At 42.1% G+C, this 44,344-nt stretch carries 41 protein-coding genes; 24 read left to right on the forward strand and 17 right to left on the reverse strand.

The genetic code is table 11. The features are described from left to right. The first annotated feature begins 337 nt into the window (after window positions 1-337). From AAFN85_RS31495 to AAFN85_RS31530, 8 genes are all read left to right on the forward strand, one after another. Complete coding sequence (locus AAFN85_RS31495) at window positions 338-1,189, forward strand: helix-turn-helix transcriptional regulator (RefSeq protein ID WP_347531950.1); 852 nt, start codon at window positions 338-340, stop codon at window positions 1,187-1,189. Between the two features lie 223 nt (window positions 1,190-1,412). Beyond that, window positions 1,413-2,222 carry an FAD-dependent monooxygenase gene (locus AAFN85_RS31500; RefSeq protein ID WP_347531951.1) on the forward strand — a complete coding sequence of 270 codons (810 nt, stop codon included), beginning with the start codon at window positions 1,413-1,415 and terminating at the stop codon, window positions 2,220-2,222. Then, window positions 2,219-2,647 (forward strand): FAD-dependent monooxygenase, encoded by a 429-nt coding sequence (locus AAFN85_RS31505; RefSeq protein ID WP_347531952.1) that lies wholly within the window; start codon window positions 2,219-2,221, stop codon window positions 2,645-2,647. The genes AAFN85_RS31500 and AAFN85_RS31505 overlap by 4 nt, the downstream gene beginning before the upstream one ends. A 473-nt stretch (window positions 2,648-3,120) precedes the next feature. Beyond that, on the forward strand, window positions 3,121-4,416 hold the full coding sequence (locus AAFN85_RS31510) for an ABC-three component system protein (RefSeq protein ID WP_347531953.1): 1,296 nt from the start codon (window positions 3,121-3,123) through the stop codon (window positions 4,414-4,416). Beyond that, window positions 4,413-5,144, forward strand: a complete 732-nt coding sequence (locus AAFN85_RS31515) for an ABC-three component system middle component 1 (RefSeq protein WP_347531954.1) — start codon at window positions 4,413-4,415, stop codon at window positions 5,142-5,144. Before AAFN85_RS31510 ends, AAFN85_RS31515 begins: the two co-directional genes overlap by 4 nt. Continuing rightward, window positions 5,104-7,431 (forward strand): AAA family ATPase, encoded by a 2,328-nt coding sequence (locus tag AAFN85_RS31520; protein WP_347531955.1) that lies wholly within the window; start codon window positions 5,104-5,106, stop codon window positions 7,429-7,431. Before AAFN85_RS31515 ends, AAFN85_RS31520 begins: the two co-directional genes overlap by 41 nt. A gap of 2 nt (window positions 7,432-7,433) precedes the next feature. Beyond that, window positions 7,434-8,102, forward strand: coding sequence for a hypothetical protein (locus AAFN85_RS31525; RefSeq protein ID WP_347531956.1), 669 nt, complete (start codon window positions 7,434-7,436; stop codon window positions 8,100-8,102). 191 nt (window positions 8,103-8,293) lie between these two features. After that, window positions 8,294-11,542, forward strand: coding sequence for an SNF2-related protein (locus tag AAFN85_RS31530; protein ID WP_347531957.1), 3,249 nt, complete (start codon window positions 8,294-8,296; stop codon window positions 11,540-11,542). A 1,084-nt stretch (window positions 11,543-12,626) separates the two neighbouring features. Here AAFN85_RS31530 and AAFN85_RS31535 read toward each other — a convergent pair. The 7 genes from AAFN85_RS31535 to AAFN85_RS31565 form a co-directional block, all read right to left on the reverse strand. Then, window positions 12,627-13,385 carry a glucose 1-dehydrogenase gene (locus tag AAFN85_RS31535; RefSeq protein ID WP_347531958.1) on the reverse strand — a complete coding sequence of 253 codons (759 nt, stop codon included), beginning with the start codon at window positions 13,383-13,385 and terminating at the stop codon, window positions 12,627-12,629. An 11-nt stretch (window positions 13,386-13,396) separates the two neighbouring features. Then, complete coding sequence (locus AAFN85_RS31540) at window positions 13,397-13,879, reverse strand: DinB family protein (RefSeq protein WP_347531959.1); 483 nt, start codon at window positions 13,877-13,879, stop codon at window positions 13,397-13,399. 81 nt (window positions 13,880-13,960) lie between these two features. Next, window positions 13,961-14,710, reverse strand: a complete 750-nt coding sequence (locus AAFN85_RS31545) for a glucose 1-dehydrogenase (RefSeq protein WP_347531960.1) — start codon at window positions 14,708-14,710, stop codon at window positions 13,961-13,963. 27 nt (window positions 14,711-14,737) lie between these two features. Continuing rightward, window positions 14,738-15,856, reverse strand: coding sequence for an alkene reductase (locus tag AAFN85_RS31550; RefSeq protein WP_347531961.1), 1,119 nt, complete (start codon window positions 15,854-15,856; stop codon window positions 14,738-14,740). Window positions 15,857-15,877: 21 nt separating this feature from the next. After that, the gene (locus AAFN85_RS31555; RefSeq protein ID WP_347531962.1) at window positions 15,878-16,630 is read right to left on the reverse strand and encodes an SDR family oxidoreductase; all 753 of its coding nucleotides are present in this window, start codon (window positions 16,628-16,630) and stop codon (window positions 15,878-15,880) included. A 163-nt stretch (window positions 16,631-16,793) separates the two neighbouring features. Then, complete coding sequence (locus tag AAFN85_RS31560; RefSeq protein WP_347531963.1) at window positions 16,794-17,735, reverse strand: AraC family transcriptional regulator; 942 nt, start codon at window positions 17,733-17,735, stop codon at window positions 16,794-16,796. A gap of 34 nt (window positions 17,736-17,769) precedes the next feature. Beyond that, window positions 17,770-18,234, reverse strand: a complete 465-nt coding sequence (locus AAFN85_RS31565) for a hypothetical protein (protein ID WP_347531964.1) — start codon at window positions 18,232-18,234, stop codon at window positions 17,770-17,772. A gap of 652 nt (window positions 18,235-18,886) precedes the next feature. On the opposite strand from AAFN85_RS31565, the gene AAFN85_RS31570 reads away from it, so the two are divergent. The 11 genes from AAFN85_RS31570 to AAFN85_RS31620 all read left to right on the forward strand — a co-directional run bounded on the left by AAFN85_RS31570 (window position 18,887) and on the right by AAFN85_RS31620 (window position 30,326). Then, window positions 18,887-19,141, forward strand: a complete 255-nt coding sequence (locus AAFN85_RS31570) for a hypothetical protein (protein WP_347531965.1) — start codon at window positions 18,887-18,889, stop codon at window positions 19,139-19,141. A gap of 238 nt (window positions 19,142-19,379) precedes the next feature. Further along, entirely contained in the window at window positions 19,380-19,967 is a 588-nt protein-coding gene (locus AAFN85_RS31575; RefSeq protein ID WP_347531966.1) for a TetR family transcriptional regulator, read from the forward strand. Between the two features lie 167 nt (window positions 19,968-20,134). Then, a complete protein-coding gene (locus tag AAFN85_RS31580; protein ID WP_347531967.1) occupies window positions 20,135-20,872 on the forward strand; it encodes an SDR family NAD(P)-dependent oxidoreductase in 738 nt (245 codons plus the stop codon). Window positions 20,873-21,546: 674 nt separating this feature from the next. Next, window positions 21,547-24,093 carry an outer membrane beta-barrel family protein gene (locus AAFN85_RS31585; protein ID WP_347531968.1) on the forward strand — a complete coding sequence of 849 codons (2,547 nt, stop codon included), beginning with the start codon at window positions 21,547-21,549 and terminating at the stop codon, window positions 24,091-24,093. Window positions 24,094-24,238: 145 nt separating this feature from the next. Next, window positions 24,239-24,937 carry a TlpA disulfide reductase family protein gene (locus AAFN85_RS31590; protein ID WP_347531969.1) on the forward strand — a complete coding sequence of 233 codons (699 nt, stop codon included), beginning with the start codon at window positions 24,239-24,241 and terminating at the stop codon, window positions 24,935-24,937. A 73-nt stretch (window positions 24,938-25,010) separates the two neighbouring features. Continuing rightward, window positions 25,011-26,363, forward strand: a complete 1,353-nt coding sequence (locus tag AAFN85_RS31595) for a HAMP domain-containing sensor histidine kinase (RefSeq protein WP_347531970.1) — start codon at window positions 25,011-25,013, stop codon at window positions 26,361-26,363. Window position 26,364: 1 nt separating this feature from the next. Further along, on the forward strand, window positions 26,365-27,078 hold the full coding sequence (locus AAFN85_RS31600) for a response regulator transcription factor (protein WP_347531971.1): 714 nt from the start codon (window positions 26,365-26,367) through the stop codon (window positions 27,076-27,078). A 57-nt stretch (window positions 27,079-27,135) separates the two neighbouring features. Further along, window positions 27,136-27,696: a TlpA disulfide reductase family protein gene (locus AAFN85_RS31605; RefSeq protein ID WP_347531972.1), complete on the forward strand. Its 561-nt coding sequence runs from the start codon at window positions 27,136-27,138 to the stop codon at window positions 27,694-27,696. A gap of 354 nt (window positions 27,697-28,050) precedes the next feature. After that, window positions 28,051-29,469 (forward strand): aldehyde dehydrogenase family protein, encoded by a 1,419-nt coding sequence (locus AAFN85_RS31610; protein ID WP_347531973.1) that lies wholly within the window; start codon window positions 28,051-28,053, stop codon window positions 29,467-29,469. Beyond that, a complete protein-coding gene (locus tag AAFN85_RS31615; protein WP_347531974.1) occupies window positions 29,466-29,852 on the forward strand; it encodes a carboxymuconolactone decarboxylase family protein in 387 nt (128 codons plus the stop codon). Before AAFN85_RS31610 ends, AAFN85_RS31615 begins: the two co-directional genes overlap by 4 nt. Before the next feature lie 186 nt (window positions 29,853-30,038). Beyond that, window positions 30,039-30,326 carry a helix-turn-helix domain-containing protein gene (locus AAFN85_RS31620; protein WP_347531991.1) on the forward strand — a complete coding sequence of 96 codons (288 nt, stop codon included), beginning with the start codon at window positions 30,039-30,041 and terminating at the stop codon, window positions 30,324-30,326. Between the two features lie 235 nt (window positions 30,327-30,561). Here AAFN85_RS31620 and AAFN85_RS31625 read toward each other — a convergent pair whose 3' ends face one another. The 10 genes from AAFN85_RS31625 to AAFN85_RS31670 all read right to left on the reverse strand — a co-directional run bounded on the left by AAFN85_RS31625 (window position 30,562) and on the right by AAFN85_RS31670 (window position 40,581). Continuing rightward, window positions 30,562-30,825, reverse strand: a complete 264-nt coding sequence (locus tag AAFN85_RS31625; protein WP_347531975.1) for a hypothetical protein — start codon at window positions 30,823-30,825, stop codon at window positions 30,562-30,564. 49 nt (window positions 30,826-30,874) lie between these two features. Continuing rightward, a complete protein-coding gene (locus AAFN85_RS31630; protein ID WP_347531976.1) occupies window positions 30,875-31,378 on the reverse strand; it encodes an SDR family NAD(P)-dependent oxidoreductase in 504 nt (167 codons plus the stop codon). An 82-nt stretch (window positions 31,379-31,460) separates the two neighbouring features. Beyond that, window positions 31,461-31,778 (reverse strand): hypothetical protein, encoded by a 318-nt coding sequence (locus AAFN85_RS31635; protein ID WP_347531977.1) that lies wholly within the window; start codon window positions 31,776-31,778, stop codon window positions 31,461-31,463. 1,165 nt (window positions 31,779-32,943) lie between these two features. Beyond that, on the reverse strand, window positions 32,944-33,540 hold the full coding sequence (locus AAFN85_RS31640; RefSeq protein ID WP_347531978.1) for a chemotaxis protein CheB: 597 nt from the start codon (window positions 33,538-33,540) through the stop codon (window positions 32,944-32,946). Beyond that, window positions 33,525-34,340, reverse strand: coding sequence for a protein-glutamate O-methyltransferase CheR (locus tag AAFN85_RS31645; RefSeq protein WP_347531979.1), 816 nt, complete (start codon window positions 34,338-34,340; stop codon window positions 33,525-33,527). Before AAFN85_RS31645 ends, AAFN85_RS31640 begins: the two co-directional genes overlap by 16 nt. 3 nt (window positions 34,341-34,343) lie before the next feature. Then, window positions 34,344-34,718: a response regulator gene (locus tag AAFN85_RS31650; protein WP_347531980.1), complete on the reverse strand. Its 375-nt coding sequence runs from the start codon at window positions 34,716-34,718 to the stop codon at window positions 34,344-34,346. Between the two features lie 12 nt (window positions 34,719-34,730). Beyond that, a complete protein-coding gene (locus tag AAFN85_RS31655; protein ID WP_347531981.1) occupies window positions 34,731-38,279 on the reverse strand; it encodes a response regulator in 3,549 nt (1,182 codons plus the stop codon). 3 nt (window positions 38,280-38,282) lie between these two features. Beyond that, the gene (locus AAFN85_RS31660) at window positions 38,283-39,407 is read right to left on the reverse strand and encodes a hybrid sensor histidine kinase/response regulator (RefSeq protein ID WP_347531982.1); all 1,125 of its coding nucleotides are present in this window, start codon (window positions 39,405-39,407) and stop codon (window positions 38,283-38,285) included. A gap of 423 nt (window positions 39,408-39,830) precedes the next feature. After that, window positions 39,831-40,358 carry a hypothetical protein gene (locus tag AAFN85_RS31665; RefSeq protein ID WP_347531983.1) on the reverse strand — a complete coding sequence of 176 codons (528 nt, stop codon included), beginning with the start codon at window positions 40,356-40,358 and terminating at the stop codon, window positions 39,831-39,833. Continuing rightward, window positions 40,330-40,581, reverse strand: a complete 252-nt coding sequence (locus AAFN85_RS31670) for a hypothetical protein (RefSeq protein ID WP_347531984.1) — start codon at window positions 40,579-40,581, stop codon at window positions 40,330-40,332. Before AAFN85_RS31670 ends, AAFN85_RS31665 begins: the two co-directional genes overlap by 29 nt. 340 nt (window positions 40,582-40,921) lie before the next feature. Between AAFN85_RS31670 and AAFN85_RS31675 the strand changes: the two genes are divergently transcribed. The 5 genes from AAFN85_RS31675 to AAFN85_RS31695 all read left to right on the forward strand — a co-directional run bounded on the left by AAFN85_RS31675 (window position 40,922) and on the right by AAFN85_RS31695 (window position 44,305). Beyond that, a complete protein-coding gene (locus AAFN85_RS31675; RefSeq protein WP_347531985.1) occupies window positions 40,922-41,722 on the forward strand; it encodes a hypothetical protein in 801 nt (266 codons plus the stop codon). Window positions 41,723-41,786: 64 nt separating this feature from the next. After that, window positions 41,787-42,296 carry a hypothetical protein gene (locus AAFN85_RS31680; protein WP_347531986.1) on the forward strand — a complete coding sequence of 170 codons (510 nt, stop codon included), beginning with the start codon at window positions 41,787-41,789 and terminating at the stop codon, window positions 42,294-42,296. 146 nt (window positions 42,297-42,442) lie between these two features. Then, a complete protein-coding gene (locus AAFN85_RS31685) occupies window positions 42,443-42,679 on the forward strand; it encodes a hypothetical protein (RefSeq protein WP_347531987.1) in 237 nt (78 codons plus the stop codon). Between the two features lie 384 nt (window positions 42,680-43,063). Beyond that, window positions 43,064-43,825: a hypothetical protein gene (locus tag AAFN85_RS31690; protein ID WP_347531989.1), complete on the forward strand. Its 762-nt coding sequence runs from the start codon at window positions 43,064-43,066 to the stop codon at window positions 43,823-43,825. 210 nt (window positions 43,826-44,035) lie between these two features. After that, entirely contained in the window at window positions 44,036-44,305 is a 270-nt protein-coding gene (locus AAFN85_RS31695) for a helix-turn-helix domain-containing protein (RefSeq protein ID WP_347531990.1), read from the forward strand. Window positions 44,306-44,344 lie beyond the last annotated feature (39 nt).

The following is a 44,344-nucleotide window of genomic DNA, read 5'->3' on the forward strand; positions in this document are numbered from 1 at the left end:
TAACTTCGTTTCCTCGTTTGTGGGCTGCAAAGGTAGCCTTTTTTCATATCCCTCCAAATTATTCCCACCCTTTTTCCTTAATACTATCTTAACGCTTTGATAACGAACCCGAAAAAATCGTGAACAGGCATAAGGGAATGTGCTTTTATAGCCATTCCTGCATCAGTAAACACAAATCAGTATATATTTAGAATGTAAATCATCACTTGCATTAGCAATTGAAGCGCCACCTATATTCTATTATATAACCTGCATATGGCACAATCCATATAACTAACACTTAATCGGCCCTCAATGCTCTATCCATTATTGATTACTTTTGTTAAAAAACACGTAAATGCCCGGCACATCCATTCCCGTTAATTCGATAACCAATAAACTCGACTACAGTATTGCGATCACGAGGAAAACGTTTGCTGATACATGGCTCTCTGACGAGCTGCGCGAAGCACACAGGGATGACTATCATTTATTCCTGCTGCAGGAGGAAGGCTCTACCGAAATAAAAATTGATTTCCAGGCATACCGGCTCGAGCCAAAATCTATTATCTGTATCCACCCCAACCAGGTACATCACTTAGGCCCATTCTTTAGGGGCAAGGTTAGCTTTTTAATTATGAATAATGAAAGCCTGTTGACCGATCAGTTGAATTTACTGGATGATATAAGCCCATTGAAGCCTTTGCCCCTCGATGATGAATCGTTCAACACAATAACAAATACCATATCTCTATGTATCCGGGTTTATGAGGACAAACAAAGGAAGCTGTACCATAAATTAGTGAAGGAAAGCTGCAATCTTCTTGTCGGACTCTTCATTTCGCAATACATGGAAACCATAACACCATATGATAAGCTCAGCAGATCTGCCCAGATCAACAAACTATTTAAATCACTATTGGACAAAAATTTCATAACAGCAAAAAGACCGGCCGATTATGCTCAAATGCTTAACATCTCTACCCCATATCTATATGAATGCGTTAAAAGCATAACAGGTTTTTCAATTTCGTACCATATAGAGCAACGGACTATCCTGGAGGCTAAGCGCTTGCTTTATTATTCCGACCGGTCTGTAAAGCAAATAGCATCCGATCTCGGCTTTAACGATTATCCATATTTTACCCGGCTGTTTGCCAAGGTAACCGGAATGACGGCGCTCGCATTCAGGAAAAAGAACCACGATTAAATCAATGCCCCCTCTCTGTCAATAACAAAATCTCAGGCAGAAATCCTTCGCAATCCACATCGCGATCTTAAATAATCACTTTTTATATAACCGGACGCGGTAGCTATTGGACAGGTCGAGGGTAAGCCATATTGGCTTGCTCAGAACCAATTACTATTGCACAAACTCATTGTCTGTGCTAAAACAGAGATGAGGAAATTGTTTCTTACTCTTTAGATCATTTATGAAATTTAATAAAAAAATACTCGTTTGCGGTGCCAGCATTTCCGGCACGGCGATAGCTTTCTGGCTCGAAAAATCAGGATACGAAATCACCATTGTTGAAAAGTTCGAATCTTTTAGGGATGGCGGACAAAATGTGGATATAAAAGGATATGGCCAGGAAGTTTTAAAACTTATGGGGATCGATCAGGAAGTTAACGAAAAAAATACCGGCGAATTAGGGTTAAAGTATGTGAATAAAACAGGGACAACCATCTCCACCTTTCCGAAAGGTACCATAGGCGGACTTACCAGCGATTATGAAATTTTACGTGGTGATCTGGCCAGGATCATCTACGAAAAAACAGCGCGGGTTTGTGACTACCGTTTTGGGAAATATGTAAAAAGCATTTCAGAAGATGAAGACAGCATCTCGGCCACATTTAACGATGGCACTACCAAACAGTTTACAATGATTATTTGTGCCGATGGTATTGGTTCAACTACCCGTGATATGGCAATGCCGGAATACATTCGTTTCAATTACCTGGGAGCTTACATGTCGTTCTTTACGATTCCTAAAACCGCAACTGATGACTTTTGGGCAAAGGCATACCGGGTAACCGGTGGCTCGTTGGTGTTTCTTCGGCCCGGGCACCAAAATGAAACAACAGTACTCGTGTCATTTTTGAAAGAGATGGTTGAGCCATTTTCACAACCTATTGCCGAACAGAAAAAGAAGCTGAAAGAAGTTTTATCGGGCAAGGGAGGCATAGCAGATCGTATTGTGCAAGATCTTGACCAGGTACAGATATGTACTTTGGACCAATGAGCCAGGTAAAAGCTGCCAGATGGTTTAAAGGAAAAACTGTTTTATTGGGCGACGCGGCCCATGCGCCTACTCCTTTTACAGGAATGGGAACTGCACTTTCACTTATAGGTGCTTATATACTTGCAGGCGAGATCAGCCAAAACAATAATGTTCAAACCGCCTTTGAGGCGTACGAACGCGTTTTTAAACCTTTTGCTGAGGAAACTCAACAACAAATGTCGCCCAGGGTGATGCGACTTATTCATCCTACTTCAAAATTCGGAATAACAGTTGCCCGGCTCTTAACCAAACTACTGGCAAGCCAACCAGTACAAAGGCTGTTGCGCTCAAGAGCAGGAAAAGATGAGAATAGTAAAGAAGGCAAGTTTACTTTGCCTGTTTATAATAGCCTTAGTGATGGCAGAGGCGAGCTAAAAGAGCTTTAATAAAAAAACCGCTTAGATGTTTCATCTAAGCGGTTTTGAACAATTTTAATTTGTTTTGCGGAATGGACGGGACATGAACTTTGTTCATTGATCGCTTACTATCAATATTTTACCAACTGTTATAAAAGTGACTCTCTTAAAACTCACTTTTATTTTAAAGCTGTTTGATTTCAAATGATTAATACAAAAATAAGAAATAAAGAGATCATTACAGAGGAAATTCATCTTAATAATCTTCAATTCAAACAATGTCTGTCGATCACTGGATAGATAATGTTCAGTTATCCACTGTTGACCTAAGATAGCCATGCTTAATATCAGGAATTAGCACCTCTTACGTCTCCCCCCGTTAAAGATAGCGTTGTTATGATAGCTGCCATGAGCCTCAAAAACCGATATTCAATTCTCGAAATTTGACCGTTATGAAAAGATATTATTAATTTTATCGCCATAGACCTATATCACGAAATAGTATGGCCGGCTCAAAAATCACTGTAAACCCGCACGATATCCATTCTGCGATCACTACCTGGAGTGGGTTTGTTTACCAAGGTAAGGTTGCGCTGTATCACAGTATCAAGGTTTTAACCGATGATAGCTCGGCAGGTAGTTATGCTTTACAGCTGGATAGCTTGGAGGATTTTGCGATCATGGCCGCCTCTAACTCCTGCCTGTCCCTACATCAGATCAAAGCACTAAAAAATACTTATTATTCCGGTTACGAAGAAGCATTTACCAAGCTTTGCGCGAAAGGTAAGATCTATAAATGTGATGATTTGAGCTTTCATGTTGCGGTCAAGATCGGTGATAAATCCCCCGCCGATATTGCAACAGCGCATCCGAAGATGCAGCTATATCAATATGATGACGGGCAGTATTTCTGCGCTTTAAGCCATATAGACGCGGCTATGGCGCATGTGATCACTGAATTCTATAAAAAACATGCGCCAGAACATACCTGGAAACAACAGACAGCTTACGTGACCGCCACTAAAAATGTACTGGATGATATCGTCCAGCGTAAGGTGATCTCCATCCATCAACTGGTCCATGCTGGCGTAGCCTCTGATAATACATTGGCCTACACCCAAACCATCTCGTTCGCCGATCTAAAAGCAGTTTTTGATGAGGACCTGAATTTGCGGACCAACAGCGAAGCGTATTTTCAAGCATTACTTAAAGGTGATCTGAACCGTTATTACCAAGAGTTTTGCTTGGATTGCCCTGATCCAGTAAGTGATGAAGTAAAGGCAAAAATGTCTTTTTTTATCAATTTCATCAATCAGCTTCCTGGTCCTGAACTTCTTCATTTCTGCCGGCAGATCATGCCGCACCGTAAGGTGGCTTTAAATTCTTTTTCTGAATACAAGGACACTACCTTTCAGCAGGAGGACCTCCGGTATGCTTTTTTCAAAGCATTATTTGAACTGAAGGAACTTACCCCAACGAAGCTGGAAGAACTCGGCTGGCGTTTAACCGCCGGCGGCATGTTTATCCCGACAGCCATCAGCCGGCCGCAGCAAGAGATACATGCTGTATGTTCGGCCATTGTCCAAAATATTCAGGAAACCGATTTTGACCTGCCTTACGAAACTTCTGCCCTCGTTACAGCCTATATGAATACACCATCTTTGCAGGATATCGTGAATAATACGAATGACATCGATCCCGAGGTTGATGAACTGGTCACTCCTGAAGAAGAAAAGATCATGCGATGGAAGAAGATCGGCCTTTGCTCTATCGATGAAGCCAAAAAACATATCTCATGAAAGAATTTATCCAACAAATCTTCTTGCAAAGCGGGTTTGAACTCCATACCCAGGAAGAGCACGCATTACTCTTTACCGGCGGGGGACAAACTGTTAAAAAAAGTTACTGGCTCATACTTGAGCGTGCGGAACCTCTTCTTTTGGAGGATCAGGCAGACCTCTTTATCAAATACAAATTCCTTGTCGACCAACAGGAATTTGATAAGAACTGCTCTTTGCTATTATTGGTCAACACCACGGGTACAACGATAGACCAGCAATTCAGGAATAGAGCTTTACTCATCGAAGACAACCCATTTTATTTTAAAAAGTATGTATTGTGGTATACTGACCAAGAATTTGAAGCTTTCACAAATGCCAGAAATAATCGTGCCGAGCTTGGCTTCCTTGAGCGTCACATGGTTAGCCGGTCCAGTTTTGACGCTTATAAAACAGACCCACGAGCGGAATCCTGGCAAGCATTACTCTTCCGATTGGCGCTTAAGATACCATTTGTGAATGTCAAAGTGGATATCAAACCCGGGCTATCGGCGTTATTTGACGATAATCACGAACAATTGGTCCAGAAAGGGTTGAACTTGGTAGATGACGATTTGGGCGCATATCTTTTTGATAAGACAACCGATGAGATCGGACGCATCCCGGCAATAGATCTGTTAAACGCACTAAACCTTAACCAAAAACAAAATGGCGATCAAACTACTGAAAGCGCGGATACGGAACTTTAAAGTATTCGCAGACCTTGATATCGATTTCGAGGATGCCGATCTGGTGATGTTCGATGGCCCGAATGGTTTTGGGAAAACGACCTTCTATGATGCGATCGAATTACTCATCACCGGCACGATCAAGCGATTTGAGAGATTGAGCCGGCTGGTGGACCGCAGGGTCACTTACAACGAGAACCCTTATCTCAACGATAGGTACATGGACGCAGATATCGAGATCAAAGCTGCCATTAAAGTGGGTGATGTGAACTATCACCTTTCCAGGAAAGCGCTTAACGGGGATCTGGAAAAGACCGCGGATTTTGCTGCTTTTAAACTTTACCGGCATGATGCATTTGAAAGCGAGGAAGCGACTTTAGTAGCCGATGAAGCCGGTCTACTGGAGGAGATCTTTGGCAGGAACTACAAAGAGAATTTTCCTTTTTTGAATTATGTCGAGCAAGAAGATCATACCCATTTGTTAAAAAATACCGAGTCAGAAAAAAAGCAACATATATCCCATCTTTTCAACGTACAAGAGTTTGAAACGGTCATCGCTAAATATGAAGCAGCCAGGAGGCAAATTGGTGATTTGTGTAAACCGGAGGTCGTGCGGTCTTTAAAAGAACGGGCCGGCAAGATCGAACAACTTAAGAAAGGTCTTAAGCCCTCAGATTCACTCCAATACGAGCAAATATTGAATAACCGTTCGCCTGGCTGGGACCAAGAAGATATTATCTTTTCGGCAAACCTCTATAGCAGCTGGCTAGACGAGAATGGCGAATTGACATTGTTGGAAAAACTGATCCGCCACCGGGAGGATTATATTGCTTATATCAACGATGACCGCCTTAACGGCATCATTGGCTCGCCGGCGCTTTCCGATTTTTTGCGATATTTTTATTTTATCCTGCAGCAAGATCTCTTCCGGGTAAAGCAGCACCTGCATGAGGAGTTGCTGGCACTGATTGATACCTTTGAAGATCTCACTGCCGGCGGCATAGATAATGAAGCGCTAAACTTGTCGGAAGATATCGTAAAAGTACTCAATAACATTAATGAGCCGGTGGTGACCAACTACGGTCTATTTCTTCAAAGCCTACGCAGTCAACGAAGGCTTGCTACAGACCTGGAAAGGTCCTTTACCGATCTGCAAACATCCCGGGACCGGTTGATCGAGCGGTTTAAGGCACATGAGGAGCATCTTGAGAACAAGGACAACTCTTGCCCACTTTGTGGGCAGGATTGGTCGACCTATGACGAATTGTTGGCTGCCATTGATCGCAAGACCGATGTTTTAAAAGCACTGGTCGAGAATAGCAGTGCGGCACTGAACCTGGCTTACACAACGTTTACGCAGAATGCCGTGGAGGCTTTACTTGGCCTTATCGATAGTTATTTAACGGCTGACCCGATCGATCCGGTGTTTGTCGCTGAGCTTCTTGGCCTAAACGTTGACGAATTCACCAGGCGCTCGGCCATGTTCGAACTGATCGGCTTAAATATCGATCCATTCCTGAATAAAGAAGCGCGCAGCGATGGGGACTTGCAACTTGATGATCTTATTGCCGAACTCCAAGGATTGAAAATAGGTTATGATGCCACACTTGATTATGCACCGCTGAAAGAACTTTATCAAAAGTACTTCCGGGACAACGGTGATATTTTTATGTCACTAACACCGGAGCAGATCGCCGCGAAGATCCAATATGTTGAATGGCGTTATAATGTTTATCAAAATGAGCTGATCAGGGAAGAAGAAGCTGCTTACGGGAAGGCTAAGCAAACCTATGACGATGCTAACGCACTTTCATTAAAGCTCAAAGAGATCATTGATGTTTATAAAAAGTCGCTTAAGGAATATAACAAAGATCTGATAAGAGATATTGAGATATTGTTCCACATCTATTCCGGGCGGATCGTCCAGGATTTCCAGGGAGGGCTCGGTCTTTTTATCAAAGAAGACAGGGGCATCAAATTCGTAACGGGTCCGGAAAAGACCTTCGATGCTGTGTTTTCCATGAGCGCAGGGCAACTGGCTGCACTGATCATCTCCTTTACTTTAGCGCTAAATAAAAAATATTCACTTAATAAGATCCTCTTCATCGATGATCCCGTACAAACCATGGACGAACTAAATATTGCCAGTTTTATAGAAGTGCTGCGCAATGATTTCGGGGATCGTCAGATATTTATTTCTACCCACGAGGATATGATGTCCACTTTCATCCGTTATAAATTCAAAAAACAGGGTTTGCGGACCAGACGCGTCAATATGAAGAACCTGCTTACCTCTAATCATGCTTAACAATGACTGACGGCGAATTAGATGATTTTTTGGAGTTGTTTACGCTTGCTGTTAGCAAGGTGGAAGGCGAGTATATGCGCACCATTTATCATGAGATGGGCTATGTCGTTAGTATGATCAGACAGGCTCATCAACGCAGAAACATGCGCCGTGGTTTAGTAGACAATGATATCGTCCGTACAGGCGAACGGATCTTTTGTTACGAGCTTTACCATCAACTCCGCTTATTGATGGAATCGATGCGCGAACGTTTTCCCCAATTGTTCTTGCAGGGAGAGCTACGCAAATATCAGGTGCCGGAAATGCTCCAAGCTCTGGAACTCGACGCGCTTGATGCTAATTATATGCCGGATTTTTTATTACATATTCCCGGCAATGCCGATGATCATCCTTATGTGATCGAGGTTAAGACCGATCCGGAACTGGATGGAGATCAACTGACCACCGATATCAAAAAGATCATGAATTTTATGCACGCTTACCGTTATCAGCGTGGCATATTCTTGGCTGTCAATATACGGGATACTACTATCGATGCGCTGGTTAGGGGCAATGCTAAACTTTGGGGACTGCCGCATATTGAGCAGTATGCGGCAGATATCATCGTGATCAACATTGCGCGGGAGCATGATCGGCCTACCGTCAGGCGGTTGAACAGCTGGCTTGCATAATAATACCTGTTCGTTATTTCGTTGCCCGTTAATTATTTGCATTTCGTGATCTATTGCTATCTTTAGCGTTAAAACCTTTGATCACAATGCATTGTATCCGTTATACTCCGTTTATTTTAGCTGCTGAAAAGCGGCCGAACCGTCTTCTGTTATTAGCAGGTTTTTCTCTTGTTGTTCAGTCCTGATCATCCATGGCAAAGGCTAAAGAACAGATCATCTCCGAGCAGACCACGCTGGATTTCGACCGGGTCAAATGGCCGGATCAGGAAGGCTACCCTTTGAACATTAAAGGGCTTGGCCGGAACGTGCAGACGATCATTTACGGGGATATCGATAAAAGCCAGGGCTTCCTGATCGTTACTGGTTTTACTTCGTTATCCAATCTGATCGATCTTTTTGGTAGCAAAGACCACGCGCAGCTGAAAAAGGTCCGGGTGCTGATCGGCTTTGAACCCAATGTTAAAGGCCGTAAGGTTTATTCCCGCTTTGGTTTGGACAAGGAGATCAAAGATTACTGGATCAAGCGCGGTCTGTCTATCCTCCAGGGCGGCGCAGTTATGCAGCTGATCGAGAAGATCAACAATAACTGGATCGAATTCCGTTTCCGGGATAAACTACATGCCAAGCTGTATATCGGTAACGGTCACGCCACCATTGGCTCTTCGAACTTCAGCCGGAACGGCCTGAATTTCCAGGAAGAGGCCAATGTGCGTTTCGCCAACGCAGATGCCACGCGTCAGCCATACAAGGATGTTAAGCTGATCGCCGAGAGCTATTATGAGGATTCCCTGCCTTATAACGAAAAGCTGATCTCGCTGTTGACGACCCTAATTAGCGACGTGGTCTGGCAGGAAGCCCTGGCACGCGCCATGGCGGAAATGCTGGAAGGCAACTGGCTGGATGAATATAAGGAGATCATGTCGCGTATGTCCAGTGCTAAGCTCTGGCCGACGCAATGGAAAGGATTGACCCAGGCAGTATCCATCCTCCAGAATACTTCTAATGTCCTGATAGCTGATCCGACCGGCGCCGGCAAGACCAAATTATGCACTTCGATCGTTCTTTGCCTCCAGCACCTGCTGTATGAGAAAGGCAAACATCATCGCACAGAGTCGCTCATCATCTGCCCGCCGCTGGTCATGAAAAAATGGGCCGGTGAGTTCCGATCCTTCGGCAAGCTGAATAATAACCAAATCTCTATGGGGATGCTCAGTAAAGCTTCGGCTGAAAATCAGGCTAAGATCGCAGCGCAGTTAAAGCTCGGGCACCTGCTGGTCATCGACGAGGCCCACAGCTTCCTGGCGGATTCGGACCGCACCGCGCAGATCAAGACCAACCGGGCCGATTATAAGCTGTTGATCACCGCCACACCGATCAGCCGCAAAGTTGAAGATGTATTAAGTATTTCCCGCTTACTTGACGTGGACAACCTGAGCGATGAGGAATTTAAAGTGTTCCTTGACCTGTTGAAACGGCCCTATAACAGTAACCAGCAGGCCAACGTTTCCATGCTCCGCGAATTTATTAGCCGGTTTACCATCCGGCGGACAAAGAAAAAGCTCAACGAAGAGATAGAGAAGGAACGCGATGCTTATAAGAACGTCAACCACAATATCTGTAAGTTCCCAAAGCAGGTGGAGCGCACTTACGAGACCCGCGAAACGGAAGCGGACAAAGCGATCGTGCGCCGTATCGGCGACCTGTGCCTGCAACTCAAAGGCATTACCTATCTGACGGGTTTCGAACTCAACGAAGAAGATGCAGAAAGCGATGATTCGAACCTAAAGATCTATGTCGATCGCCGGCTGGTCTCGGCACGGGGTTTATCGATACATGTGATCCGCTATAAACTGCGATCTTCACACGTTGCGCTCCTTGAGCATATCGAAGGTTCGAAGGCCGCGATGGACCACTTTGAGTTTACAGGCAAGACCAATCATACGGGTAACAAACTGGCAAGACTCCGGGATATTCGGAATAAGGCAATGCTTCCGCACCGGCAGAAGAAATTCGCCGATGAACTCTTTCCGGACTGGCTGATCGATGAGGCGCTATATGTTAAGGCCTGCGAAGAGGAATTATCGATCTATCAAAATATAGCGGCGCTGGCTAAGCAATTATCCGGCAGCCGGGAACAGGGCAAAGTGGATGATCTGAACAAAGCTTCAAAAAAACACCCTTACCTGCTGGCTTTTGATTCGACGGTCATTACCATCTATTATCTCAAAAAATTGTTCAGGGAACGGTATCCTGAAGCGGTTGTACTGGTGGCCACCGGCGGTGAGAATGATCAGAACAGCCAGAAGATCATGGATATCTTTAAAATAGATGCCGTCGAGCAAAAGGGGCGTGTTATCGCGCTGTGTTCTGATAAGATGTCGGAAAGCGTTGACCTGCAAAAGGCCTCCTGCGTATTTCTGCTGGATATCCCCGGCGTACTGCGTATCGTTGAGCAGCGTATCGGCCGAGCTGATCGCATGGACAGCGTGCATAAAGAGATCGAGATCTACTGGGCATTTGATTCAGAGGAATATTCGCTCAAAGGTGATGACCGCCTCATAGAAACGAACCGGCTGGTAGAAATGATCTTTGGTTCCAATTTCCAGGTACCTGAAGCTTTAAAGGGCCGTCGCTTTCAGCGCACAGAAAACATGAACACCCTGATAGAGGAGTATAAAGAGTTCGTCGATAAGGATGAATCCTGGACCGGTATCGAAGACCGGTTCCAAACCATCCGCTCGCTCAAAGAAGGGCCGGATGCGCTGATCAGCGAGCAGATCTACCAACTTTATACTAATGTAACCTCTGAAGTAAAAGCTAAGGTCAGTTTTATTGCCGGCAGCGGAAACTGGTGTTTTATTGCGCTGCGCGGCGACCACCGCAAAAGCCCGCGTTGGTATTTTATTAAAGCCAATGACCATATCGAGGTCGATATCGGCAAAATATGCGGGCTCTTAAGGGAGTATATCAGCAATAAGTCCGTTCGTTTGAAATGGGACGCACCGGCGCTCGAGCGCTATGTAAGGCTTTTTAAAGCCAAGGAACGTGAATTGCTGCCCTACAAGAAGGGCCGTGCCCTCGAAGTTGCTGAATATATCCTGCGAAAACGGCAGCAAGAACAATTGATAACGGCCGAACTGCGGGAGGCCATGAAACTGATACAAACTTTCCTTCAGGGTAAGTCAACGGAAATTGTGGATTACGAGATCCTTGCCGATGAATGGATTATGATACTGCAACCATACCTGAACGCCAAACGCGAGCAGATCAAGAAAAAGCGGAAGGTAGAGTACAATCTCAACAGCTTGCGCCGAGACCATAGGAATATCAACTTTACCGCCGAAGACCTTTACCACATGGCTGAGCAATGTGTGATCGCCGATGCGATAGACAAAAGGATCGCCGCCTGTATCATTGCGGTCAGCAACGATGGGCAATAGGTTCTGTTTTGTCCTGATATAATATTAATTTTACCAAAGACCAGGCCATTGTTACCACCTGTTAACATTTTATATATAGTGACCAGCAGTTTCGACCAGATCAAAAAATTAGGCGCCCAGTACTAGAGAGGTACCTCAACTGTCGTTGCGTCAGCCCTGGTCGCGACAAAAGCCTTGCGGGAATTCGTCTCGGGAACACCCGCTTATATGGTCATGGTCTACCTTTTGGCGGAATCCTGGTCATTATATTGATCCGCAATCCTTCCATAGCTTATTGGATAACTAACTAACAGATAACTATTTATTATCATTGATAATTTAGCAGATAAGTTGCTCTATTGATTTGTTTTGAATCCTTTTTTGAGGCGAAGCATCAGAGGAGAATTACACAATTAACACGACATTTCACAAAAGTCAGCCAAGAAATGGTTCGAGAAATGTTCAACAAGAAGTAGAATTACTTGCTACATACGCGATTTATTCGATCTGTCGTATACTTCATTCTTTGTTGCAAGTACGGCTATTATATAATAAATACATAGGGAAGTTAATATGTGATGACAGAGTGTTGGATGAACTGAATAAAATCAACGTTTTTGAAGCGTGGCTCATTGCGACATAAAGATGTTTAAGAGCGGGAATCGAACCACGCTTGTAAGTCCTTAAATTATAATGGATTATAGACTCTTAAAAGATCATTCAACGATTTGTACAAACTGTATTGGCCATAAATCGTTGTACTTCAAATATACGAAACCTCTGTTTTCAAAAAAAAACGAAAGCGACTTTATTAAAAATCTAATGATGGATATACAATATTAGTTTTTAATATTTAGGTAAAAGGTTAATGAATGGACGGGTCACGAACATCGTTCATAACTGTCTATATATCACGTATCTATATTTTAAAACAATCAACTACTTTACGAATCACGCAATGGATAAATGATTCTAAATCGTTGATGTAAACTTAACAAATAAATACAAAGAAAAAAAGAATTCATTGTTTTCATAAGATAAATTCTTGGCAAAGCGAAAAGGACAGGCTATGATAACCTATCCTTCTTTATTTAGCTCATGACGTTTATAATGAACCGCCGTCCACGGCAAGCTTCCCGCCATCCACAGCTAAGATCTGACCGCTCAAAAACGGCGACTTGTCCGAACCCAGGAAAACGATAGCTTGCGCCACTTCTTCCGGCAGTCCGAGGCGTTTCATCGGCACGCCCCTTTGCAATTTATCTTTATGCTCCTGCGAACCTGTAAAACGGGTAAGCATATCTGTATCTGTTGGGCCAGGCGCTACTGCGTTAACACGCACACCTACGGTTGCTCCTTCAAGGGCAGCAACCTTGGTCAGGCCTTCTACAGCATGTTTGCTGGCGGCATAAACAGATGCGCCTGCGGCGGCACGCTTGCCAAAGGTTGAAGAAATATTTACAATACTGCCATGGCCTTGTGCCAGCATTGCTTTCATTTCATGCTTGAGGCTAAACAGCGTACCCAAAACGTTGGTATCAAAAGTTGCCTTATAGCTTTCTTCAGTTTGGTCAACAATTGGACCCGGTTGTCCTTCAGTACCCGCATTATTTACCGCAATATCCAGGCGGCCAAAACGTGCCAATGTCTGATCCACAAGATGATTTACGTCGTCTTCATGGCGAACATCTGCCTGGATAAATTCAGCTTCAGTACCAAGAGCGTTTAATTGTTCAGCTAACGCGGCACCTTCTGCTGCTCTCCGGCCGGATACCACTACCTGGTAACCTTCATTGGCAAAAGCAACAGCTGCTGCCCTACCTATACCGGTTAATGCACCGGTGATTAAAACTACTTTTTTCATTTTTTTGTTATTTAAACCCGTGGTGTTATAAAGGCCAGCTGGCCCCGGTGATAGTTGAGGTGGCTTGTGCGTCCGATCAGCACGGTGAGTTTATTCCGCAGCGGGTCCTTTTCAAAGTCCGCTTCTGAAACTCTGGTGTGCCTGCTTAGCCAGTTGCTTCTATCCATTTCTGCAAAATGATCGGATAGCGCCTGGTTAACCGTAGCCCACTGTTCCTTCAACGCCGCGACAGAAGGCAACGCTTCCACCGCCCGGTCAGGGCTGGAAATAAAGGTGTTCTCCAGTTCCGGGTAAAGCTGTTCCCCTACACCGAACATCGGCAAAAGCAGATCGCTCATGGCGATCAAATGGCCGAAAAGGTATATCGCCCGGTTACGGCCCGGTGCAACCTCGTTACTATAATAGCTGTCCTCGTATTTATTGAAAATATCGGTGATTGCCTGGTTTTGTGTTTCCCAAGCCTTAATCACCTGTGTAATTTCCTGATCTTTCATTTTTGTAATGATTATTAATAGGTTTTGACCGCCCATGCAGAACGGAAGCTTTACTTCCGCCTTGCATGAACTGATCTATGATTAGCGGATACCGCCACTTGCCAGCAGTTCTTCGCCAGTCAGCCAACCCGATTCGTCAGATGCGAGGAATACCGCCACTTTGGCGATGTCTTCGGGTTGACCGGTACGGCCCAGCGGTGCGGTGCGGATCAATTCGGCCTCAAAATCGCTGCCGATGAAGCCCGCCGTGTGCGTTCCTTCGGTTTCCACCAGGCCCGGATTCAGGGAATTGACCCGGATCTTTTTAGCCCCCAGTTCTTTAGCCAATACACCGGTAATGGCAGTAACTGCACCTTTGCTGGCTGTATAGATGGCGCTGCCGGGAGGCGTGATGCTGGTTACGGTAGAGCCAATGTTGATGATACTGCCGCCGTTTGGACTAAAGTGCTTCACAGCTTCTTTTGTCGTTAGAAGCAAACCCAATACATTGGTATCGAACTGCCTGTGAAAATCTTCGGCATTCACTTCTTCGAGGCCGCCGAATTTATAAACCCCGGCATTGTTAACCAGAATATCAACAGCACCGAAAGTTTTTTCGGCAGTTTCGAATAAACGGGTAACATCGGCGTCATTTGACACACTGCCCTGTACGGCAATGGCGGCACCGCCGTTGGTGACGATCTCGGCTATTACCTTATCTGCACCGGCTTTGTCAGAAGCGTAATTTACAATTACGCTGGCCCCTGCCGCTCCTAAATGTTTGGCGATGCTCGCGCCGATGCCTTTTGATGCGCCGGTTACCACGGCGACTTTATTTGCTAACGTTTTCATTATTTTTTGATTTTATGATATATGTAATTATTGTTGTTCGTAAAATGGATAATCGGTATAACCGTGTTCATCACCACCATAAAAGCTACTGCGGTCATAGGCGTTAAGCGGCAATCCCTCGGCATAGCGTTTCACCAGGTCAGGATTGGCAATGAAATGCCTGCCAAAGGCAACCAGGTCGGCATCGCCGTTTTCTATGGCTTCATTTGCGGTTTCTATTTCAAACCCTCCGGCGGAAATGATGCGGTTATGGAATATCTTACGCAGTTGCTGGGAAGCGATGGGATGCAGGCCTTCTACTTCGACTGTACTGCCGTTGACCCTAGGTTCTACAATATGCAGATACGCTAAATGAAATGCGTTTAATTGTTCGGCTGCATGGGCAAATAAGCGTTCCGGATCACTGTCCGACATTTCACCAAAGCTCCCGCTCGGCGATAGTCTGACACCCACGCGGTCACCTCCCCAGACAGAAACCATCGCGTTAACTACTTCCAGCAAAAAGCGCACACGGTTTTCAACGGAACCGCCGTAACTGTCTGTCCTTTTGTTCGTGCCATCCTGTAAGAACTGGTCGATCAGGTAGCCGTTGGCCCCGTGTAATTCGACACCGTCAAAGCCAGCTTGTTTGGCTAATTCCGATGCCCGGTAAAAGTCCTGTATGACACCCGCAATCTCACTGATTTCCAGTGCCCGGTTAGGGCTGGCCGGCTTCCAGCCAGTGGGCGTATATACAACATTGTTGTGCGGTACGGCAGATGCGCCGATGGGGTGTGCGCCGCCAGGCTGCATTTCCGTATGCGATGCCCGCCCGGCATGAAACAGCTGTAGAAAGATATAACCGCCTTTGGCATGTACCGCGCCGGTCACCTTTTTCCACCCTGCTACGTGTTCCGTTGTATAAATGCCCGGGGCACCGTAATAGCCGTGTCCAGTTTCGGATACCACTGTCGCTTCGGCAATCTGCAGGCCTCCTTTAGTGGCCCGCTGGCTATAATATTCGACCATGAGGTCGTTAGGAATAAAATCTTTAACCGTACGCATCCGGGTTAGCGGTGCCATCACGATGCGGTGATCTAAACTAATTGCGCCTAATTGCAGGGGGTTAAACAAAGGCCCGCTGCCTTTTATTGTTGTGTTTGACATTTTATTTGGTATTAATGATTTTTAAAGAGTTCTGTAACCACCGTCGATCAGCAGTTCTGCCCCGATCATGTACTTGGAGTCGTCTGAAGCCAGGTAAAGAAAGGCCTGCGCGATCTCTTCGGGTTGAGCCAGGCGTTTAGCCGGGGTATGGGCGATCAGTGTTTCTTTAATCTTTGACACTTGCTCCGGCGAAGCGCCGGTCCTTTCAAATGCGGGAGTTTCAGTCGGGCCAGGCGACAACACGTTTACCCGGATGCCATGGTCTAAAAGTTCAGCAGAAAAACTTCTTGCCAGGGAACGGATCGCTGCTTTAGTAGCATAATAGGCTGCGCCTTTGCCGTTTCCTTTTTCCGCACCCGTAGAACCGGTAAGGATAATTGATGCCCCGTCATTCAAGTAAGGGAGCGCGAGCTGAACAGAGAAAAAAGCACCTTTGAAATTGATATCGCTGGTTTGATCGAACATGGCTTCAGTATAATTGGCGAGCGGGCCGGTGATATACGCTGCCGCATTGACTACCAGCACATCGATCTTTTGGGAAAATTGGGTGGTGATCTGCTGATAGGCTGCTTCGATAGAATCTATATGCTCAACGTCGGCGATCAGACCGGTAGCATCTTTGCCTATATTGTTTACCGCATTGTTGAGTGTCAGCGGGTCGCGGCCGGTGATGGCTACTTTGGCGCCTTCTTCAGCAAACAGTTTGGCGGTCGCTAAACCGATCCCGCTGTTACCGCCCGTAATGACGGCTATTTTGTTGGCTAACTTTTTCATTTTGCTTATCATTTGTTTTGATAAGTCAAAGTTGCGGCTAATCGGAAGGGTAGCTTATACTGGAATCAAAGGTTGATGTATGAATTTCAAAGATGGGCGGGCAAAAGATCTAAAAACACAAAAGCCATCCCGAAGGATGGCTTTTGATATAGAAACTCGCCGCTCAGGCGCCGAGACGCACATAGTTTTTTCGGAACTCAGCAGGTGTGACACCGGCATTTTTTTTAAAGAACTGGCTGAAATTAGGCTGGTCGGCGAAACCGACGGCATAGCCAATCTGCTGCACCGTCCAGTCAGTTTGGGCGAGCAGGACTTTGCTTTCTTCCAACAGCTTGGCCTTGATATGCGTACTTACATTTTTGCCAGTGTGTTTTTTAAGCAGTGCATTCAGGTGGTTAGGATGGATCAATAGTCTGTCTGCAAACTCCTGCGCTGTCTTTGCCTGGATCGGAGAAGTGTAATTAATCCCGGCTACCTCACTTTCCAGCAGTTGGAAGAATTCGTTAACGTGTTTGTATTCATCACTGATCGTGTCGGGCTCGGGATGGCTAATGTTCTTGCTGCTGGTGACCATCAGCAGCTGCAGGTAAATCTGCAACATATCCTCTTCTACCGCGCCGCCGTTCTGACGGCCAATGCTGAGCATCTTTTCAAAAATTTGGTTAAGCTCGGCCACATCCGCGTCGGAAAGCAGAATAGCACTTTGATCCGGGTTGGTGAACAAACCATATTTGTCCATGATCTGCTTTAGACTAGCATTGCCATCTGCGAGGTGGCGTTTAAAGAAACAAATAAATCCCTCGGATTCCCAGTCCATCTTTTTAAATGTGATGATCTCGTTAGGATGGATAAAGAAAATAGAAGGCTTGTCAACGTAATAGCTTTTCAAGCCCACAGATAGTACCGAAGCTCCTTTGGTCATGTAAACGATCTTGTAGAACTCCCGGCGATTTGGTGAGATATAGCTACGACAGGCATCCGGACTACGGCGCAATACCTGGAATGACCATTCTTTTGGGCCATCCCATTCAAAGGGCAGCAACTCCTTCAGGTCGCGCAACAAGGCTATTTGCCGGGTTTCGTCAACGTCTATTTTAAATGTCATGGCTGATAATGATGTATTTACAAATATAACAAAGCTAAACAAGCCTTTCTCCCGGCTCAAGAAAATGCAGGCCGCAGTCCAAGCTACGAAGTTCAGCCTTTAAACCGGTAAGAAAAGTGTCCAGGTTTTGTAAGCTTTTCGCAGCAGCTTCCTCGCCGGGCATATTAATAAGGCATAATTGCGGCGGCAGATTGATGATGCTTCCTGGCGGCTGGCGGCGGATGTAAGGCTTTAGCCCCCGAAGCAAGCTCATTGTTGATTCTATATGGTCATTGATATCCAAAACGGCTTTACTGAGCAGATGATAGTTGGAATTATTGATAATAAAATCTAACGGTCCATAGTGATCCGCAACACGATAAACATCTTCAGCTATGGAGCCATCATCGTCGATATCGATAGCGATTACTTTTTGCTGATTTGCTTTAAGATAACGCGCAGCCGAGTCCCCCAAGCCAGTAGACGCGCCCAATATCAGCCATACTTTTGACTTTTTCATCGTGCAAAGTTTCGGGTTGCTCAGGAATTGTTTGATAGGAAAAACAAAGACTTACATATGAAATTCAAAGTGCGACGAGTCAAAATCGTTTTTTCTTGTTCATCGAAACGGAAAAAAAGATTCCAGCGAATTAGGTAAACAGTTTTTCTTGGAATAAACAAATTTATAATATTTGCCTAAAAATATTTTAGTCAAAAACAACAGACGTTATTAATGTCTTTCTATCTAATGTTTTAAATATCTCACATTAATAACGTCAGTTATCCGTTGTTGATGATGTTTATAATTCGGATAATCATAAACTTGAACAGATTAGAATTGAGCAGTTAACATGTTAGAATTGGGGTTGAACTTAACCTCAGGAGAATTGATTTATACATAAATTGGACATAATTCGAAAGACATATGGTAGAGGAAAGCGACAAAAGTTCTAAATTTCATGCCGATATTGACGCAATTATAAATGCCAAAAATTTATTAAATTGTGAGAAATTGAAAAATGTATCAATCCGGCACCTTCATTGTTTCAACGTATACCGGGCGGTAGAACACCGGTTTCTTATGTGTTGTACACTAACGAACGATCAGCAATAGGGTGTTCCAAGAAATCGTATATTTGAGGATGGCGTTAAAAACATCTCCTTCCAAAAAATTGCATCAGGACATTGCCGTACTGCTAAAGCGGATCCTACAACGCGAGGCGAATGTGACTTACCAGGATACCATCATTAAGGTCGTGATTTCCAGCGAGGTATTCCAGCACCATTTTGGGGAGACGCTGCACCGCATTCAGCACGCGATCGATGAGCAATATCCTATACGTACTTTGGATGTATCAGTGCTGGTAAGGGATCGCGGCAGCCGTTTTGAGCATGTTTTCAAGATCTGGAAAACTTCGGAACGCTGATGCGCGAAAAACGGGTGAATATCCGTCAATTATTTTGCCGGCGAACATATGTTTCGGTCGTCTTAAAGCGGCTGATTTTAGCTGAGTTTCCCGAATTATCTGAATGGTTGCAACCGGAGCCCCATGACCACCGTCCTTTTGAGGGATTGTGACTACAAACCTGTTAACTTGGCTAAAATCAAATTAATTTTGAGTAATAAACTTTTTAGTATATTTTTGCCAACGTTAGCTTACTCCGATGACGAAGGCAGAAAAGACAAAACAATTTATTCTTGAAAGTGCAGGCCCAATTTACAATGTTAAAGGGATTAACGGCACCGCAGTTGATGATGTACTTGACGCGGCTAAAGTTACCAAAGGCTGTTTATATAGCCACTTTGAAAATAAAGAAGATTTATCTATTCAAACGGCAGATTATTTACTTAATAAAATAACCTATGGCTTGGCGCAGGCCATGATGAAGGAAAAAACAGCAAAAGGCAAAATCTTTGCCTACATGGAATTTAATAGATTTCCCTTAAACACATATATTAGCGGAGGTTGTCCTATTTTTAATCTTGCTTCTGAAGTAGATGACAATCATGTTGTAATAAAAAAAAAGGTAAATGCTGTTCTTGTTACCTCTCAAAAAATGTTCGCAAATATTATTCAATTTGGAATAGATAATAAAGAATTTTCTGACAAACTAGATCCAATAGTTTTTTCTTTCAAATTGTTTTCTTCAGTTGAGGGTGGCATTTTAATGTGCAGAGTAATGAATACTAATCATCCAATGAAAGGGTTGATTAAAAATCTGAAAGATGAACTTGAAAGCTATTCAATCTAATAGCTTTTTTTTAAGTTAAAATATACTAAAAAGTCTTTTATAATATCACGCAAATGAAACTATGAACGAAAATATACTTTTTGGTCTATTATGTGAAATGTCACTTAAAAAACGTGACATTTCACATGCCTCAAATAAATAACTATAAATAATTTTTAACAAGAAAAATGAAAACAACAAACAACACGGTACTGATTACTGGCGGCGGATCCGGAATTGGTTTAGAAACTGCACGCAAATTTGCAGCACATGGTAATAAAGTGGTTATTACCGGAAGAAATATTGAAAAATTGAATGCAGCGGCATCCGGTCTAGATAATGTTAGCGTCTTCCAATGCGATGTGACGGTTGAAAGCGATCTCGATGCGTTAGTAGAACACCTTGAGCTCAATTTTCCCGAACTTAATATTTTGATAAATAATGCTGGGAACGCTTACAATTATTCATTAGCAGAAAACAGCAATGCTTATGACGGTGCAAAAAAAGAAATCGAAGTTAATTACCTGGCGCCATTACGCTTGACTGAAAAGCTGACGCCATTTTTAAAAACTAAGGAGCATGCTGCTGTTATCAATATTACTTCGGTTGTTGCCATTATTCCATGGGCAGTCATGCCGACTTATAGCGCAAGTAAAGCCGCAAGTCAAGCCTATACGAGATTGTTAAGGCTTTCACTTGCAAAATCACCCGTAAAAGTTTTTGAAGTATTGCCGCCGTTAACCGATACTGAATTCGCTAAAAACATTCCGGTAAACAAAATCCATCCTTCAGTTATTGCCGATGCTATAATCGAAGGTTTATCGAGCGATCGATATGATATCCGAATTGGCTTTAGCGAACATTTCTTTAATCTCAATAAAGAATCTTCTGAAAAGGCATTCAACGCATTTAATGGGGTAGCGTAAAGTAATAGCAATTGAAATTACGATGATATTTTAAGCGGAGGCATAGGCGATGAAATCCTTTGTCTCCGCTTGCTAAGTATGATAAGGAGGCAAGTAATTCGGGTTTCCTCATACAATTTTTACGAAAAATTTCGGAACATTAGCCGCCCTGCATCGCTACTATGGTTGGCCTCCATCAAAACATACGATGATTAGTTTGCGGAAGGTAAAACATTTTGACCAGGTATTAGATAGCCATTTCACGACAGACTTCTATTTGATAAGTTTAAAAAAACATGAATCGGATCGACATTTATACGGCGGGAAGGAAAATGATTTCGGCTGTTTATCAATGAATTTTGTGGCACCGGGTCACATCGTTAATTTCAGTAATCTATCCTTAAAAGAAGAACAACTGCTCCTGTTCTTTAGTGGAAATTTAATGAATAATGGTTTCGATTTTCACAAAAAAAGAAAAACCCTTTTTAACGAGTTTTTTGCTTCGGCGCTTTACCTTTTACCCGAAGAGGAACTAATTATCGCAAACATCTACAAACATATAGTAGAGGAATTTATTGACAATTGCGACGAACAGACGCTACCGATAATAGTTAGCCATTTGAATTCAATAATTGTATATGCATTGAGATTTTATAAAAGACAAGAAAGACAATGCAAAATAGCATCAGTAAACAATGGTAACTTTTCGTATGATGAAAGTCTTTTTAATTACAGTCACAACTGAATACAAGCCAATTAAAAAATTAACTTTTAAACTACAACATTTAAATGTCAGCTATTTGGCTGATCGATCTATGAAAAAAATATTATGTATACTCATCCTGATATTCTTTTGTCGGGCCAGGTCTCTCGCCCAACAAAATCAAGTTTTAACCAAAATAAGGGGCCTGGTTGTTAATGATCACAAAGAACAGGTAAATTATGCGACTGTCACGTTATTGCACCTCCCCGATTCTTCAATTGTCAAAGGTAGCTTAAGCAACGGCTTCGGCTTATATACATTCGAAAATTTGAAACCAGGTGATTACATTGTCAAAGTTAACAACCCAGGCTATCAAATGGCCTTAAGCAATCCCTTCAAGATTGACGAAAGTTTACATTCAATTTTGCTGCCCAATATAGTGTTACAACCAAATAATCACGTCTTGAAGGTTGTAGAGATCAAGGGGTCTAAACCCCTTATTGATTACCGCTCGGGAATGGTGATTGTAAATGTAGAGAATAGCGTTTTGGCCGCCGGAAATTCGGCATTTGATATACTGCAGCGTGCACCGGGTGTAAGTGTCGATAAAGATAATAACATCAGTTTACAGGGAGGACAAGGGGTAAGCATCATGATTGATGACAAACTAACTTATCTGTCGGCCGAGCAGTTAATATCGCTGTTGCGTTCCACCGACGGCAGTACTGTAAAATCAATTGAAATCATCACAAGCCCCTCTGCTAAATATGATGCTGCAGGTAATACCGGGATCATCAACATTCGGCTTAAGCATATTACCCTGGAGGGATCCAACGGAAGTATTTCCTTTGGCTTGGCCAAAGCAGCGAAATTTTATGACAACGCTTCTTTGTCCTTGAATCATAAAGCCGGTAAAGTCAATCTGTTTGGTACGTTCAATTATGATGATCCTATTACCGTCGATAACATAGCCGTAGACCGCATTATTAGTAATTCCGCCGGCCTTAACCACTTTAACGGTCAAACTCTACAACAAGCCAATACCACCAATACTAATTACAGACTTGGAGCAGATTATGAAACTTCTGCAAAAAATGTTTTGGGATTGATCGTTAGCGGTTTTAACAATACAGAATCGCAGCTGACCGATACAAGAACACAAATCCAGCAAACTGAAACAACCATCGATTCTTTGGTAACTTCAAATTCAAATGCAAAATATCGTTATAAAAATTGGGGGATTAATCTTGACGATAAATTAACTATCGATACAACAGGCCAGGAATTAAGTGCTGACATAGATTACGTAGACTATAATACCAGCAGATTTACAAAATATGACAATAGTTTTTTTCTCGCGGACGGCAGCGAACAGCACCCCGAACAACTACTAACCAATAGTTTCCCTTCACGCGTTAAAGTTCGTGTAGGCAAAGTGGACTACGTAAAGCCCTTGAATAAAAATGAAAAATTGGAAGCTGGATTTAAATACAGCGATGTGAAAACAGATAATGATTTACAGGCGCAGATATTTAACAACGGCGGCTTTATCAATGATACCACTCAAAGTAATCATTTTATATACAAAGAGAAAATAACGGCCGCTTACGTTAGCCTTTACAAGCAAATGGCGACCACCTCTCTTCAATTGAGTTTGCGTTCAGAATACACTCAATCAAGCGGAAATCTAATTGGCCGAAGTATCATAAACAGGCATTACCTCGACTTTTTTCCAAATGCTTATTTAAGTCAGACACTGGACGATAAAAATGAAATCAGCTTATCTTACAGCCGTCGAATAGATAGACCTGCTTATGATGAACTGAACCCATTTGTTTACTTTCTAGATCCTTACACTTTTAGAAAAGGAAATGCTTTTTTAAATCCGCAATACACCAATAAATTCAATCTGAGCTACACGTACAACAAAACAATCAACGTTAGCCTGGGATATAGCCACACAAGTAATGTGATAACTAGCATTGTGGTAAATGAGGGTAACAAGTCGGTCGCTGAAGACCGAAATTTCAGCGCCTATGACAATTACCGTATAAATTTGGATGTCCCCTACCAGATTACCAAATGGTGGTCAGGCAATGTGGACATCAATGGCTTTTATAAGAAGTACAGAGCAGATTCTCTTAATGGAAACAACATAGGTACAACAAAATTTGCGTATCAGGTAAAAGCATACGAGACATTTATATGGAACGGTATAAAGGGCGAACTAAGCGGTGCTTACTATTCCAATACTTTGCGTGGCGTTGACCAGATCAGGCAATACTATTTTATTGATGCCGGAGTCAGCAAATCATTTGACAATAAAAAATTAAACCTCAAATTATCGTTGAGTGACATCCTGAAGAGCAATACCTTATTTGTTTCCACGCATTTAATAAGCAACTTTTCCTATTTCGACAGATCAGATAGCAGGATCGCCCGTATAACCGCCACTTATAACTTTGGCAATAGTAAAAATAAATCCCGGGAGCATATAAGCGGTGCTAACGAAGAAAATGAGCGTGCTGGAGGGAGTTAACATTCGTCGAAATTGTATGGCGAGTCAAGTTCAACATTCATAAACTCAACGCCGGACGCTTTAACACTAATTAACACTAATCCTCCTCGCATTAACAATTTATCATCTGAGATCGAAATAGCTTTGTCCCATTAAACAAAAAAAAATGAAAATTTATTTATTCGTGGCAATGCTAAGCATTTGCTCAATGTGCGCAAACGCACAAAAAAAAACAGGTACAGAGCAATCACCTATTTACATGATGCCTGATGGTACAATTATCAGTAAAGATAAAATTGACAGTGTGAGTAAAGCCTGGAATGGAGCAATATTTATCGGAAAAGAAGACAAAGACAAAGATAAAGGAGTGCTTCACCTTATCAGGCTATCGGATTCTGAAATGAAGCAGATTAATGAAAAAAATGCTAAAGACGAATTAGTTTTAAAAGGATTGATTGGTAAACCTGCGGCAGATTTTGACCTTATAGATATGCGAGGAAAGCATTGGTCGTTGAAAGCGTTAAGGGGAAAAGTTGTGGTACTAAATTTCTGGTATACCTCGTGTCCGCCGTGTCTCCAGGAAATGCCAAAACTTAATGAAATTACTGGCTTGTACAGCGCTGATAAAGTTGTCTTTTTGGCTCTTACCTTCAATGAGCGGGAAAAGGTGAAACAATTTCTTCAATTACATAAATTTAATTACATCATACTGCCGGGTTCTAAAACTGTTGATCAGCAATATGGTATTACGGGTTGGCCCACCAGTTTAGTAATCGACAAAAAAGGCAAAATAAGTGCTGCTTTGAACATAAGTGAAGACATTAAACAGGATCTGGTGTCCGCTATTGACAAAAACCTTCATTAAGAGTAAATGATCAGGATACAAAGATCGTTTTTATAAACCTGAGCTATTCCACCTGGTTGATTTAATTAACGTAATGAAAAGAAGACTGACTTTTTTATTCCTGATCGCGACAGTTACAGCAGGGGGAATTATTCTGTTTCAATGTTATTGGGTCTTCAATAATTATAAAACCGGGTCGATTAATCTTCGTACGCAATTGTCTGATGCTTTGCAAAAAAGTATTGATAACTACAATGTTGAGAGAAGCGAATTGCCACTTTCGTTAAAGTCCCCTAACCCTTTTGTATCGGTTTTGAAGGTAATAAAAGCGGATTCTTCATTGCACAAAAAGATTATCATTCAGCATAGCAAAAGAGACTTAGCTCAAATTGAGGAAATTCCTGTAAACCCGGAAAATGTTTATCATCTGAAAGTTATGCTGGCTGAAAGTCAGTTTATATCGGCAAATTTCATGAACGATGTAAACATGCAGGTGCTGAACTCTTTATATGGAGAGGAGTTGAAAAAGGCAGGAATCGATATCGAATTTACTCTTTTGCTTAAAAAAAACCTGTCTAAGTTACCAGTTGGAAAAGTAGAAGCTTATTTAAACTTTTCACGAAATAGCCCGGTGATTGAAGCTGTGTTTCCACATATCAGTCAATTATTATTTGCAAAGAATTTAGTCCCTTGTATAATATCCCTGATTCTGATTTTTTTTTCGGCCGGAAGTCTTTGTTACATGTGGATTATTATTCAAAAGCAGATGAAATTAGATTATATAAAAAATGATTTTATCAACAATATAACACATGAATTAAGAACACCTATTTCAACATTAAAATCAACTCATGAAGCGTTGCTTAAATATGGGGGTATTTCCGTTCCTGAAAAGGCCGACCGTTATCTCAAAATTAATACCGATATATTGAATAAACTTGATTGTAGTGTCGACCGTATTCTTGACATCATTATCTATGAGAATGGTAAAAAAGTCGCCAAGAAAGATTGGGTAGACATTGATAGCTTGATTGCATCTTTAATTGAAAGAATATCACCGGTTTCAAACAAAACGGTTTCAATCTCTGGCCCCGCCGGAATTAAAAAGGTTTATACAGACGGTTATTTTATAGACGCGATCTTGTCAAATCTCATTGAAAATGCTGTTAAATATGGTGGCGGAAATGTAAAAATCAACTTAACAATTGAAGCGATTGAAAAAGGTTGGCAGGTAATCATCCAGGACAACGGCATAGGAATAGATGCACAATTTCTACCATTTATATTTGATAAATTTTATCGGGTACCTTCTGGTAATCTGCACGAGGTGAAGGGCTACGGACTTGGGTTGAGTTATGTTAAACAATTGGTCAGCCTGTTGGATGGTAACATTTCTGTAAAGAGTAAAATAAATGCCGGCACCACTTTTATTGTGCAATTTCCTTAACATGAATAAAATTAAAGTTCTCTTAGTAGAAGATGAGGCTGTTTTAGCTTCTGTAGTTAAAGAAACATTAGATGCGAGAGGCTTTGATCTGACTCTTGCATCTAATGGCGTTGAAGGGTGGAATTTATTCCATCATACTAAGCCGGACGTATGTGTAATCGATATAATGATGCCCCGTAAAGATGGCTATTCACTTGTAGAGGACATACGTAAAATAGATGAATTTATCCCTATTATTTTTCTTACTGCCAAAACACAAATATCAGATATTGTCAAAGGATTCGATGTAGGCGCGGATGACTATCTGAAAAAACCTTTCAGTATGGAGGAATTAATAGCAAGGTTAAAAAGCCTTGTCCGTAGACGAAACTATAAAGACATTCCGGCAACAAAATCCTTGGATACTACACTTTTTCGGCTAGGACATTTCACTTTCGATAACGGATGTTTGGAGCTAATTGAAAAAGATCAGCTGTCAATAGGGCTTTCTCAGCGAGAAGCGGATCTGCTGCGATTATTAGTTAAAAATAAGAACCAGCTTCTTGAACGCAAAACGGCATTAATTTCAATATGGGGAGATGACAATTTTTATAATAGCAGGAGCATGGATGTTTATATCACGAGGCTGCGGAAATATCTGTCTTCCGATCATTCTCTTCAAATCCTGAACATTCGTGGTTTCGGGTACAAATTAATTGAACAGTCAGACATTTGATATTAAATCATATTCCTTAAACACTAAAAATCTTAATCTATATTTTAAAGTAAAATCATGAAACAAATATTATTAATCATACTTTTTTTTGTTTGCCTGGCATCCAATGTTAATGCCTCTGCAAAACCTTTAGTTGACACGGTTTCGAATCGACCGGCACCAAAATTTATACTCAAAGATACTAATGGCAAAATTGTGAGGTTGGCTGATTACAAAGGCAAAACCCTCGTTATCGATTTTTGGGCAACGTGGTGCATTCCATGCCGAAAATCCTTTCCAGCGATTAAGATGGTCATGGAAAAATATAAAAATGATCCCACTGTTAAATTCCTGTTTATTGATACCAAAGAAGTGGCAGCTAACTACAAAAAATTGGTGAGAGATTTCCTTGCGGACAACAAGTATGATTTTCATACGGTGTTTGATGAAAAGGGTGAAGATGGCAAGATGGACTTGAATTTTAAAAAGTACCTGATGCCAGGAATACCGGCCAAGTATTTTATCGACAAAAATGGTATCATAAGATACCAAAGTCTTGGTTTTAACACTGCCTTATCTATCAAGGAAAGTGCCTTAGAGATTAAAAATATAATCGAAAAAATCAAAAAGGACAATTAAGCCCAATAGCATTAAAGAAATTTAGTTATTGCCTCCAATCCGGTATAGCTCGAATGCGAAGTTTTTGTTTTCAAATAATATACTAAAAAGTATATTATTTGAAAACAAAAACCTTTTCCTTATTGTTTAAAAGGAAGTTTATTACTGACATTGTGATTCTTTGTGGATTTTTATTTTTCAATAGAATAGACTTTTATGTTTTTTATGATTACGAAACTGAATTACATGACTGCTAAATTCAAAGAGATTATCATTAATAGATGTATGCAAAACAAGTGTAATAATCATAAATTTTTACTATAATACTTAAGTACATTATCTAAAACTAAACTCATTTTTTAACTACAATACCCTATGAAAACAATTAATAAAGTTTATATCAACGGAAAATTCGTTACCCCTCATGGTAACGAACGTTTTGATTTAATTAACCCCACCGATAATTCTTTGATAGCCCAAGTCATTTTAGCAGATGAAATTGATGCCCGTAATGCTATTGAAATCGCAAAAAAAGCATTTGAAACATTTTCGAAAACAACAATTGCAGAACGCAAAGAATACTTGCAAAAATTATATGAGGCAGCAGCAAAAAAGGAAGATGAATTAATAAATATAATGGTAAAAGAATATGGCGGCACATTACAATTTTGCAGAATGAGTACTCAAAATGCAATTAATTCGTTCCAAAGAGCCATTGAAACTTTAGATCAGTTTAATTTTGAACGAAAAGTAAATGAATCCAAGGTGGTATTTGGACCATTAGGGGTGGTAGGGATTATTACCCCATGGAATTCCAGTAACAGCTTTATTGCCAGTAAATTATCAATGGCCATAGCTGCAGGATGTACAACTGTAATTAAACCAAGCGAAATGAGCGCATTGCAGACAGAGCTTTTTGCTCAATGTGTACATGAAGCCAAATTGCCCGATGGAATAGTAAATATCGTAACTGGGTTAGATCAGATTGTGGGCAATGAACTTACTCTTAATCGAGACATTTCGAAAATATCATTTACCGGGTCAACAGCTGTCGGAAAGGCAATAGCCAAAGGGGCCGCAGATACCATGAAACGAGTGACATTGGAGTTAGGCGGAAAGTCTCCCAATATTCTACTCGATGATGCAGATTTTGAAAAAGCAATACCTATGGCTATCACCGCAGCTTTTCAAAACAGCGGGCAAGCTTGTGTCGTAGGTAGTCGGTTATTGGTACCGGAGGATCGTATAGATGAGGTAAAACAATTGATTAAAATCAATATTAGGAATAATGTTAAAGTTGGAAATCCTGCAGAAGAAAACACTACCATCGGGCCTATGATAAGCAGAAAACAATATGACCGCGTTCAATCATACATAAAATTAGGTATTGAAGAGGGCGCTGAATTGCTTGTGGGCGGCGAAGGCCATCCTGAGGGCCTTGATAATGGCAACTTCGTAAAAGCTACCGTATTTACCAATGTAAAAAGAAGCATGAAGATCGCCCGGCAAGAGATATTTGGCCCGGTATTATCTGTATTAACATATAAGGACGAGAAAGAAGCAATTGCGATAGCGAACGATACCCGTTATGGTTTGATGGCTTATGTAAGTTCAGGTGATTCTGACCGGGCGATGAAAGTCGCAAGGCAGATCGATGCAGGTAGAGTAATTATTAACGGCTTAAAGCATGATCCACTAGCGCCATTTGGGGGCTTTAAAGAATCGGGCGTCGGCCGCGAGTTCGGTGTTTATGGACTGGAAGAATACCTTGAGCCTAAAACTTTAATCCAATGAATGAATTAACCCAAAAGGGGCTAAAAATATTTGCAGAGTTACGAGGGCAAGAGCGGTCTAATGAGGTGAGCGAGGAAATCAAAAAAGCTGGATTTAGCGCCAATTTTTTGACCCTTTCAACGCATTTTGTTTTCGGAAGTGTTTGGGCGAGGAAGAAATTGGCTTATAAGGAAAGAAGTCTTGTAACTATGGGTATTCTTATTGCACTTCGCGCAACAAAGGAGTTTGGTAATCATGTAAAAATTGGAATTAATAATGGACTTACTATCGAAGAAATTGAGGAAATAATCATCCATTCCGCAGTTTATGCCGGTTTTCCTACTGCAAAAGCTGCAAGCGATGAAGCAATTTCAATGTTAAAAGAATTAGGTTTTGATGTATAATAAGATCTCTATAAGTTTCCTTACAGCTTCAAGTTTTTTGGAGAACGTATGACATATTTGGCATAGTTTTGTTACCAAGATCTGAGTGTAATGAAGAAAGTCGAAAATGAATTTATAAATGAAGTCCTCGCGATTCCCCGTGATCAAAAAGATGAACTACAAGCTCTGTAAGATGCTATTTATGTAATTGGTGGCAAATGGAAACTTCCTATTATCAATTCAATATGTAATGGTAATCGCCGGTTTAAGGAAATAGAGCGAAGCATCCCTGGTATCACAACACGCATGCTGTCACGGGAGTTGAAGGAGATGGTAGCTAACAAAGTATTGGAGCGGACAGTTATATCTTCCAGCACTGTAATAATTGAATATTCGCCAACTGATTACTGCCACTCCTTCGGCGGCATAATATTACAGATGATCAAATGGGGTAAGGAGCATCGCCAAAAAATCAAAAATCATAATGAAGAGTAAAATATACAAGTAAAGCTTTCTTTCGCAGGAAAGCTTTACTTGTATATAATAAGGTTAAAACGTTTAAATTAAATGCAACCTGTCTGCTTAGGCAAATTGCTATTCTACTATATCAAATGGCGAACCTCTCATTTAAATACGATTGGGGTTGCCAAAAGCTTACTAAACATCAGTTTTAACGTTTGATAAACGCGAGAATGGCAGGGAATGTTCCGCAAGGTAATTGTAGAGATTCCTAATTAAACATTGTTGCAACTTTCTCAAGGTATTCCTCAATCGGAACAGTGTTCCGCAATGACATTAAATAATGTCCTGAGTTACCAATTAAAGTCCGGAACTTATTGCTTTTTCGAGTCACTAAATCATTTATAGCATCAACAATAACTTGCGGATTATCTTTGTGACTATCATCAGCATTTGCGAAAAGGTGTTTTAATTTACCTGTAATTTCTTCGTATGCGGTTATTTCAGGATTTGTATTCCATACCACGTTGTCCACGAAATTGTTATCATGAGAGCCTCCTTGCTCAATAAGTCTTAATTCGATATTAAGTAGGCTTTAGCTCATAATAAAGACCTTCAGTTAAGCCTTCAAGCGCAAATTTGGACATGTTATATAATGATCCTAACGGCGATGCTGTTGTAATTCCCATAAACGAACTAATGTTTATAAACATGCCGCCGTTGTTTTCTCGGAAATGCGGTAAAAAAGAACGAATAATATTAATCGGTCCACGTGTATTTACTGCAAATTGCCAGTCAATGTCGTCTTCTTTTGCAAGTTCAAGCGCTCCATAGGTCCCCATACCCGCATTGTTTACTACCACATCAATTTTGCCAAACTTATCTATGACATCCGTTGTTGCAGCTTTTACCTGTTCCAGGTCGGTTACGTCGAGTTTAAAGATAGTGATATTTGAATACTGGGTCAGTTCAGTTTCCTTTTCCGGTGTACGCATAGTTGCCGCTACATTCCAGCCTTGCTTAGCAAAGTGTTTAGCAGTTAATTTGCCCAAGCCAGAACTTGTTCCTGTTATAAAAATTGTTTTCATTATTAATTTTTTTCGGCTCAAATTTAATTTACAAATTTCATTGTTTCTTATACAGTATAACGGAGTATACCACTAAGAGAATTCAAGTCGTAGGGACAAAGTGCCGTAAAGGATTAACCACCGCGTATAAACGGATGGGCTCATATTGCCGGTCAGGTATCAGGCGGTAAGGATTTTTCAGGTATAGCTCACGTGCCTGTTTAGGAACGTCTGAGGCCGGGAAGGTATGACCCAAATAATTTTCTAGTTTAGGCACTTTCTCCTCGGCAATAACCGTACCGTTCCATTCTTCATCAATGCGGTACATCATGATACCGTCAAAACCGGTGATCTTGCGTAATTCATGAACAGCCGCCTGGCTCACCTCTATAATGGTCGTTGCGGTTTCTATGGAGATCATAGCATATTTTACCTCTTAATATACCTTAGTAAAGGTCCTGTCATATTCCAGTTCACTTTCTCGATCTCCAGGATGATATAGCGCAAATGTAATTCAGGATGATAACATGGTCAAAGTGTAACGGAATGCCTTGTACTCATTTCCGGAACACATTGATCAATGACTCCGGGATATCCACTGATGTCCCATAACCTCAACAATGTTGTTTTAACACATCCGGTTGTAAAAATCGAAAGCACGGAAACGATCAGGGGCGTCCCGTCGCCTTCGCAAATTGACTTGGGAGTAATGTCGATGTATTTGCGGCAAAAATTGTAGCGGAGGCTGCTAATTTAGACAGCTGTCGATAAAGACCCTCCTTTATTTTTACTATCTCTGGCACCAGCTCTATAATCAAGTCAATTTTAGCAGCTAACGAAATGTCAGTGGTAAAAGTAATCTTGGCCATAGTAGAAGCAAATCTTCTTCTTCGGGTTGAAAGGTTTGCATGTAATGATTACCTATGTCCTTGTAACCATGTTGCAGCAAGGTGCTGGCAAATATGGGAGCAGCCTATTCAAATCAATTATTGACACCCGCAATTAAAGGTGATGCAAAAAGTGCTGGTATTCAACAGGAAAAAAAGTAGTGACAGTCACACGAAAAGTAATAGATTATAAAGGAAAACCTGAAATTGTCATAACGGATGAAAAACAAATAAAGAATTAATAATCACTGTTTTAATTCTTTTTGCGTGGCTTTTGGATTAAATGAAGATAAGTGGGTTCATCCCTGCTGTGGCAACTCTTCAAGGAGGGCTTATTATTTCATAGGGGCTTCTTTATGAACCTACATGATTTTAGGATCCAACCCTTAAAAGTAGCATAACCAGCCATGAAGATTATAGATAACAAGGGCAAAATGATTGTCATCGAAAATTTGGATTTAGTTATCCTTGAAGCCTACGATTACCGGCACTACCGACACATTGACCCCTCATTCAAAACTTTGGATCAGGGATTACAAGCCTATTGGGAAGACATATATCAAAAATTACTTAGGTTGAGAAACGAATAAAATTCGCGCCGTCCAGCCACTTGCTGCTTTCATCCGCACAGGCCGGACGGCGTGTTGGGTAACCTGACTTATAGACAGCAAAAAAAATATGTAAATTATTTATTTACAGTTATTTATGTGTATTGTCGGAACTGCAATAATCACGAATTAGGGGGCCAATCTGAACGATTGAGCATATGTAATCTACGCTCACGTATCGAATCGCATGCGCTGGCATGTAAGGTGCTTCAGCGGTCAGCGGCTCCTGGGCGATTAATACACCGCCATTTTTCTTTATTTCTTCAAATCCTTTGGTGCCATCCTCATTCGCTCCCGATAGTAGTATAGCGATTAATCGTTCCCCATAGGCATCTGCGGCGCACTGGAAACTTACATCTATGCTGGGCCTTGAGAAATGTACTTTTTCCGAACTATCCAATGAGAAAGAATAATCCTGTTCGATTAACAAATGATAACCTGCCGGTGCCAAATAGATCGTCCCAGACAAAATAAACTCCTTGTCCTCGGCTTCTTTTGTAGGCAATACAGCTGCCTCGCTTAGTACATCAATTAGCGCTGACTCCGGGTCATTTTTGCGATGAATAATGATAATCACCGGCAACAGGAAATCTTTATCAAGGTTACGGACAATTTCCAAAATGACCTTCAGGCTTCCAGCTGAGCCACCAATGATCACCGCTTTTGGATCACTTATTTTTTTCTCCATATCTTATCTTTGCCAAACTGCTGATAGCGGGATATCACAGGCGACAACTTTAATGTTTCCTTACTACCCAGCGCCAGGAATCCAAGGTTTTCCAGGCTTTCGTCAAACAGTGCAAAAACTTTGCCCTGAAGTTCTCTTTCGAAATAAATCAATACATTCCGGCATAAGATGAGGTGAAATTGATTGAACGAGCTATCGGCAACGAGGTTATGTGTAGAAAAAACCATGCGCTTCCTGAGTTCGCTTTGAAACAGGACATGACCGTAATTAGCCGTATAATAAGAACTGAAATCAGCATTACCGCCCGCTTTGATATAATTTTCAGAATAGAGCTGCATCGCCCCGGCCGGCAGAATCCCGCTGGCTGCTATCTTGACTACTTCGGGATTCAGGTCTGTGGCATATAACAAAGTTTTATGCAGGAGGCCCGCCTCTTTTAGCAAAATGGCTGTGGAGTAAACTTCTTCCCCTGTCGAACACCCGGCATGCCAAACCCGGATAAAAGGATAAGTAGCCAGGATTGGAAAAACCTGTTCACGCAAGGCCCCGTAAAAGTGGGGGTCGCGAAACATCTCCGTGACATTAACGGTCAATTCCTCCACAAACCGGTTCAAATATTTTTGATCGGTCCTGATCCGGTACAAGAATTCGGCGAAACTGGGAAAGCGGTCCAGGGCGTACAGCCGGTTGATCCGGCGCTTAAGAGATGCCTTGGTGTAAGCTGTAAAATCATAGCCATAGATCTCCAATATATCATTCAACAATTGTTTTAGCTGTTCGTCTGTAATGCCGGTATGCATGAACTACTCGATTTTTTTTAACATATCCAGCAACAGGTCAATATCCACTGGCTTGGAGATATAAGCATCGGCACCCGCCGCCAGGCACTTTTCCCGGTCACCCGGCATCGCCTGCGCGGTAACGGCGATGATTTTCAACTCTTTTAATTCAGACAGGCTTTTTATTACGGAGATGGCTTCATAACCGTCCATACCGGGCATCATCATATCCAGCAATACGGTTTTTACATTCGGGCTTGTTTGAAGTAGATGAATTCCGGTCTTGGCATCTGTTGCCGAGACCGATGGGTATCCTTTACTTTTCAGCATAAGCCCCAATGCAAATATATTCCGGCTGTCATCATCGACGATCAGCAGGGTGGGTTGTTTTGATTCCATAGTAAATATCTTTTATTTATTAAATAGCCAGACCCGGAGCAGCGATACCAATTGATCGACATCAACCGGTTTGGAAATATAATCGGAAGCTCCGGCAGCAATACATTTTTCCCGGTCGCCCAGCATGGCCTTGGCGGTAACCGCAATCACCGGCAGATCCTTGTAGGCCGGGTGCTGGCGTATTCTGGCCGTGCTTTCGTAACCATCCATTTCCGGCATCATCATGTCCATGAGCACGATCGCAGTTTCGGGATGCAATTCGAGCTGTTCGAGTGCTTCCTTACCATCACTGGCTGAAAGTACGTTCATGCCGTATTTCTCCAATGACCGGGTCATCGAATAAATATTGCGAACATCATCGTCGGCGATCAGCACGGTCTTACCATTTAACACATCCTGCAATGATGCGTTTATTTTAACAGGTTCATCCTTGCCAGGCTTTTGCTCTTCTACCAGGTGCAGGAATAGGGTGACCTCGTCCAGGATACGCTGGTAAGAGTGCGCCGTTTTCATCACGATCGTATCCGCATATTTGCGGATGCGCCCTTCTTCACCTGAAGACAAATGCTTACCCGTAAAGACAATGATAGGCAGATCTTCCATCCCCGGGTTTTGCTTGATCATTTCCAGCGTTTCATACGCCTGGCCTCCGGGAATGCCCATATCCATGATCACGCAATCCACTTCTTTATTTTTGAGTGCTTCAACGCTCTCCTGTATACTTTCCGCGACTGCCGAAGTCACGTTAAAGGTTTCCAGGAAAAAGGCCAGCGCCTGCGCGTGTTTGGCGTTCTCTTCTATAATAAGCACCTTTTTGGGATTGCGGCTCCAGACATCTTCCAGTTTCCGGAACATCTGTTTCATCTGCTCGACGGCTATCGGCTTGTTGATGAAGTCAACCGCACCTTTCATCCGGCTTTCCCGTTTAGCCTCCAGGGAAGACATCATATGGACCGGAATATGACGCGTCTCCTTGTTGGTTTTCAGTTCTTCCATGACCTGCCAGCCGTCTTTGACCGGCAGCTGGATATCCAGTAAAATGGCAACGGGTTTAAATTGTTCAGCTAACAGAACCGCCTGGTCGCCGCGTACGGCTACGATCCCTTTGTACCCGTTTTTTCGTGTGAATCCCAGCAATGCTTTAGCAAAGGCAGTATCATCTTCGATAATCAATATGGATCTGTCCTCCGTCGAGATTGTATGGCGATCATCATCTACATCGACCGGTATCACCGGGACTACATATTTGCCTGCAGCACCTTGAACGATAGGTGCTGCGGATAAGGTTGCAACAACTGCTGTTAGCTCCGGAGTTAACACGCGCTCCCGACTGACCGGGATTCTTAAGGTGAATGTGCTGCCTTTTCCAGGTTCGCTCTGCAAACTGATATCACCGCCCAGCAACCTGGCCAGTTCCCGACTGATAGACAAACCCAGGCCGGTGCCGCCGAATTTCCGTTTGGTGGACCCATCAGCCTGCTGAAATGCGTCAAAGACCAGATGTTGTTTATCCAATGGAATGCCAATACCGGTATCGTTTACCTGCCATTCTAAAATCCCGGGATCATTATCGGCTTGAAGAACGGTCAGTTGTACGCTGCCCTCAGCCGTAAATTTTAGCGCGTTGGACAACAGGTTCTTCAGGATCTGCTCCAGCCGCATCCGGTCGGTATCCAGGATAAAATCTGCCGACAAATTGTTTTGAAAAATGAGTTCCAGTGTTTTTTCTTTAGCCACCGGCTGAAACAGTGACCGTAGGTCGCTGATGATCCCGCCGACAGGTTGTTGCTGGTATTCCAGTTCCATTTTGCCGGCCTCTATTTTGGAAAGATCGAGCAGTTCGTCGATCAGGTTAAGCAACCCGTTCCCGGAATTCAGGATCACACCCGCCGATTCGATCTGTTCTGCGCTCAGGTTGTTTTCGCTGTTCTCCGACAGGTAACGTGAAAGCAGCAGGATGGAGTTCAGCGGCGTTCGCAATTCATGGGACATATTGGCCATGAATTCCGATTTATATCGTGTGCTTTGTTCCAATTCAGCGGCTGTCTGCTGGATCTCGGCGTTACGCTCCTGCACCTGCCGGTTACGTTCGGCCAGTTCCTGGTTGCTTTGTTGAAGTTCTTCTTGCTGGACACGCAATTCCTCTTCGGAAGTTTGCAATTTCTGGGTGTGCGCTTCCAGCTCGGTGTTCATGTTTTCCAGTTCATTATGCTGAACTTGCAGTTCTTCAGATTGCGCCTGTGTTTCTTCCAGCAATTCCTGCATTTTTTTCCGGTTCTCTGCGCTATTGACTGCAATGCCGATATTCGGGGAGACGCTTTTCAGGAAATCCAGTTTGCGATCAGGGTATGCTTTTACGGAACCTAACTCTATCACCCCCGTAACGCGGTTCTCATGATAGACCGGGATGATAAGCAGGCTTTTGGGACGCAGACAGCCGCTGGCATGGCTCACGGTCATATAATTTTCGTCCAGTTCTTTGAGCCAGACCGGTTTACCGTCAAGCGCTGCCTGGCCGAGCAGTCCTTCACCAAGGTTAATATTTGGCTTCGCATCCATTAAAGCATAACCACTTTTCAAACGGAGTTTTTCCTGTTCCAACAGGTATAAAGCGCCGACCTGGCTGTCGGTATACCCGGCAATAAATTCCAGGATATCCCGGGTGAGGGCAGGTAGATCTTTCTCACCGATCATCAGGTCGTTTAATCGGCTGATTCCTGTTTGCATCCATTCATTATTGCTGATCTTATGGAAGGATTCCTCCAATGATTCTGCCATTTTGTTAAGTGATAGCGATAAACCGCCTAGATCGTCTTTTTCATGATCATCCACACGTGTCGAATAATCCCCGGCCGAAATTTGTCCGGCAATATGCTGGATAATCCCGATGCGCTTCGTCATTTCCAGGTCTTTAGCTTCCAGCGCCGCCAGCAATCTTGCCCGTTCCCGCATATCCCAGCTTACGCGGATCAGGGAAAAGATGGAGAAGCCAACAGCCAGCAGGCCGGCAAATAGGATAATGAGCGGTGTCAGCGATGCGGATCGCTTTAACGAGCCAGTCCGGTCTTCCAATAAGCTTTTTTCATCACGCTCGGCAATTTTGATGAATTTTCGCAGCGCGTCCATAGACGCTTTACCAGTCCGTAAATCATCTACGGATACGATTCCACCAGCATCTTTCCGGTCAATCATCTGCTTTTGTATGTTTAGACGGTGCAGCAGGATGTCTTTAACAGCAGCAATATTAGCCTGTTGTTTAGGGTTGTCACTTGTAAGATCTTTCACCTCATTGGTCAGTTCCAATGATCTTTCGTAGGAGCCGGTGTAAGGTTCAAGAAACTCTTTGCGGCCGGTCAGCAGGTATCCGCGCTGTCCGGTCTCCGCATCTTTCATGGTCGATACGATACCCTCCAGCTTTTCTACTACTTTTGCGCTATGATCGACCAGGTCGGCGCTCTGCAGGAGATTAGAGATTGCGAAATAAGAAGCTGCGGAACTGATCACCAGCAAGATCAGGGATAAAACAAATCCCAGTTGAAGATTACGGCCCAGGTTTTTCATGTATTAAATAAGGTCTGTTTGTTGTTCGGATTGTGCATTAATAGGAATACAAAAATGAAAAGTAGATCCCTTACCCGGTTCGCTTTTCACCCCGTAAGTACCCTGGTGCCTTTTGATAATTTCCGCGCAGATATACAGTCCCATCCCCAGTCCCTGAAACCGGTGCGAGTTCTCTTCGACCCGGTAGAATTTATCAAACAGCTGTTTCTGGCGATCGGGCGATATGCCGATGCCATAATCAGTCACACCTATTTTTATATGATTGTTAGCCGCCAAACTGATATCCACGGTCACGTGGTCGCTGTCCGGGGCATATTTGATCGCATTGCTTAAGTAATTCAGCAAGACTTGTTCCAGCCTGTTTTCGTCACCATACACACTGATATTTTCCAGCGAGGCGCCGGTGACCGTGATATTTTTCCCGGTGTAAACCTGGCTGATATTGTCGATGGCATTTTGCAGTAAAGCGGCAAAGCCGAAATGAGTATAATTAAATTTTAACTTTCCGGCTTCGATCTTCGTGGTGTCCAGCAGATCGGCGACTAGCCCGTTGAGCTTGTCAACCTGTTTTTTTGAGCGTTCTACAAATGTAGTCGCTTCTTCAGCTTTACCTTTAGCCAGCGAGAGGCCGGCCAGTTGCAGGTATCCCTTAACCGAGGTCAGCGGCGTATTGAGCTCATGGCTGGCAATGCTGATAAATTCATTTTTTTTATTTTCAGCCTCTTTCCGGCGTTCGATCTCTTCCTGGAGTGATCGCTGCATCCGGCTTAATTTAATAAAGGTTTGGATCTTTAAGACCAGGATATCCGTATCGAAGGGTTTGACCAGGTAATCCCTGCCACCTGAAGCATAACCCTTTGTGATAAATTCTTTGCTCACATTTACCGCAGAAAGAAAAATGATCGGGATATCTTTGGTTTTACTATGGCCCGACATCGCTTCGGCTACCTCAAAACCATCCATCTCCGGCATTTGGACATCCAGGATAATGAGGTCATAAGCCTGTTTCAATGCCTTTTTGAGGGCGAGTTCACCGGATAAGGCTGTGTCGGTCTGAAAGCCGCGACTTTCCAGCGTTTTACGCATGGCTATTAAGTTTTCAGGCTTATCGTCTACAATTAGGATCATGAATTAACAAAGGTAAATACAAGCGAAGATAACGCAATAGGCTTAATAATTATTATTAGATTATTTAAGTTAACGTCATTCAAAGTCAAGTGATCACGGCAGAATTACTATCTTAACAGTGAAGGATTTGGACGTTAATGATTTCTGAAGGAAAAGTTCGAAAGAAATCTGTTGGATGACGGGTTATATTTCGAGCATCAGTTTGATTTAAAGTGATAATGTTCAGTTACCCTGCATCGACGATGTAATGTCAATCCGTTGTACCAACCGTTAATTGACTTCGGTAGTGGTCAATTAATATCTGATCGAGCTTACTAAATTCATTTAATTGCCTGATCCTTTCCTCAATGGTTTCTTTGGATAACCTTCCATTTAATTCCTGAATTTTTTCTTCATCGTCCAGATCGGGCGCTTTTTCGGTAACTATTTTGATGATGATTGGCGGTCATGGTCATTGGGAAGCGGGACTGCGTTTTCTAACCATTTTTTTGATTTGGCACTTAGGGTAGTTTCGGCTGCCTGATGAAAAACCTCGTTTAACCATATCCTGGCTATCTTATCAATATTTTCAGCTGACCTCAGCCAAATATCTAATTGAGCCTCCTTTTTTGAATTGGCGTTTCTGCCTGTCCTTTCCATGTTCGGAATCTTTGAATAAAAGTAAGGGTTCTTATTTTTAGGGTTTAGTTTTTGAATCATGTTTAGCAACGGTTCAAAATCCTCGAGCGGACGATTACCATGGGGTAATAGCCAACGATGTTTCCATAAGGCTAGAATACACTCAAAGCATTCCTTTTCAAATTTCGCTTTTTCTCGGCCACTGGCATTTTCCGCCTTTACCATTAATTCAGCGAGATAGTGTGACATCCACCTTCGAAGTGTATCTACACTATTATCAAGTTTTAACTCCTTTACAAGGCTTTTACCTAAGCTGATAATTTCTTTTTGCATCTTTCAGACGAACGTTGCCCACAAAACTTCCTTTTCCACCAGGCGGCCCAAATCCCAGATTGTAAACATTGTGCAAAAAGGGGTTTCCTAAATCCACGATGTCTACCAACAATTCCTTTTCAGTGCCATCCTTTTGCGGTGCTATAAAAGTCATTGATACCATACCTGGTTCAACCGAAATGGGATCATAGACATCATCAAAATTAATAACGATTTGCATCATGACTGGGAAGATAAGTAATGGAAAATGGAGTATAAAATTCAATGAAAGCCTTTATTGCGCGGGCTTTAAGTGTGATTTTCAAGTGATAGTTTACAACTTCATATACTTGGATTTCGTTAAGACATCCCTAACTTCAATATTAGTCGATCTGAATTAAATGCAGATTTTTGTTTGAAAAGCCAATTTTGGCCAAAACATATAAGGGATGAAGATAAGATGCAACCATATTACCACTTCGGATTGATTTGATAAAAAACTTTTATTTTATGACTGCGCAAATACACTGCGCAGCAACACATTCTATTTGTATTTATCAAACATATTATTCAAAATAAAATTTATGAAACAAAGGAAGCTCACTCCTTTCGATCAGGGTATAGTCAACTTAGCAACGGAATTTTCTAAAATCCCAGACTATGAAAATATGATGAAAGACGAGGACCTTAAACGCCTTCATACTTTTATCGCTGTTGGCATGATGGGCATCCAAGATGCGGCTAACATGGTTGTGGGAAGTTTTATTCCAGCAGCAAACAAAGTGGTCAGTAATACCAGGGTGCAAATTCAGCGTTCATTATTCAAAGAAGTTTTAACTGGTTTAGATTATGACCCCAATGTTATTCAACACGAAACGATTCGATTGGGTTATGTTTTTGTCTTTCATAAATTTGAGGTTGTCGTAAACCAGCTAATGGAGGTAATGGATGGGGCGATAATCGAGGTGCCTACACCGTTGAAAAAATATGTGAAGTCTAATTTTGATTTTAATCCAACCGAATGGTTCCGCAACAATGCAATGCACGTCGTGAATTTTATTTCAAACTGCACTAAGCACCAGGATGGTCTCTGTAAGCTAAACAATCCCGCATATCGTATTCTGGTCGAATTTGATCAACATTCAAAGGACGAAAAAATTATTCGGTCAACGCAGCAGTTTAAAGCTGATATCAAGGGATTGACTGAGGCTTTGGGTTTGCTAATTCATGCTATTACAGCAATATTTTTGAATCGTGCATTAGAAACAGCGGCAGAATCATTAATGGAAGATACTATAGATACGCTTCAGAAAGCACAATTAGAATCGGCAAAAGCAATTCAGGAGTCGGTAGTACGACTTAAGATTAGTCAATATTACCGATGAGTTTACCTATAATTTTAGATTAAAATGAGCAATTAATATTTAAGAACATAAAAATTATTAAAAAATGACCGGCCTTCAAGAAATGATATTAGTAGGCGAAATTGTTTTACAATCTCAAATTGCAAAGCGAGCGGCTAAACGTTTGCGAGGTACCCATGACAATTTCGATAATATTGAAACATGGTGCTCAATCCAATCCATACTTGTGTCAGTGGGTAACGTTTCAAAAATTCTTTGGCCTAACGAGAAGTATAAAACACGAGGCGAAAAACTAAGGCAATTGCTCAAAGTCAAAAACGACAACGCTCTTTCCAACCGGAAATTTCGGAACCACTTTGAGCATTATGATGAACGCATTGAAGAATATTTTAAGTTTAACGCACAAGGGGTTTACATTGACCTAGCGATGAACCCTTCTTTAAGAAGCGGAATCTTTGGTGATGAACCATTAAACACTCATAGAGGTTATAATTCATTTAATAATACTTTAGTATTTCGCGATGAAACGCTTGATTTAAATGATATATTATCGGCAATCGATGATTACTCAATAACTGCAAACCATATTCATTGACCTTTGATACTAATGAATAAAAGAATACTTCAATATATGTTACAAAATAGTTTGCTCTTTATGTTTTTATATTACCATTCAAAATTGCGGGAGCCCTATTTATCGTAATTCGAGTTTGCTAATTTTGGGATAAACTAACTAACTATATGCCAATCGGAAATTATACACTTGACGAAATTTATGTGGGTGACGAGGTAGCATTCGAAAGCCCCCATGTAGACACAGATCACTATTGGATCGTAACAGGAAAAGACATAAATAACAACTCTATTACTATCAAAACAGCACCACAGGCAATTATGCATGATACTTGGACTTTGCAAGTGAAAGAAATCAGAGTAGTACTACCTATTTCAAAGGAAAGAAATTCATCTTCCATTTAAAAATATGGCTTAAGAGATTTTAGAATCTTGAAAAAAAACGTATTAGTGGGTTTGAAAAGACCTCAAAAACAGGAAATTTTGTGATTCAAGATCGAAGAAAGACGGGGATCAGACACGCACTTGTGTTACCTATGTGTTACCCGGCACAAAAAATGCTTCATGACAAAATCATAAAGCTTTTATTATCAAATGTTTATAATACCGAAGTCGAACCGATGACCTCTTGCATGCAATTATTATCAAATCACTCATCAAGCGGTTCGACTTTAGTCCCGTTGATATAATAAGATCAACAGAACTTCATATTTAAGATACTTCGATATCCTTCCGTTTTCGAAATGCGAATTTTACTTAAATTGTTAACTTTAGGTTAAAGTCTAACTTATGAGAGAACAATATTTTAAACACCGGAAACCGTTCGATTTTAATAACGATTCTCTTGATATAGGCCGCCCCTTTTTTTGGAATAAAAAAGTTGAAGACAACCACTTTCTTAACTTGCTTTATCGCAAGAGTGAACAAGAATTTGACGAACTGTATAAGTATCATCTGCAATTTTTCCTTTCCGAATACAATGATGCAACCGGGCAAGAGTTTTTCAGATATGTATGGGAAGTCATACAGGATGCCATTGCACAATTGAGGCATAAAGAAAGGTATACTTCCAGCCATGCCCTCAACTTCCGGAATAAATTTCACCTTGGCAGTTTTATCGAATATCTTCAAAGTATCGATGAGTGGAACCTTGGCCGTACCCAGGCTGAGATCATTGCGGAGAAGGAAGGCCAGATCAAGATACTCAAAGAACAAGTGCAACGACTGATGGATGAGCGTAGAGAGGCTGAGAAGTTGGATACTGATTACCCGATCAATATTGCCAGTGGTCATTTTCTCACGGTAGTGGACCTTTTCAAGAAGATCGAGGCCCTAAAAGTTGGCGATAAGGAACTTGTATTTTCGCAGATGCCTATCACCTGGGCCAAATTGATCTGTCGGTACTTCCAGGAAGACGGTGAACCGATTAAACTAGACCGTGTCCGGCGCTACTACCCGCGCGATGCTGGTAACCCGAGCGGCAGGTCATCTGCTATTCCGTCCGAAAACCAGTATTTCAATATCATTTCGGCAAAACGCCGGACAAATTAAGAACGGATTTTAAGCTCATTTTTCTTTTGCAGGCAAATGTTAACAATTGACTCTAAACTTTTCAGTACACTCTTTTTCAGGACTATGCTTTGACTACCATTACCATAGCTTAACCTACGGTAATGAAAAATATCGCTTTTCCCTCACCTTTGCTTCGTACCCGGTACTGGCGGTACAAGTATTAAGTAATGATTAACGAAGGAGGCGATTATGCAAGCAAGTGAACTGATCACTAAAGGAGATCTGAATGAATTTAAAAGCGAACTGTTAACAGAAATCAAAAGGCTGGTTCAACTGGATGGCCAGCGCGAGTCCAAAAAATGGCTCAAAAGTAACGAAGTAAGAAAGCTGCTCAAAATATCACCAGGCACCTTACAAAACCTGCGAATCAACGGAACACTGAGTTTTACCCGTATCGGCAGTATTATGTATTACAAGCTCGACGACATCAACAAGCTGCTGGAAGGAGGTTTGCAATGAGCACTCATAAAATTGCGGTGAGTGAACTTGCCGGTTACA

Source organism: Mucilaginibacter sp. CAU 1740 (assembly GCF_039839285.1).
GTDB lineage: Bacteria > Bacteroidota > Bacteroidia > Sphingobacteriales > Sphingobacteriaceae > Mucilaginibacter.

Coding starts and splice junctions, on each gene's coding strand:
- AAFN85_RS31675 (WP_347531985.1), top strand. CDS start 40,922: ATGAAACAAAGGAAGCTCACTCCTTTCGATCAGGGTATAGTCAACTTA.
- AAFN85_RS31680 (WP_347531986.1), top strand. CDS start 41,787: ATGACCGGCCTTCAAGAAATGATATTAGTAGGCGAAATTGTTTTACAA.
- AAFN85_RS31525 (WP_347531956.1), top strand. CDS start 7,434: ATGACTGACGGCGAATTAGATGATTTTTTGGAGTTGTTTACGCTTGCT.
- AAFN85_RS31590 (WP_347531969.1), top strand. CDS start 24,239: ATGAAAATTTATTTATTCGTGGCAATGCTAAGCATTTGCTCAATGTGC.
- AAFN85_RS31580 (WP_347531967.1), top strand. CDS start 20,135: ATGAAAACAACAAACAACACGGTACTGATTACTGGCGGCGGATCCGGA.
- AAFN85_RS31505 (WP_347531952.1), top strand. CDS start 2,219: ATGAGCCAGGTAAAAGCTGCCAGATGGTTTAAAGGAAAAACTGTTTTA.
- AAFN85_RS31665 (WP_347531983.1), bottom strand. CDS start 40,358: ATGCAAAAAGAAATTATCAGCTTAGGTAAAAGCCTTGTAAAGGAGTTA.
- AAFN85_RS31650 (WP_347531980.1), bottom strand. CDS start 34,718: ATGGAATCAAAACAACCCACCCTGCTGATCGTCGATGATGACAGCCGG.
- AAFN85_RS31640 (WP_347531978.1), bottom strand. CDS start 33,540: ATGGAGAAAAAAATAAGTGATCCAAAAGCGGTGATCATTGGTGGCTCA.
- AAFN85_RS31500 (WP_347531951.1), top strand. CDS start 1,413: ATGAAATTTAATAAAAAAATACTCGTTTGCGGTGCCAGCATTTCCGGC.
- AAFN85_RS31540 (WP_347531959.1), bottom strand. CDS start 13,879: ATGAAAGATCAGGAAATTACACAGGTGATTAAGGCTTGGGAAACACAA.
- AAFN85_RS31530 (WP_347531957.1), top strand. CDS start 8,294: ATGGCAAAGGCTAAAGAACAGATCATCTCCGAGCAGACCACGCTGGAT.
- AAFN85_RS31550 (WP_347531961.1), bottom strand. CDS start 15,856: ATGTCAAACACAACAATAAAAGGCAGCGGGCCTTTGTTTAACCCCCTG.
- AAFN85_RS31605 (WP_347531972.1), top strand. CDS start 27,136: ATGAAACAAATATTATTAATCATACTTTTTTTTGTTTGCCTGGCATCC.
- AAFN85_RS31565 (WP_347531964.1), bottom strand. CDS start 18,234: ATGAAAAAGTCAAAAGTATGGCTGATATTGGGCGCGTCTACTGGCTTG.
- AAFN85_RS31645 (WP_347531979.1), bottom strand. CDS start 34,340: ATGCATACCGGCATTACAGACGAACAGCTAAAACAATTGTTGAATGAT.
- AAFN85_RS31630 (WP_347531976.1), bottom strand. CDS start 31,378: ATGAAAACAATTTTTATAACAGGAACAAGTTCTGGCTTGGGCAAATTA.
- AAFN85_RS31520 (WP_347531955.1), top strand. CDS start 5,104: ATGGCGATCAAACTACTGAAAGCGCGGATACGGAACTTTAAAGTATTC.
- AAFN85_RS31545 (WP_347531960.1), bottom strand. CDS start 14,710: ATGAAAACGTTAGCAAATAAAGTCGCCGTGGTAACCGGCGCATCAAAA.
- AAFN85_RS31615 (WP_347531974.1), top strand. CDS start 29,466: ATGAATGAATTAACCCAAAAGGGGCTAAAAATATTTGCAGAGTTACGA.
- AAFN85_RS31685 (WP_347531987.1), top strand. CDS start 42,443: ATGCCAATCGGAAATTATACACTTGACGAAATTTATGTGGGTGACGAG.
- AAFN85_RS31600 (WP_347531971.1), top strand. CDS start 26,365: ATGAATAAAATTAAAGTTCTCTTAGTAGAAGATGAGGCTGTTTTAGCT.
- AAFN85_RS31560 (WP_347531963.1), bottom strand. CDS start 17,735: ATGACATTTAAAATAGACGTTGACGAAACCCGGCAAATAGCCTTGTTG.
- AAFN85_RS31635 (WP_347531977.1), bottom strand. CDS start 31,778: ATGATCTCCATAGAAACCGCAACGACCATTATAGAGGTGAGCCAGGCG.
- AAFN85_RS31585 (WP_347531968.1), top strand. CDS start 21,547: ATGGTAACTTTTCGTATGATGAAAGTCTTTTTAATTACAGTCACAACT.
- AAFN85_RS31655 (WP_347531981.1), bottom strand. CDS start 38,279: ATGAAAAACCTGGGCCGTAATCTTCAACTGGGATTTGTTTTATCCCTG.
- AAFN85_RS31535 (WP_347531958.1), bottom strand. CDS start 13,385: ATGAAAAAAGTAGTTTTAATCACCGGTGCATTAACCGGTATAGGTAGG.
- AAFN85_RS31610 (WP_347531973.1), top strand. CDS start 28,051: ATGAAAACAATTAATAAAGTTTATATCAACGGAAAATTCGTTACCCCT.
- AAFN85_RS31510 (WP_347531953.1), top strand. CDS start 3,121: ATGGCCGGCTCAAAAATCACTGTAAACCCGCACGATATCCATTCTGCG.
- AAFN85_RS31660 (WP_347531982.1), bottom strand. CDS start 39,407: ATGATCCTAATTGTAGACGATAAGCCTGAAAACTTAATAGCCATGCGT.
- AAFN85_RS31690 (WP_347531989.1), top strand. CDS start 43,064: ATGAGAGAACAATATTTTAAACACCGGAAACCGTTCGATTTTAATAAC.
- AAFN85_RS31595 (WP_347531970.1), top strand. CDS start 25,011: ATGAAAAGAAGACTGACTTTTTTATTCCTGATCGCGACAGTTACAGCA.
- AAFN85_RS31495 (WP_347531950.1), top strand. CDS start 338: ATGCCCGGCACATCCATTCCCGTTAATTCGATAACCAATAAACTCGAC.
- AAFN85_RS31670 (WP_347531984.1), bottom strand. CDS start 40,581: ATGATGCAAATCGTTATTAATTTTGATGATGTCTATGATCCCATTTCG.
- AAFN85_RS31515 (WP_347531954.1), top strand. CDS start 4,413: ATGAAAGAATTTATCCAACAAATCTTCTTGCAAAGCGGGTTTGAACTC.
- AAFN85_RS31555 (WP_347531962.1), bottom strand. CDS start 16,630: ATGAAAAAGTTAGCCAACAAAATAGCCGTCATTACGGGCGGTAACAGC.
- AAFN85_RS31695 (WP_347531990.1), top strand. CDS start 44,036: ATGCAAGCAAGTGAACTGATCACTAAAGGAGATCTGAATGAATTTAAA.
- AAFN85_RS31575 (WP_347531966.1), top strand. CDS start 19,380: ATGACGAAGGCAGAAAAGACAAAACAATTTATTCTTGAAAGTGCAGGC.